The sequence below is a fragment of the Terriglobia bacterium genome, assembly GCA_032252755.1.
Taxonomy (GTDB): Bacteria; Acidobacteriota; Terriglobia; order Terriglobales; family Acidobacteriaceae; genus JAVUPY01.
The window spans coordinates 1-52,927 of sequence record JAVUPY010000082.1 but is presented as its reverse complement, the minus strand read 5'-3'; the positions used below and the strand labels follow the sequence as shown (position 1 = coordinate 52,927).

The 52,927-nt window shown below is 57.4% G+C and carries 48 protein-coding genes and 1 other RNA gene; 19 read left to right on the top strand and 30 right to left on the bottom strand.

Going from position 1 to position 52,927, the window contains the following annotated elements; genetic code table 11:
• The 9 genes from ROO76_20685 to ROO76_20645 all read right to left on the bottom strand — a co-directional run.
• On the bottom strand, positions 1-617 hold a 617-nt coding region (locus ROO76_20685; protein ID MDT8070584.1), incomplete at its 3' end, for a type IV secretion system protein.
• 25 nt (positions 618-642) lie between these two features.
• Entirely contained in the window at positions 643-1,449 is an 807-nt protein-coding gene (locus tag ROO76_20680) for a hypothetical protein (GenBank protein ID MDT8070583.1), read from the bottom strand.
• An 18-nt stretch (positions 1,450-1,467) separates the two neighbouring features.
• Positions 1,468-1,767: a hypothetical protein gene (locus ROO76_20675; protein ID MDT8070582.1), complete on the bottom strand. Its 300-nt coding sequence runs from the start codon at positions 1,765-1,767 to the stop codon at positions 1,468-1,470.
• A gap of 10 nt (positions 1,768-1,777) precedes the next feature.
• A complete protein-coding gene (locus ROO76_20670) occupies positions 1,778-3,124 on the bottom strand; it encodes a TrbI/VirB10 family protein (protein ID MDT8070581.1) in 1,347 nt (448 codons plus the stop codon).
• A gap of 5 nt (positions 3,125-3,129) precedes the next feature.
• Positions 3,130-3,894 carry a TrbG/VirB9 family P-type conjugative transfer protein gene (locus ROO76_20665; protein ID MDT8070580.1) on the bottom strand — a complete coding sequence of 255 codons (765 nt, stop codon included), beginning with the start codon at positions 3,892-3,894 and terminating at the stop codon, positions 3,130-3,132.
• Positions 3,891-6,407, bottom strand: coding sequence for a DUF87 domain-containing protein (locus tag ROO76_20660; GenBank protein MDT8070579.1), 2,517 nt, complete (start codon positions 6,405-6,407; stop codon positions 3,891-3,893). The genes ROO76_20665 and ROO76_20660 overlap by 4 nt, the downstream gene beginning before the upstream one ends.
• Positions 6,407-6,709: a VirB3 family type IV secretion system protein gene (locus tag ROO76_20655; GenBank protein MDT8070578.1), complete on the bottom strand. Its 303-nt coding sequence runs from the start codon at positions 6,707-6,709 to the stop codon at positions 6,407-6,409. The genes ROO76_20660 and ROO76_20655 overlap by 1 nt, the downstream gene beginning before the upstream one ends.
• Before the next feature lie 72 nt (positions 6,710-6,781).
• Positions 6,782-7,120, bottom strand: a complete 339-nt coding sequence (locus ROO76_20650; protein ID MDT8070577.1) for a TrbC/VirB2 family protein — start codon at positions 7,118-7,120, stop codon at positions 6,782-6,784.
• A 126-nt stretch (positions 7,121-7,246) separates the two neighbouring features.
• Positions 7,247-8,215, bottom strand: a complete 969-nt coding sequence (locus ROO76_20645) for a LysR family transcriptional regulator (GenBank protein ID MDT8070576.1) — start codon at positions 8,213-8,215, stop codon at positions 7,247-7,249.
• A gap of 278 nt (positions 8,216-8,493) precedes the next feature.
• Between ROO76_20645 and ROO76_20640 the strand changes: the two genes are divergently transcribed.
• The gene (locus ROO76_20640; protein ID MDT8070575.1) at positions 8,494-8,757 is read left to right on the top strand and encodes a helix-turn-helix domain-containing protein; all 264 of its coding nucleotides are present in this window, start codon (positions 8,494-8,496) and stop codon (positions 8,755-8,757) included.
• A 200-nt stretch (positions 8,758-8,957) separates the two neighbouring features.
• Here the strand turns inward: ROO76_20640 and ROO76_20635 are convergent, their stop codons facing one another.
• The 7 genes from ROO76_20635 to ROO76_20605 all read right to left on the bottom strand — a co-directional run bounded on the left by ROO76_20635 (position 8,958) and on the right by ROO76_20605 (position 17,175).
• Positions 8,958-9,281, bottom strand: coding sequence for a CopG family transcriptional regulator (locus ROO76_20635; GenBank protein MDT8070574.1), 324 nt, complete (start codon positions 9,279-9,281; stop codon positions 8,958-8,960).
• Positions 9,265-9,543 (bottom strand): BrnT family toxin, encoded by a 279-nt coding sequence (locus tag ROO76_20630; GenBank protein ID MDT8070573.1) that lies wholly within the window; start codon positions 9,541-9,543, stop codon positions 9,265-9,267. The genes ROO76_20635 and ROO76_20630 overlap by 17 nt, the downstream gene beginning before the upstream one ends.
• Before the next feature lie 85 nt (positions 9,544-9,628).
• Entirely contained in the window at positions 9,629-10,888 is a 1,260-nt protein-coding gene (locus tag ROO76_20625; protein ID MDT8070572.1) for a tyrosine-type recombinase/integrase, read from the bottom strand.
• A 425-nt stretch (positions 10,889-11,313) separates the two neighbouring features.
• Positions 11,314-12,420: a family 16 glycosylhydrolase gene (locus ROO76_20620; GenBank protein ID MDT8070571.1), complete on the bottom strand. Its 1,107-nt coding sequence runs from the start codon at positions 12,418-12,420 to the stop codon at positions 11,314-11,316.
• A gap of 91 nt (positions 12,421-12,511) precedes the next feature.
• On the bottom strand, positions 12,512-16,018 hold the full coding sequence (metH, locus tag ROO76_20615; GenBank protein ID MDT8070570.1) for a methionine synthase: 3,507 nt from the start codon (positions 16,016-16,018) through the stop codon (positions 12,512-12,514).
• Positions 16,019-16,184: 166 nt separating this feature from the next.
• Positions 16,185-16,652 carry an NADH-quinone oxidoreductase subunit NuoI gene (gene nuoI / locus ROO76_20610; GenBank protein MDT8070569.1) on the bottom strand — a complete coding sequence of 156 codons (468 nt, stop codon included), beginning with the start codon at positions 16,650-16,652 and terminating at the stop codon, positions 16,185-16,187.
• A 130-nt stretch (positions 16,653-16,782) separates the two neighbouring features.
• Entirely contained in the window at positions 16,783-17,175 is a 393-nt protein-coding gene (locus ROO76_20605) for a hypothetical protein (protein ID MDT8070568.1), read from the bottom strand.
• Positions 17,176-17,377: 202 nt separating this feature from the next.
• On the opposite strand from ROO76_20605, the gene ROO76_20600 reads away from it, so the two are divergent.
• Positions 17,378-17,947 (top strand): hypothetical protein, encoded by a 570-nt coding sequence (locus tag ROO76_20600; GenBank protein MDT8070567.1) that lies wholly within the window; start codon positions 17,378-17,380, stop codon positions 17,945-17,947.
• A gap of 67 nt (positions 17,948-18,014) precedes the next feature.
• Here ROO76_20600 and ROO76_20595 read toward each other — a convergent pair whose 3' ends face one another.
• A complete protein-coding gene (locus ROO76_20595) occupies positions 18,015-18,674 on the bottom strand; it encodes a class I SAM-dependent methyltransferase (GenBank protein ID MDT8070566.1) in 660 nt (219 codons plus the stop codon).
• Positions 18,675-18,751: 77 nt separating this feature from the next.
• Positions 18,752-19,198, bottom strand: coding sequence for a polymer-forming cytoskeletal protein (locus ROO76_20590; protein ID MDT8070565.1), 447 nt, complete (start codon positions 19,196-19,198; stop codon positions 18,752-18,754).
• Between the two features lie 794 nt (positions 19,199-19,992).
• Between ROO76_20590 and ROO76_20585 the strand changes: the two genes are divergently transcribed.
• On the top strand, positions 19,993-20,862 hold the full coding sequence (locus ROO76_20585; GenBank protein ID MDT8070564.1) for a hypothetical protein: 870 nt from the start codon (positions 19,993-19,995) through the stop codon (positions 20,860-20,862).
• 35 nt (positions 20,863-20,897) lie between these two features.
• On the opposite strand, the gene menC is transcribed toward ROO76_20585, so the two are convergent.
• The 3 genes from menC to mazG all read right to left on the bottom strand — a co-directional run bounded on the left by menC (position 20,898) and on the right by mazG (position 23,798).
• A complete protein-coding gene (gene menC, locus ROO76_20580) occupies positions 20,898-22,040 on the bottom strand; it encodes an o-succinylbenzoate synthase (GenBank protein ID MDT8070563.1) in 1,143 nt (380 codons plus the stop codon).
• Between the two features lie 4 nt (positions 22,041-22,044).
• On the bottom strand, positions 22,045-22,815 hold the full coding sequence (locus tag ROO76_20575; protein MDT8070562.1) for a GNAT family N-acetyltransferase: 771 nt from the start codon (positions 22,813-22,815) through the stop codon (positions 22,045-22,047).
• 92 nt (positions 22,816-22,907) lie between these two features.
• Positions 22,908-23,798, bottom strand: a complete 891-nt coding sequence (gene mazG, locus ROO76_20570) for a nucleoside triphosphate pyrophosphohydrolase (GenBank protein MDT8070561.1) — start codon at positions 23,796-23,798, stop codon at positions 22,908-22,910.
• An 80-nt stretch (positions 23,799-23,878) separates the two neighbouring features.
• Between mazG and ROO76_20565 the strand changes: the two genes are divergently transcribed.
• Positions 23,879-25,540 (top strand): glycerol-3-phosphate dehydrogenase/oxidase, encoded by a 1,662-nt coding sequence (locus ROO76_20565; protein ID MDT8070560.1) that lies wholly within the window; start codon positions 23,879-23,881, stop codon positions 25,538-25,540.
• Here the strand turns inward: ROO76_20565 and ROO76_20560 are convergent.
• The 3 genes from ROO76_20560 to bshC form a co-directional block, all read right to left on the bottom strand.
• Positions 25,514-26,209 carry a glycerophosphodiester phosphodiesterase gene (locus tag ROO76_20560; protein MDT8070559.1) on the bottom strand — a complete coding sequence of 232 codons (696 nt, stop codon included), beginning with the start codon at positions 26,207-26,209 and terminating at the stop codon, positions 25,514-25,516. The two genes, ROO76_20565 and ROO76_20560, sit on opposite strands and share 27 nt — an antisense overlap.
• A 2-nt stretch (positions 26,210-26,211) precedes the next feature.
• Positions 26,212-26,520, bottom strand: a complete 309-nt coding sequence (locus tag ROO76_20555) for a hypothetical protein (GenBank protein ID MDT8070558.1) — start codon at positions 26,518-26,520, stop codon at positions 26,212-26,214.
• Between the two features lie 100 nt (positions 26,521-26,620).
• The gene (bshC, locus tag ROO76_20550) at positions 26,621-28,285 is read right to left on the bottom strand and encodes a bacillithiol biosynthesis cysteine-adding enzyme BshC (GenBank protein ID MDT8070557.1); all 1,665 of its coding nucleotides are present in this window, start codon (positions 28,283-28,285) and stop codon (positions 26,621-26,623) included.
• Between the two features lie 154 nt (positions 28,286-28,439).
• On the opposite strand from bshC, the gene ROO76_20545 reads away from it, so the two are divergent.
• The 3 genes from ROO76_20545 (at position 28,440) to ROO76_20535 (ending at position 33,434) form a co-directional block, all read left to right on the top strand.
• Entirely contained in the window at positions 28,440-28,676 is a 237-nt protein-coding gene (locus tag ROO76_20545) for a hypothetical protein (GenBank protein MDT8070556.1), read from the top strand.
• A 148-nt stretch (positions 28,677-28,824) separates the two neighbouring features.
• Positions 28,825-29,189, top strand: a transfer-messenger RNA (tmRNA) gene (ssrA, locus tag ROO76_20540).
• A 735-nt stretch (positions 29,190-29,924) separates the two neighbouring features.
• On the top strand, positions 29,925-33,434 hold the full coding sequence (locus ROO76_20535) for a hypothetical protein (GenBank protein MDT8070555.1): 3,510 nt from the start codon (positions 29,925-29,927) through the stop codon (positions 33,432-33,434).
• A gap of 64 nt (positions 33,435-33,498) precedes the next feature.
• On the opposite strand, the gene ROO76_20530 is transcribed toward ROO76_20535, so the two are convergent.
• Together ROO76_20530 and ROO76_20525 are read right to left on the bottom strand one after the other, a co-directional pair.
• On the bottom strand, positions 33,499-36,459 hold the full coding sequence (locus ROO76_20530) for a protein kinase (GenBank protein MDT8070554.1): 2,961 nt from the start codon (positions 36,457-36,459) through the stop codon (positions 33,499-33,501).
• A 239-nt stretch (positions 36,460-36,698) separates the two neighbouring features.
• The gene (locus tag ROO76_20525) at positions 36,699-37,904 is read right to left on the bottom strand and encodes an amidohydrolase family protein (GenBank protein MDT8070553.1); all 1,206 of its coding nucleotides are present in this window, start codon (positions 37,902-37,904) and stop codon (positions 36,699-36,701) included.
• A 527-nt stretch (positions 37,905-38,431) separates the two neighbouring features.
• Here ROO76_20525 and ROO76_20520 point away from each other — a divergent pair.
• From ROO76_20520 to ROO76_20505, 4 genes are all read left to right on the top strand, one after another.
• Positions 38,432-39,439 carry a VWA domain-containing protein gene (locus ROO76_20520; protein MDT8070552.1) on the top strand — a complete coding sequence of 336 codons (1,008 nt, stop codon included), beginning with the start codon at positions 38,432-38,434 and terminating at the stop codon, positions 39,437-39,439.
• A 20-nt stretch (positions 39,440-39,459) separates the two neighbouring features.
• Positions 39,460-40,146 carry a hypothetical protein gene (locus ROO76_20515; protein ID MDT8070551.1) on the top strand — a complete coding sequence of 229 codons (687 nt, stop codon included), beginning with the start codon at positions 39,460-39,462 and terminating at the stop codon, positions 40,144-40,146.
• A gap of 112 nt (positions 40,147-40,258) precedes the next feature.
• Positions 40,259-40,783, top strand: coding sequence for a DUF6125 family protein (locus ROO76_20510; protein MDT8070550.1), 525 nt, complete (start codon positions 40,259-40,261; stop codon positions 40,781-40,783).
• A gap of 139 nt (positions 40,784-40,922) precedes the next feature.
• Complete coding sequence (locus tag ROO76_20505) at positions 40,923-42,143, top strand: PLP-dependent aspartate aminotransferase family protein (GenBank protein ID MDT8070549.1); 1,221 nt, start codon at positions 40,923-40,925, stop codon at positions 42,141-42,143.
• Between the two features lie 71 nt (positions 42,144-42,214).
• Here the strand turns inward: ROO76_20505 and ROO76_20500 are convergent, their stop codons facing one another.
• Entirely contained in the window at positions 42,215-44,071 is a 1,857-nt protein-coding gene (locus ROO76_20500) for a carbon starvation protein A (GenBank protein MDT8070548.1), read from the bottom strand.
• A gap of 152 nt (positions 44,072-44,223) precedes the next feature.
• On the opposite strand from ROO76_20500, the gene ROO76_20495 reads away from it, so the two are divergent.
• A complete protein-coding gene (locus ROO76_20495) occupies positions 44,224-45,117 on the top strand; it encodes a 2-dehydropantoate 2-reductase (protein ID MDT8070547.1) in 894 nt (297 codons plus the stop codon).
• Between the two features lie 93 nt (positions 45,118-45,210).
• On the opposite strand, the gene ROO76_20490 is transcribed toward ROO76_20495, so the two are convergent.
• Positions 45,211-45,498, bottom strand: coding sequence for a cytochrome c (locus ROO76_20490; protein ID MDT8070546.1), 288 nt, complete (start codon positions 45,496-45,498; stop codon positions 45,211-45,213).
• A gap of 275 nt (positions 45,499-45,773) precedes the next feature.
• On the opposite strand from ROO76_20490, the gene ROO76_20485 reads away from it, so the two are divergent.
• Positions 45,774-46,109 carry a hypothetical protein gene (locus ROO76_20485; protein MDT8070545.1) on the top strand — a complete coding sequence of 112 codons (336 nt, stop codon included), beginning with the start codon at positions 45,774-45,776 and terminating at the stop codon, positions 46,107-46,109.
• A gap of 11 nt (positions 46,110-46,120) precedes the next feature.
• Positions 46,121-46,573, top strand: a complete 453-nt coding sequence (locus tag ROO76_20480; protein MDT8070544.1) for an SET domain-containing protein-lysine N-methyltransferase — start codon at positions 46,121-46,123, stop codon at positions 46,571-46,573.
• A gap of 44 nt (positions 46,574-46,617) precedes the next feature.
• Here ROO76_20480 and ROO76_20475 read toward each other — a convergent pair whose 3' ends face one another.
• A complete protein-coding gene (locus tag ROO76_20475; protein MDT8070543.1) occupies positions 46,618-46,974 on the bottom strand; it encodes an STAS domain-containing protein in 357 nt (118 codons plus the stop codon).
• Positions 46,975-47,113: 139 nt separating this feature from the next.
• On the opposite strand from ROO76_20475, the gene dnaX reads away from it, so the two are divergent.
• From dnaX to ROO76_20455, 4 genes are all read left to right on the top strand, one after another.
• A complete protein-coding gene (gene dnaX / locus ROO76_20470; protein ID MDT8070542.1) occupies positions 47,114-48,934 on the top strand; it encodes a DNA polymerase III subunit gamma/tau in 1,821 nt (606 codons plus the stop codon).
• An 8-nt stretch (positions 48,935-48,942) separates the two neighbouring features.
• Positions 48,943-49,254 (top strand): YbaB/EbfC family nucleoid-associated protein, encoded by a 312-nt coding sequence (locus tag ROO76_20465; GenBank protein ID MDT8070541.1) that lies wholly within the window; start codon positions 48,943-48,945, stop codon positions 49,252-49,254.
• A 146-nt stretch (positions 49,255-49,400) separates the two neighbouring features.
• On the top strand, positions 49,401-50,000 hold the full coding sequence (gene recR / locus ROO76_20460) for a recombination mediator RecR (GenBank protein ID MDT8070540.1): 600 nt from the start codon (positions 49,401-49,403) through the stop codon (positions 49,998-50,000).
• A gap of 83 nt (positions 50,001-50,083) precedes the next feature.
• Positions 50,084-50,893, top strand: a complete 810-nt coding sequence (locus ROO76_20455) for a hypothetical protein (GenBank protein MDT8070539.1) — start codon at positions 50,084-50,086, stop codon at positions 50,891-50,893.
• A 134-nt stretch (positions 50,894-51,027) separates the two neighbouring features.
• On the opposite strand, the gene ROO76_20450 is transcribed toward ROO76_20455, so the two are convergent.
• On the bottom strand, positions 51,028-51,207 hold the full coding sequence (locus ROO76_20450) for a hypothetical protein (GenBank protein ID MDT8070538.1): 180 nt from the start codon (positions 51,205-51,207) through the stop codon (positions 51,028-51,030).
• 239 nt (positions 51,208-51,446) lie between these two features.
• Between ROO76_20450 and ROO76_20445 the strand changes: the two genes are divergently transcribed.
• Entirely contained in the window at positions 51,447-52,673 is a 1,227-nt protein-coding gene (locus tag ROO76_20445) for an FAD-dependent oxidoreductase (GenBank protein MDT8070537.1), read from the top strand.
• The last annotated feature ends 254 nt before the right edge of the window (positions 52,674-52,927 follow it).

Here is a 52,927-nt window from a genome sequence, read left to right as displayed (position 1 = left end):
AGCACCTTGTAAAAACAGAAGCCGATAAAGGCGCGCAGCCATCCCCAAAAAAGAAAATCGAGCTTGTCGAAGACGAGAAAGGGAATGAAAACGGGGCCAAGCAGACCGACCACTGCAAGTCCAACCGCGCCGTAGGCAATGATGGCGCTGACCGCCGCGCTAAATATCGCCAGCAGCACCTGAATGATGACGTAGACCAAAGAGTAATAGGGGCTCATCAACACCTTGACGATGCCAGGGCCGCCGTTAGCAGACGCTTGGTCGAGCGTTTGTTGAATGCTCGTCACACTGTCGTTGCCGATGACCGTGACGAGGTTCTGTGCGCCGCCGTCGATGAAACCCCGGAGCGAGTAGCCGATACCCGGAATGACGCCGTCGTAGAACTTCACCATCACGTAGGCAAAGGTGATGAGCATGAAGAAGTTCAGGAACTTCCCCATGTTGAACCCCGGTCCTCCCTGCGCGGAAGCCAGCGCCTCCTGCACGCCGAACCAGACCAGCATGATGGTGGCGAGCGCAATGCAGATGTGGAGGCCCAGTGCATCGACGGATGGCGAAGCACTGGCGGTCAGCGCATCGCAGCCTTGCGTGATCCAGTGAATTGCGCCATATCCCATAGACTGCCTCGCTCTCGATCGGTGGTTAGTACATCAGACCTTGTGCTTCGCCGTCATGGGCCGGAGCGATGTTCGCTTGGTAATACTGGCTGTAACCGGCGGCGTCCTGAAACCCCTGCTTCATCACGTCCTGCCGCTGCTTCAACGTAATCATCTGTTGCAGCGCAATCCCCTGTTGGATCTGGTTGGATTCCTGCTGCTGCCGAAGTTGCAGCAGCATGGCCTGGTTGATGCGTTGCATGGTGGCCATATCGGTTTGCTGCGCTGGGTCCATCGAATGACTCGCGTTCTCAAGCGCGGAGATGTCCTGCTCCCGCTGGATTTCGTTCGCGCGCATGGTGCCCAGCGTCTGTAGGTTACTTTCAACGACCGCATCGCTGAGGTCAGTAGTGGCCGCTTGCGCCGCGATCTGCTGCTGGCCCGTCGTACTGAGGGTGCTGTAGTCGGGATCTATCCCGGTACGGGGCACGCTCGAAAGCTGATAGGCGGCCTGGGCGTTGACCCCGGTGTTGGCGGCGTTAATCACCGCCTGCGAGTTGCCGTAGGTATTGGCTGTCTGGTCGAGCGTCTGCCAGTAGGTCGAGGGCGATAGATAGGGTTGGTAAAGGCTCGCGGGCGAACTGGCCATCTGTTTCGCAAAATTGTAGGCCGCGATCACGTTCTGGGTCGTTTGCATAGTAGTGGTGTAGAGCTGGCTGGCCTGCATAATCTGCTGGACGGCATGAACGGATTGGGTGGGATCAAAGACGACGCCTCCGAACTGTGCCTGGGCTGCGGTGGCTCCGGCGAGAAGGATCGCCAGAGTTGCGATGCTATTGGGGATGCGTCTCATATCCGTTCTCCTCTTCGGTTAATACCCCGCGGCTTTGTCTATTTGCTTCTGAAGTTTGCTTACCTTCGCCCCCTCCACAGCGCATTGTTGTTGCTTCGCCTGCTGCTGGGCCGGGGTTGGAGGTGCAGCTTTTTTCCCCGTGAAATACTCGTTTGCCCCGCCGTAAGCGGGAGCAATGCAGTCTTTGTAGTATTGTGCGTAAGCTGTTTTATATTCGGCTTGTAGCTGGGCCGCCACCTGTTGTTTGCTCTTGCATCCAGCAATGGCAATGGTTCCGAATACCAGTCCAACAGTAACAATCGCGCGAATGTGTTCCATAAATTCCTCCTCAAAACGTTTGTGGAATAGTGTGGTTGCCGTAAGCGGGCAGCAACATGTCCTCCGTAAAATAGACTTTAACGCGATGCCCTTCGCGGATGGTGATGGTCGGCGGTATCTGAAGGAATTGGTCGAGAACCGTGGTTGCCGACTCGGACACACTGCCGGCGGCTCCGTTCGTGAATTCCTGCGAGCCGGAACCAGTGAATGCGCCGCCGCCTTGCGTGATCTCGGCTGCTCCTGCAATGACGCCAAGAGCAATGGAGGTTCCGAAGATCTGAAGGTAGTGATTGTTCACCTTGTCTTTCAGCCCCTCCTCGCCGATCTGGTCCAGCCCGTGGAACTGGTCAAGGTCCACCGAGTAGCCGTCCGGCATAATCATGCGGTGAAAGACGACGGCGAGGCGGCGCTGCTGGCCGAATCCGGCGGCACCAATCTTTTTTGCCTCGCCCAGCACGATGGTTCCGTCGGGAATGAGGACGTGCTGATGGTCATGCGAATACAAGGGGTTGGAGACAAGCACCTTGACCGGCCCAACGGCATCACCATCGAGCCTGTTCATCAGGACCGTATCGACGGTCGTGCCCTCATAAATCACATACGGCTGGCCTAAGGCGGAATCCAGATTCACTTCCGGCGCGCGCTTTTGCTGCGCCGGCGGCTCGCCTGCCGCTCGGGGAGCAATCAAGCTGCTTCCCGGATGACCTGAAAGCGCGCCGTATAGGTTCGGCTGCGGGGCGTAGCCGGTTGGCGTGGTTCCCGCTTGCGTTGTCTGTTCTCGCTTCGGGGAAGCATCGTCAGGCCGGGTGTAAACAAGGTTCGACGCGAACCGGGAGTTGTACTGAAGCTCCCGTTCCTTGGCGGCGAGTTGCTGGGCCTGCTGTTGCTCTGGAGTGAGTTGTTGCTGGCCACCGTTCTGTTGCCCGGTTGCGGCTTGCGGGCAAGGCTGGCCTGGAACACAAGCGCGAGACTGGCCTGTAGGACCATACGATGCGGCGGCGGCCAGCTGCGCGGGGGTCGCAGACACAAGTTTGGGATCGTTGGCGGCAGCGATAGCTGCCTGCTGCTGTTCCTTCAACTGTTCGGCCTGAAGCTGGCTCTTCAAATCGGCAACATTGTTATCGGTATTGTCCTGCACCGTCGGCTGCGGCGGCTGGTTCTTCCCGGCCTGCGTACCAGGCTTCTTGCCACCGGCGCTGAAGATCGCCGCGATGATCACCAGTACGCTGGCTCCAAGGTAAAGAAATATCTTCAGGTTTTTCTGGAGCACGCCCTTCGGCTCTACGAGCCTGCGATGGAGTTCGGGCAGATCGAAAATATCAGGGTCTGCCGGTGGTTTTGCTTTTTGGTCAGCCATCGCCGTCACCCCTTGCGCGAAAACTCCATCCGCTTCTTGCCTAGCTCCACATAGCCAGAATCCATGACCTTCGGGATGATATAGGTCCCCTCGCGAAGGTCGTAATTGATAAGGTTCGGCTTGCCATCCTTCATCTCATACACAGAGAACTTTTCCGGCGCATTCGTCTTGATATAGGTAAATTTGTTGTCGCGATAAATCGACTGGATATCGAACGGGGCCTCGTTCGCCTTGTAAGTGTAGTCAAATTTGAGTTGCAGCGGATAAGCGCTTTTATACGCATCGACAGCTTGCTCGACATGGGACTGAAGCGCGGCAAGCTGCTGCTTCGACTGCTCCAATTGCACGGCGGGAACATACTGCGCCGGGCCGGACGATGCAACGATGGAGGAGCGATCGGCGGGCACAATCAATACCTTCAAGTCCGGCACTTCGGATGTGCCGGACACGTCCTGCAAAGTAAAGCTATAGATATTGCCCTTATCGGTAATCAGATTCAAATTGGAGGAAATACCTGCTTTGGCCGGATGGACAAAACAGAAGTTGCCGACCACATCCACCACCCAGAAATCCTTATCGCCGGTCGCCGCCTCCATGATCTTCTCCGTCGGCGGCACTTCAATCAGCGTCGTGTACTTCAACTTCGCGTGGATGGGAACGATGTCCTGCGAGTGGTACTGTACGGTGCGGGCCGAAGCGTCCTGGCCAACGGCCACAGCGGAGGTGAGGGCCAGGGCAGCCCCGGCGATGGCAATGAATACGCGGTTCATACATTCGCTCCTTTACGGTTGGCAGTTACAAGCCCCGCCACTGTCCGGGGCTGGAAGGGAAAATCTTCCGCGAGACGGCGCAAGCCGTCGGCGATGCCGAAGCGCTCAAAGTAATCGCGTTTCTTCAGGTTGTCGCGAGCATTGTTGGTTGCCATCCAGTGCGAAACGGAATCTACATTCAACTGGACCTTTTTGGACGACTGCGCTTTGCGGATGAGCATCTGACCGGGTGGAACAAGTCCGGCAATCAGATTCAGTTCGGTGTCGTTCAGATGAAATGCTTCGCGGTACACATCGCGGTCCATCTCCGGGTTCGCCAGGAAGATTTTCGTCGGACAGCTTTCGGAGACGATCTGCAACATGCCCGACTCCTGCAATTCCTTGATGGATTGCGTGGCCAGGATCATCGCGGCGTTGTGCTTGCGCCACGTCTTCTGCGCCTGGACGATATAGTTTCGAATAGTGTCGTTCTTGATAAACAGCCACGCCTCGTCTAGCAGAAACATCTTGAACGTAGCCAGCTTCTTCGGATCGGTGATTTCATTCGAGGCCCGGTGAAGGACATAAAACAACAAGGGTTCCAACACATCGGGAGCATCGCCCCAGCCAGCAAAGTTGAAGGTCTGGAAGCGCGAGAACGAAAGCGTATCCTCAGCATTGTCGAACAGAAATCCGTACTGGCCGGCAACCGTCCAGCGATGGAGGCGTTCCTTCAATTCGCCAATGATGTTGGTGAAGTTGGAGAGAGTGCGTTGGTCCGGCTCCAGCATGTATGTCCGCTCGATGGCGTCCCACAGTTTGCGTTCTTCCTTGAAGTCGAGCCGGTAACGCTGGGCGCTCCCATGATCTTGGCCCTCAATCAGCACGCGAAAGAAGCTGAAGAGAAATTGCAGGTTCTCCTTGGTCGGTGAAAGCGAGAACGGGTTGATGGTGAAGTCCCGCGATTCCTGGCCGACGTTCAGATATGAGCCGCCGAAGATGTCGGTGAGCGATTGGAAACTGCCTCCGATATCGAAAATAAACGTGAGCGGGGCGTACTTCTGAGCATTCTGCAGCAAGAAACTGCACAGGTACGATTTCCCTGAGCCGGTCATTCCGAGGATAAGCGTGTGCGCCACCTCGCCGTTATGCAGATTCAGAAAGTACGGCGTGCTGTTGTCGGTTTCGAGCACTGCCAGGTACTCCGTACCGAGATGTGGGTTCGTTTTTTCACCCTGCAGGATCGTAAACAGAAAGCTGAGGTCGGCGTAATTGGAGTTCAGCAGATACAGCTTGCGGAGATTCAGCGCATAGTTTCCTGGTACACAGGCGAAGTAGGCGTTGAGATGGTTGTACGTTTCGGCGAAGAGATTGCCGTCCGCGTTGGTGAAGATGCCGGTGAACTCGCCCACGAGCTGGTCAAGCTCAGCCCTTGATTTGCCGTACAGCACAATCGTGAGGGAAAAATCGCCTAGCGATTGGCCATCTCCCAGAGCGCGCAGGCAGTCGCCCAGATTTTCAATGTCCGCCTGCTTCGACTCATCGACCAGCACATCACGTGGATTCGTCTTGGTAGCGTCATTGCCGATCTGCGAAACGAAGCCGGTCTTCGACATATTGAAGTGACGGCGGCGCTTGTTCACTTCCTTGCGCGCCTTGTCCGTCGAAAGTGGCGTCCATTCGGTGACGACATAGAAGTTGGCCGGGATCTTCAGCAACGAATCCAGCACCAAGGGCCGCGTCTCTGTCATCGCCTCTTTCATGGTCAGCACGCGAACGAAGTGGTCGCCTACGCGCAAATGATCGCGCTCTGCCTCGATATTGCTGTTCCCAACTTGATAATCGAGAAACTGGGTGGACTGGGGCTTACCCGCTATTCGCCAGTCATCATAGTTGAGTAGCCGGCGCAGGAAGTGGAGTTGACCTTGCTGATCCTGCACTTCAATCTGCATGAAATCGGCAAGCTGACGGCTGAAAGCTTGGACGCGCTGCTCCAGTTGGGTAAGGTCATGTTCGATCTGCGAGCGCAGCAAGGTCTTCATGCTGCCGTTGGTAAATTGCGCCTTTATCTCGCCAACGGCTCCAGCGGGATCGCTGATGAGCCGGGCCAGCGCTGCGCCCAGTCCTGTCTTCGATCGCGCGCCTTCGAGCACGATGCAGTAAAGGATTTCGACCTGGTAGAGATGGTCGCGCTGCGCCTCGAAAAACTGCCGCCGCTGGTCGATGGCGGCCTCCACAATGGGGTCGTCATATCTGCGGAACGGAATCTCTGGACGGTTGGACTTGAAGAGATACTGATAGACGTGGAAACCGGGGCCGAACGCTTTGAGCGCCGCCTCCAGCCGCTTCACGGCGTATTCTTGCTCCCCGGAATCGAGACTCTCGTAGTCCACGCCCCGAACGCGCAACACCGTGCCGAGGTCGCCGGACTTTGTAAGAAAGGAAGTCTCGTTCCAGAAACCGTAGAGGTTGAGATGGTCATTGAGCGATGCCGCCTCTTTCCACGGTTTAATGGCCTTGTCGATGCGGAACATCAGACCACCTCCACGCGCGGGATGTTCTGCTTGGCGGCGTCATAGCGCAGTTTGTACTTCTCCGATTTGGCGAGAATGCGAAGAAACGCCGGATCGCTGTTCGTCACCCAATGGCCGAAGGCGTAGCCCCCGATGAAGACTGCGATTCCTGCGAGAATGCTGTTGAAAAGGTTGAATGCGCCCACCGCGCCAACGCAGACCAGATAAAACAGTCCGCGTTCGACGCCCAGATAGGTGAGGGGCTTATGCAGACTTTTGAAGACCCGATTGACTCGTCGTGGGTGCGGCTTCCTGTCTGCCATAACCCCCCCGTTGTTCCGGCTTTGGTTGTGCTCGCTGCAATGGATGGTTGAGAGTGGATGGGCGAAGTGTGTTTACACACCCCAGAGCCAACTCAGGACATTCACAGCGAGAACGGCAATCCCGGTTCCTGCGGCTACCCCAGCGAGCGCCTTCTTCGCGCCGGGTTCGCCATGTGCAAAGCCATACCCGCCGATCACAATCGCAATCAGGCTGGCGACCCTGGCGACGGTTCCGGTGAAGAGCATTTCAAGTGCGGTGAAGCCGGTATCGAAGGGTGAGCCGCCGACTTGCGCATATGCGACCAACGGGAACAGACAGAGACAGAAGACAACCAGGCTCATCGTTTTCAGAAGCTTTGTGCGTTGCCAGACGGTACGAAGACGAAAAATGGATGGAATTTTGCGAGACATCGGCACCTCCAACGGCTTTTCAGCCGTGATATGCGGTGAGAGTAGGAGCCGATTGGACCGCTGTCCAATACTTATTAGCGATGGGGTCATCGCTGCCGCCGATGACCCGCGAACGCCTGGAAACATTCAGCCAAACATCCGGAGTTGCGCCAGGTCACCCTCGATGATTCGCCCGCTGGGTCGTTTTGCTCCAGGCATTTCTTGCATATCGGTGCATAGCTTGGACAATCGATATGCGAGCAGTGGAAGTACAGGCCGCTGCTGGGCCGGGTGACACACGAACGCTGTCTTGATCCGCAAGGGGAGACCTTCAATCCTGCGCCTGGTAAGTTCTGTATCGAGTGGGACCCTGTCTCGCACCAATCCGAATCCAATCCTCTCCTTAACTAGAAACTGCATCTCGGATGGCGCTTGAACGAAATCGGAGAGTTGCAGATCTATGCCGGCCTTCGCAAACTTTCGCGTCAGTTCGTCGTAGAGCAAAGGATGATGCATCCGGTCGAAGAGCACCTTCAGTCGCCCTTGAACCGCCGCCCTCGGAATGCTTTTGCCTTCGGCAAGCGGATCGTCCGCCCGAAGACAAACCAGCAGTTCCTCCGTGCACACGTGTTGGATGAAGAGGTCCGGTTCAGCCACTGGCATACTCACGAGCGCAGCATCGAAACGGCCCTCGGCCACCATGGCCGAAAGTGGCCCGGAGCATTCGCTCGACGGCTCGATCCGGCTTTCTGGGACAAGCTCTCTATACCCCTTGAGCGCCTCCCGAACGAACTCGTGATTGATGAAGGGAGAGTAGCCGAACCGAAGTGGTATTTGCATGCCGGAATGGATCAAAGATGCATTCTGGACGGCGCGGTCACGGAGCGCCAACATCTGCTTTGCATACGAAAGGAAATCGCGTCCAGCTTGCGTCAAAGCGGTTCCGGCGGGTCCGCGAACGAAAAGCTTTGCGCCCAGGCCATCTTCCAATTGTCTGATTTGAGTGCTCAAGGAAGATTGGGCGACATGCAGGCGTTCCGCCGCCCTTCCAAAGTTACATTCTTCCGCGATCGCAACGAAATAACGGAGGTGGCGGAACTCAGGTCCCTCGTACACCTTGCACCTGCCCTGGATCGTCTGCGGCCTCGATATCGGGGGAACCTCAGGTTGTGCATTCAGTTAGGTGCGGCATATCCAGGAAAGCGTTGTACAAACAGCCACCCAATTCCTACGTCAATAGGCAATCTTTCCCGAAATGGAACGGTCTCTTGGAGAGGTCATCGGCACCAGCGATGGCCCCATAGGTAATAAGTATTGGACATTGTCGACGGTTGGGCCGTAATTCTGGTTTGTACAGGAGTTCGCCATACTCGGAACTGCCCAAGGAGCAGAAAATGAATCTTGTCGAGGAATTCGAATCGCGGCATTCTGCAATGAAAGTAGCCGAACTTTCCGAGATCCTGGGTGTGGACGATAAACACATATACCGTATGGCAGCGCGGGGTCGACTTCCCAGCTTTCGGGTCGGTGCGGCCCTGCGCTTCGATCCTCAAGAGGTCGCCAAATGGCTTCGATTGAAGTACCGTGTGGACGATGCCGCTAAGAAGCCGCCTGCGCACATCTCGCCCAGCCGCACAGAAAATCAGCATAGTGCGTAATCCGGCGACGTTCTCCTTCATCTGCTGCAGAACGTCATTCCTTCTGAATAAGGAATGACGTTTGAGACGAGTGGAACGTTCGCTTTTCTACGCCTGGCAGGTTTGCGACCCGTGTGGGGCGATTTGAAAGCCTATGCGCGTTTTATAAGCGCCGCATTCTCCATCTTCATTTGTTTTGGATGTTTCGTGTACGTGCCGTGTCACGCCTTGCTGCGGCTTTGATTCATATCGAGCATGTCTACGGCCCTGCGCACCCGGCTATTTAGCTGTTGCCCGGCTAGATAATGGTGATCGAGGGCCTGCCGAACCAGCGTCTTGATGACAGCCTGCCGACTGATGTTCAACTCTTTCGCCGTGTTGTCGAGTTCTTCCAACATCGGCGAAGCAAAATCGACGTTCACCCGCTGTATCGGTCCCATCATGCGGCCCTTGTTGGAAAAGAAGGGAGATACGCTCTTTCCGGCATCGGCAAGCCGCGCGATGGATTCGGCAGAGACGGGCTTATTTTTAGGAATGTTCTTCATACAGTTCCTCTTCTTCCTTGGTGGCTTTCCATAGTGTAACCAGATGGTAATACTCGCCCTCTTTGTCCTCGCGAACCTCGAAGATCACGGTATACAGCCGTTTGCCCACCCAGCCTATGGCCCGGTATTGTTCGGGCAGGTCAGTGCGTTGATCCAGGTAATACGGGTGCGCGAACATCTCCTGCGCGTCCTCGAAACCAGTGCCTCGCCTTGGGTTCGCTCTGAGGCGCGCGCTCTTCCGACGATCAAAGTCAAACCGCATAAGTATAACTGTTATACCATTCAGGGGATTTCCGTACCAAACAACAAAAAAGCCACCCTCGCGTGGCTTTCCGTTGGAACGAGCATCAAGCTACCAGAGTCGCCAGCTCACCGCTATTGACTTTCCGGGCTGCGTCCTTCGACCGGATGCCCTTCAAGTAGACCATCGTCGATTTGATGTCGCGGTGCCCAAGCCAGCTCTGCACGGTACGGATGTCCACGCCGTCACGCAGATGGTTGGTGGCGAAGGTGTGCCGAAACTTGTGCAGGAAGAAATTCATGCAGTATGGGCCTTCCTTGCACTTGTTGCCGTGCTCGGTCACGCACTGCTTGCAATTGAGCCCGGCACGCTGCGCAACCCGCTTCACGATCATATCCATTTCGCTATCTGGCTTGCCGCGACCGTTGGGGAAGAGCAGATCATTGGGGAGCGCTTTGCGCTCTTCTTTCCGGCGCTTGAGCCGTTCCATTAGACCCTCGGGTAGCGGCACAGTCCGTTCTTCCCAGTTCTTGGGAGTGAACCCCCACTGAGGCTTCGCCTTCACGCGTACCTCGCAGTTGCGGAAGTCCAGATCGCGCCATTCGACGTAACGGATCTCCTGATCGCGGAAACCCGATCCAAGCAGAAACTTCAACAGTGTTGCCTCATCTTCCGAACAGACACGGAACATCGCGATCAATTCCTCCGGCTCGTAGACAGGCCGGATGGTATCCACGTAGCTCGGCCAGTCGCCGCGTTCCATCAGTCCGCTCTTGCCGTGGCGCTTGAAGAGCTGTAACACGGTCACGGTCTTGTCGTAGACCGTTCGCGCTCCCAAGCCCTGCTCATAACAGTAGGTCATGAAGTCGATCACATCCTGCCGGGTCGCGTCCTCAACATGCTTCTTCTTATAGGCCGAACGGAGCAGGGTGCCGAGCGTGAAGCGATAGGTGAGGTAGGTTCTTGGCTTGCGATGGACGCGGACGAAGCGGAGATAGTCGTCGATGGCCTGGCCGATGGGGATCTTGAGTACAACTTGCGGCGCTGGTTCGGGAGAGGCGATGAGGCCGTCCCGGATGGCCCGAAGCTCGACTGCCTTGCGGCGTGCTTCGTCTACCGCGTCCTCACGAGCGACCGAGATGCGGCAGCGCCTGCCGCGTTCGCGCCACTCAATGTAGTACGCGCCTTCGGGGTGGGTCTTGATCTCGCCGTTAATGCGAACTCGGTCTTTGAGTCGGCCATTGGATTCGGGAACGACGGGCGCAAAACGCCAGGCGTCATCGACTTTGATCTTCTTAATGAGGTTGACACGGTCCGCGTAATCGGGAGCGTTGAGAAGAGAGCCGCGACGTTTGAGAGTAAGCATGTGAAACGTCCTCCTCCGAGGTCAATAGTCTATCAGAGTGGACACCAAACTGGACACCAAGGAGGTAAGTTACTGATTCCTAAGGTAGCCGGTTAGAAGGCAGCGCTCTAACCAACTGAGCTACGTCCCCAGGTGCTACCTGGTCTGCAGAAGAGAATTTCACGGAAGAAATCAGGTTCCTGCTTCGTTCCGCCAGCTTGCCACTTCCGGCCGCATCCGGACCCTGGCGGGCACGGTGCGTTTCGCTTCTGCAACAAGATTGAGTGTATCAGAAACCCGGACCTTTTGGGGATGGCCCGCGGCAGGATTGTTCATGCATTGCGTCAGGTTCTTCTCGCCGGAAAAGGGCCCGTTGCATATCTCGATTCCCTCACGATTGGCCTACGGTAGCACCTGGAGATGAACACTCTTTTGGATGCTCACGCTTAGTTCGTGTACACCCGCACGTAGTCCACCAGCATCTCCGCGGGGAACGGAGTAGAAGCGTTTGGCGCGCCGGGCCAATCACCGCCGATGGCCAGGTTGAGTAGGATGAAGTTGCTTTGCCCTGCGTCAAAGGGCCACACCGCGCCCGGCAGACTCTTCATGTCCGATGTCGTGTAAGTCACGTATGGATGAGTGGGGTCATCGACGTAATACGCCACCTTGCCCTTGGACCAGATCATGCCATAGGTGTGCCAGTCAGCAGCGGTTTGACCGCTGGGGAAGTTGAAGACAGTGCCCAGCCCATTGTCGCCCGTAAAGCCAATTCCGTGGACGGATCCTTCATTCCAGTCCGGCGTCTTGGCCGCATTCACGCGCTCCAGCACGTCCTGTTCGCCGCAGGCCGGCCAGCCGACAGTGCTGACGTTGTTGCCCATCAGCCAACCCGCGGGCCAGAAGCCCTGCGCCTCCGACACACGCGCGCGAATTTCAAAACGCCCGTACTGGAAGCTGAACAGGCCCTGCGTCTTAAGGCGTGCTGAGGTGTACACACCGCTCGCCGTGCGTTGAGCCACGATGTGCAGAGAGCCGTCCGCACCCACGTAGGTGCTGGGGCTCGCGGTGAAACACGGCGCCGTGTCTGAACCCCACGCACAGTAGTTTTCCAGTTCATGATTGCCGAAGCGGCGGTTGCCCGTGTCGTAGGTCCACACCTGGGGATTCGGCTGAGCGGGGTCCCCGGTGGAATTGGAAAACTCGTCGCTCCATACCAACGTGCCCGGCGGGATGTTTAGCGCAAAGCTCTGGCTGGCAACGTTGCTCGTACTGCCTGAAGCAACGGCGATGGCTTTGACCGTCAGGTTCGACACAACCAGAAACGGCGCATGGTAGATTTGCGAGGAGGTTGTGGGTGCACTGCCGTCCACGGTGTAATAGACGGTGGCGTTTGTGGTGCTGGTGGCAAGGCTCACTATTACAGCGCCGTTCTGCGAAGGCGCAGCAGAGATGATTGGCACTGCCTCCTGCGGAGCAGGCGCAGCATTCACCGCAGTAACGCCGCCACATCCACAGAACAAAGCACTCGACAAAACGGCCACCGCGATCTTCAACGTAACCTCCAGACAAACAGGTCAAATTCATACCGAAAGGCCATCTGCTCCACCGGCCGTCACCGATCTACGCACTCGACATTTCATGGAGTCAAACCACGAAATATTTGGCCTGCGGATGATGTACCACAATGCAGTTGGTGCTCTGCTCCGGCTCCAAGTGGAAGCCCTCGGTGAGCCGCACTCCGATGTTCTCTTCCGGCTTGAGCAATCGGAAAATCTTGGTCTGATCCTCCAGGTTGGGGCACGCGGGATAGCCAAAGGAGTAGCGCGAGCCGCGATATTTCTGATGGAAGAGATCGGTGACGCGGGGCGCGTCTTCGCCCGCGATGCAGAGGAACTCGCGCGCCTGTTTGTGCGCCAACTCGGCGAGCCCTTCGGCCGTCTCAACGGAGAGACCGTGCAGGAAGAGATACTTGGTGAAGTCGCCTGCATCGAAGAGCTTTTGCGTCTGCCGGCTGGCTTCGTCGCCGATGGTCACAATGGAGAAACCCACCACGTCGCGCTGCGCTGCGCTGACCGGCTCAAAGAAGTCGGCAATTGAAAGCCTGCGGCCCTGCGCCTGGCGCGGGAACGTGATGCGCTCCAGCTCGCGCGCGGAGTCCTCCGGATCGAAAACAACAAGGTCGTTGCCCTGGCTCGCGCAGGGATAGAAGCCGATGATCGCCTTCGGCTCAAACCAGCCTGCGGCCTCCACTTCCTTTTCCAGGTCGAAGAGGATGGGACGGTACTTTTCTTCGACCATGCGGAGATAGTCACTTTGCGCGGCGGTCTTGAGCTGCCACTGATTCTTGAAGAGCGCCGTCTCATTGAGATAGGAAAAGACATCGCTTAGCTTGTAGTTCTTGAAGACACGCGGTCCCCAGAAAGCTGGCGCGGGCACTGCGGAAACCCGTTCCACGACAGGCGAACGGCCTTCTGTGGTCAACTCGACCAGGGTCATTTCCGGCGTGGCCGCATTGGACTTGCTGAAGACCTTCACCGTCTTGCCTTCCTCTTCCCTGCTCTCCCGCACCGCGGAATCGTCGGAGGTCAGGTCCGTCATCACGTGCAAGCCGGCAAAGGCGTCTTCGGCATAAAACACAGGGCCTGCGTATTCCTTGCGCAGATCATCTTCAACATATTTGCGGGTGAGCGCAGCACCGCCGCAGATGACAGGAATCGTCATGCCAAGCCGTTCGAGATCCTGCAACACGTACTTCATTTCAAGCGTTGACTTGACCAGCAGGCCGCTGAGCCCGATGGCATCAGCTCGGGCCTCGCGTGCGGCAGCGATGATGGCGTCCGACGGCTGCTTGATGCCCAGGTTCACTACGCGATAACCGTTATTGGAGAGGATGATATCCACGAGGTTCTTGCCGATGTCGTGCACGTCGCCCTTCACTGTCGCCAGCACCATCATCCCTTTGCCGCCGCTGTCGGACTTCTCCATCTTCGGTTCAAGGTAGGCCACAGCGGCCTTCATGACCGCGGCCGAATCGAGCACGGAGGGCAGCTGCATTTTCCGCGCACCAAAGAGCTCGCCGACGGTCTTCATGCCGTCGAGCAGAACGGTATTGATGAGGTCGAGCGGTGTATAGGTTGTGAGTGCGGACTCCAATGCTTCTTCGAGTGACTGCTTCGCGTCTCCCAGGCCGATGCTGCGCTCACCACGGATGATGAGTTGCTTGAGCTTCTCTTCGATGCTGAGATTTTCGACCGCGAGTTCTTCTTCCTGCACGGCGCCTTTGCCAATGCTGGTGAAGTGGGCCATGTAGGTCTGCAGCGGATCGCCGCCCGTGCGGTCCTGGAAGATGAGCTTGCGCGCCAGATCTACTTCAGCTTCAGGAATCTTGTAGAGCGGGTAAATCTTCGAATAGTTGACAATGGCCGCATCCAGGCCGCGGTCCACTGCTTCCTTGAGGAACACGCTGTTGAGCACACGGCGCGCGTAGGCATTCAGCCCGAATGAAATGTTGGAGACGCCGAGCACCGTCTTGCAGCGCGGCAATTCCTGCTTGATGCGCCGCACTGCCTCCAGCGTTTCAATGGCTGCCGAACGATAGTCTTCCTGCCCGGTGGAGATGGGCAGCGTGAGCGGATCGAAAATCAGATCCTCTGCGCGCAGGCCGTACTTGTCTACCGCCAGGTCATGGATGCGATGCGCGATAGCGACCTTGCGATCAGCGGTCAGCGCCATGCCCTGCTCGTCGATGGTGAGAGCGATGACCGCAGCCCCGTAGCGGCGCGCCATGGGCAGCACGAGGCTGGTACGCTTTTCGCCGTCTTCAAGATTGATGGAGTTGATGATGGGCTTGCCGGGAATGCGCTTGAGCGCTTCCTCAATGACATTGGCCTCGGTTGAGTCCACGAGGATGGGTGCGGGCACGCGCGTGGCGATTTTTTCCAGCACCGCATTCATGTAGGCCTGCTCATCCTCGCCCACGATGGCACAGCAGAGGTCGAGCATCTGCGAGCCCTCGACCACCAGCCGTTTGGCCATGGCGAGAATGCCGTCGTAGTCGCCCGCGCGCACCATGTTGCGAAAGTGCTCAAGGCGCGTGGTGGTGTTCATCTCCTCTGCGATGATGACAGGTTGGCCGTCAACCTCAAGCGGCACCACGCTGAAGGCGCTGGCCGCGGTCGATTGCGGCTTGACGGAACGCGGTGCCGGTGCGACGCCCTTGAGCGCCTCAACGACGGCATGCAGATGCTCTGGCGTTGTGCCGCAGCAGCCGCCCACCACTTGCACACCATATTCTGAGACGAAGCGTCGATGGAATGCGGCCAGCTCCGCCGGTGTGAGCTTGTAGACCGCGTGGCCGCCTTCGTTCTGCGGCAGGCCCGCGTTGGGCAGCACGCTGATGGGCACGGTCGCGTTCTGGCAGAGGAAGCGAACCGCGTCGTTCATCTCCGCCGGGCCGGTGGCGCAGTTGAGGCCGATGACGTCAGGCTGAAAGGTCTCAAGCACGGCGAGCGCGGCGCCGATTTCAGACCCGAGCAGCATGGTTCCGGTGGCTTCGAGCGTGATCTGCACCTGCAGTGCAATGTTGCGCCCGGTGCCGGGAATCCTGCCCTCACGAGCGTCGCGCATCGCATCCTGGCAGGCGGCCATCGCGATCTTGGCCTGCAGAAGGTCCTGGCATGTCTCGATCAGCAGCACGTCCACGCCGCCCTCAATCAGGGATTCAGCCTGTTCGCGATATGCGGCGGCCATTTCGTCATAGCCGATGTGGCCCAGCGAAGGCAGCTTGGTGGTGGGTCCCATGGAGCCGGCCACAAAACGCGGCTTCTCGGGCGTCGAGTACTCGTCAGCGACGGCACGGGCAAGACGCGCCGCGGCCAGATTCAGTTCGCGGGTGCGGTCCTGCAGGTCATACTCGGCCAGCACGATGCTGGTGGAGCCGAAGCTGTCGGTCTCGATTACATCGCAGCCGGCCTCAAGAAACGAAGCGTGCACCGAGCGGATGACATCCGGCCGCGACAGCACAAGCAACTCGTTGCACCCCTCCTTGCCCCAGAAATCCTCCAGGGTGAGGTTGTGCTTTTGCACGTTGGTGCCCATCGCGCCGTCATACACGAGCACGCGCCGCTTCAGTTCTGAAAGAAAATCCGCCAAAATAGCTCCTGACCTCAGCAGCCGTTGGTCAAACGGAGAAAAGCTGCCAACAATCAAGGATATATGGTTGGGGAGCTTGCGGAGAATGGGCGCAGCGCTATGGGCTGGAAGTGGAAACCATAATGCACCGCATCTTCGCCATGCGGGACACCGGGCGTTGCCCTGACTATTTCGCCGTCAGCGCCGCGACCGGCAGCAGCATGTCTTCCTTGCGCATCACCAGGTTCGTGGCGTTCAGCGTGGCGAGTTCAAAGCCGTGGCCATGGGTGATGGCGTCAGTGGGGCAGGCCTCAACGCAATAGCCGCAGAAGATGCAGCGGTTGTAATCGATGTTGTAGACCCTGGCGTAGCGCTCGGCGCCCGAAACGCGATTCTCTGCCGTGTTTTCCGCCGCCTCAATATAAATGCAGTTCGAGGGGCAAGCTGCCGCGCACAGAAAACAGGCCACGCATTTCTCGAGACCATCTTCATCGCGCTGCAAAACGTGCAGTCCGCGGAAGCGCTCCTGGAAAACCGCGCCCCTCAAGGGACCTGGCCCGTCCGGGTAGTTTTCTACGATGGTCGGCTTAAACATCTCCCGGAAGGTGATGCTCATGCCTTTTGCAATGGCGGCAATGTTCTTGACGATTCCCATAGGCGTAGCGAACAGGTCAGTATAAATGGTTGGGGCCGAGAAGGGCTAGCAGAGAGGAACCCCAGCAGGCACACGAACAAGGCACAAGGTACGAGAACTTCTTGAACCTTGTGTCTTGTACCTTTCCCCTTCAATTTTCGTGTTTATGTCCATTCGGCATTCCGAGGTGCTTCACCGTATTGCCTTCAAAATCGAACTCGATGAGGACGGCGGGTTCGTTGCCGATTACCCGGCCGTCGTGGCCTGGCTCGATAGAGACGATTTGCGGCGCGACGAAATCGCGTTTACAGCCATCTTCAAACTCGATTTGCACGTGACCATGAGCGAGAAAGCCAACGTGAGCGTGCATGCAGCGTTCGGTGCCCGAGACGGGCTTCATGTCTTTCGCCCAGTGGAATCCTGCCGGGTAGATGACGCGCTTAACGCGTCCGCCACCCACACGCGCGACGTCCATCTGAACGTGCCCTAGATTTTTGCGCTCGGTCCCCTGCATTGGTGCGAACAACGGGTCGGTACCTGGCATCGGCTGCCTCCAGCAACTTGGAATGCGGATGCTCATCATACGCCGAAGTTCAAACGGTATGCATCCGGCTGCTCAGGACAGGGCGGCAGGCACAGAGAGGCTTCGGTGAGATGCACATTCGGGCAACCTGCCCTGACGGGTGACTTCTAATCAACAATCGAAGTTGCGCCACGGTCAACTTTGTTTTGGAGGAAGCACGCTCATGCGAAAACTCTTGTTCTTCACTCTGATTTTGCTGATCTCGGCAGGCTGGGCCGTAGCGCAGAATCCAACCTCTCCACCGATGACTGAAAACCCAGGGGCACAGAATCCATCTACTCCTGGCTCGCAGCCCGGAATGACCGGACAGCCAGGACAGCAGCAACCCGGAATGCCCGGCGAAGTTGGCCAACAGCCCGGCGTCCCGGGGGCACAGACCGGACAAACGGGACAGGAGACCTCTCCTTCCGCGGCCGGCAGCACGGTTGAGGGTTGCCTTGGCGGATCGGCTGGGAACTTCAACATCATCGACAAATCCGGCGTCAGCTACCGGCTCGATATTCCTGCGGGCGCGGATACTTCCAAGCTGAACCAGCACATCGGCGAAGAAGTTCGTGTGACCGGAGCTATGAACAACACCGGCGCGGCTGGCGCGTCGGATACGACGTCGGCGGGTGCCGCTGGTTCTGCGGCCGGTGCAGCTGGCGGGCCGTCCATCGCTGTCACGAAGATCGACAAAATTGCCGACAAGTGCTCAACCAACATCAACAAGCCGGGCAGCAGCCAGCAGTAAACTAAGTACCGGGAAACACAGGCCCTATCGCTTGATAGGGCCTTTTTCCATTTCTGTTTGCAGGTTGTCAGCGAACTACCAGAACTTCGCGGATATTGTCGCGCCCGAGGAAAAACTTGATTGATGCATAGTCGTGGAAGAGATTCTCGATGTGTCGGTTGTTGAAGACGCGCTTCAGGTGGAACTGTGGCCCGCGCTGAAGTTCGAGCGTCTGCCGGTCGGCGATGTGATACCGATAGTAAGGCGCTTCCGGACCGGCGTCGCGTGTATGGAAGAATCCGAGTAATGCCGCGCCGGGCTTGGTCACTTTATGAATGCGCTCGATCACCGCCTTCACGAGCGACTCGTCGAGGTAGTCGGGCACATCCCAAAGCAGGACCGCGTCGAACAGCGCCTTCTCGTGATTCAGGTTCTCGGCCATGAATCGCTCGACATCGATGCGCTTGGACTTGCCATCGTCGGCAGAGATCAGCAAACCGGGGTCGTGCGATTCCAGCAGAATGTCTTCATTGTAAGAACGGTGGCCGAGGCCGGTGATGAAACTGATGTTGGACGGTGAGGTTGGGCCGAGGTCGAGAATGCGCTGACCTTCTGGACTTGTGATCGTGCGGATGAATTCCTGGAACCCGGTGGAACGGCGGCTGATGCGCCCTTGCGCATGTCCCGTCGCCACTGCCTGGTCGCCGGAGCGACCACCGAACATCTTTTGGAAGAACCCTGAGACCACGTTACCTTACATTGCGGCTTGCTTGGCCGCGTTGGAATCCGGTACGGAGCCACGAGGGAGGCACCGCCGGTAATGCGCTAGTTGCGATCGTTCAGCGAAGCCTGTGCGCCGCTGGGAACCGGAGTGTGCACCTGTGCCGCAGGCGCCGGGGCTGCCGCCGCGGTGGCCTTTGCCGATTCGGTTTTCACTTCTGCTTTCTGGATGTCGATAGAACCTTTGAAAAACGCGCCGTCTTCTATCACGATGCGCTGGGTCGCGATGTCGCCGGTCAGTACCGCCGACTTGCGCAGCTCGACCCGCTCAGATCCGTGTATGTTGCCTTCTACCTTGCCGTGTACCACCACGTCTTTAGCGTAAACGTTGGCGCGGACCCGGCCGTTCGGTCCAACGGTGAGACTATGGCTGCGCAGTTCAATGCTCCCCTCCACCTCGCCATCCAGGTAGAGGTCTTCGCTGCCAGACAGCTCGCCCTTCACTACAACTGATTTTCCAATATGTGCCACATCAGAGCGATAGTTTTCCATCTTTGGAGTCTCCACGGGTCGAACTTGGCGGGCCGGAATGGCCGTGGTTGGTGCAGCCGGCGCCGACGGGGCTGGCGGCTGGCTGGGTGGCGTATACGGTCTTGGTTCTTCCTTGCGCGGCTTCCACATGGAAATTTGAGCAGGCCATTGTGTCTCCGGCAGAGTTCCTGGCCCAAGTCCGAGTTCAGGAATCGCCCGCAAATATCCTAGCCAGAATGGCTTATCCGCACTATACCCAAGTCACAGGTAAGCGGGCAATAGCCTTTGTGGAGACGTTCGTACATTGTGCGTAGGTCACCTGCAACTGCGGCTATTCGAAGGTCTCGCGCGTCTTGAACCCGGCACGAACTTACCCAAGCATGGAATCTCTATGCTAATCATGGACGTAAACGAGCACCATCCACAAAGTTACGCATGTTTCTTGTAGCCGCTAAGTATCGGCATTTGCGTGGTTTACTATTCCGTTAATAGGCGTGCGCCGGCAGCTGATTTGGCTCCGTACGTGCATCCCTGAGAGTTGCGTCGGCACGCCCGGTAGATTGCAGTTCAGGGTGGGACCGAATAACCAGGGGAACAGCGGTCCCGCACGGTCTGCAATCCAAGAAGACGAATGGGACTGCCTTTTCCGGGCGCGTCGACTGCATTTGACGTCCTCCTGAGACGAAGGCTGGCTCCCAAGCTGGCCTTCACTTTTTGGGATCGTTACTCCAAACCTCTCTTCTGTTTGCAGATTCTGCACCTCTCGTGTTAGCTGTAGTCTTAAAAGAACGAGCATCTAAGAGTTCAGGATGTACATGCGAATTCCATCAATACGGATGGGAGCCGTGCTCGCCCTCCTAATCTCATCAGCCCTGTGCTGCTCGGCCCAGGAAGTGCCGAAAGCCAGCGAACAACCTCTGGATCCCCAGATCCTAATCAAAGAAGTTGTTTACAACGAACTGCATCAGCCCGACACCCCCGAGTATCACTCCTGGAAAGTTCGGCAGGTCAAACCGAATCGCACCACGCTCAGGCAGTACGCCGAGACTCCGGAAGGGCTACTTGGCCGGGTTCTGACCGTTAACGGCAAGCCCCTGACCGGAAACAATCTCGCAAAGGAGGACGCCCGAATCAATCGCCTCCTCGATCCCAAGCAGATGCGAGAAAAGCGCAAAGAACAAAAAGAGGATGAGAACCGGTCCAAGAGAATCGTCGCAGCGCTGCCTGACGCATTCATTTACCAGATTGCCGGTACCGAGGAGAAAGACGGGCACGCGCTCGTGAAGCTTCATTTCACGCCCAATCCAAGTTTCAGCGCGCCGAATCGCGAGACCCTTGTGCTTCAAGGGATGGAAGGTGACATGATCATCGACCGGACAGACATGCGTCTGGTGAAGATTGACGGCACGATGACGAGAGACGTTTCAATTGGTTGGGGGATCCTGGGACGTCTCGATAAAGGCGGCCATTTCGTCGTGGAGCAGCGCCCGGTCGACAAAGGCGATTGGGAAGTCACCTACATGCGGCTGAACTTCACTGGAAAAGCGCTGATCTTTAAGACCATCCGCATCGACGAAATTGACACATCGTACGATTTCAAGAGGATTCCGAAGATGAGCGTCGCGGAAGCGATCAACTACCTCAAGAAAGTCGATAGCGACATCGGAGCGGTGACGCAAAAGTAGCCGCGGATTCCTCAGATCGTACGCGGATTCGGATCTCAGTCTTTTGCTGCGAAATCGGCTGTCCGCGTCCTCTCAGAGAAGGTTTCTTCCCTCACCGTCAGCCTCCCTATGAGGTCCTCGCGCAATTCGAATCCGCGCCCACGCCCTTGCGGGACCTTGATTGTCCCGTTCGGACTGACAGTCACTGCCGGTTCGATGATGTCGTCTTTCCAGTAGCGAGCGGAAGCGGAGACATCGCCGGGTAGTTTGAAATTCGGCAGCGTGGACATGGCGATGTTGTGCGAGCGCCCAATGCCCGACTCCAGCATTCCGCCACACCAGACGGGAATTCCCGCACGCTGGCAGACGTCATGGGTACGGATCGCCTCAGTGAATCCGCCGACGCGTCCGAGTTTAATGTTGATAATGCGGCACGCTCCGGCGCCGATCGCCGTGGCGGCTCCGCGCGCGTGCAGGATGGACTCATCGAGGCATAGCGATGTCCTCAACTGGGGCTGGAGTTTCGCGTGAGCGGCAATGTCGTCGTTCCAGAGCGGCTGCTCGATCATTAGCAGATTGAAAGCGTCGAGTTTCTTGAGATGATCGACATCGTCAAGGGTGTAGGCGGAGTTTGCGTCGCAACTCAGCGTGATCGACGGCCAGCGCGAGCGAATCTTGTCCAGAATGTTGACGTCCCAACCAGGTTTTACTTTGACCTTGATGCGCTGATACCCGGCTTCAAGCTCGGTGGCAATCTTTTCGAGCAATTGCCCGGGAGAATCCTGAATCCCGATGGAGACGCCGCAGTTGAGTTCGGCAAGCGAACCGCCAACTAGTTTCCACAGCGGCACATTCTTTTCGATCGCGAGCGCGTCCCAGATGGCGTTTTCGGTCGCCGCCTTCGCCATACGATGGCCTTTCACATTCGCGAACAGCGGCGGGCAGTCGGTTCCGTTTTCAATGTTCTTTCCCAGCAGAGCCGGGGCGAAGTGCCCACGGATGACGTACCAAGCGGTGTCGATCGACTCTTCATTATAGAAGGGATGCTCTCCGGCGGTGCACTCGCCCCATCCGTCGATCCCATCGCCGTGAACGGTCACGAGGAGGATGCGGCGCTCGGTGGTACGTCCAAAGCTGGTTTCAAAAAAATGAACCAGCGGCATGCGAATCTCGCGAAGAGTAATGCTCTCGATTTTCATTTAATCAATATCCTAACTTCTCTTCCCAGTGCCCCAACAGGAAACGGCCGTCGCCATTACTGTTTCGTTCGTAGCCCAGGATTGCCATGCCATTCTTGAACTGCTTCAAAAACAACTCGCGGTTTCTTGACTGGACCTGTGCCGCGCGTGGATTTTTAGCAGCCTTCCATTCGTAGATTTCGCCGGGCACGTCGACGTGCTGCTCGGCCTTGATTGGCGGATGGCTACCCTGCTCGAGCAGCGTCCTGACACGACTCGAATTCAGCCACCATTCGGCATAAAGGCGATCAGTTGGCAGTCCCGCCTGCAGCGGAGAGGTTGTGATGCCGTACTGGTTGAGCGTGTAACGGCGAGCGATAGCGCCGAGCTTTTCGATATTCAGATAGGCGTTCTTGATCTCGAGCGGATCGAAGGTCCATTCGATCAGTTCGATTCCCTGCTTCAGGACGATGTCTCGCTGGAACAATTTCAGCGCTCGCCCGATCCCGGTGTTGCGGTGACTGGCTGCAACGGCCAGCATGTGCGAGTGCACGTAGGAGTGTCCGTTGCGATAGCCGGGCAATCCGTAGGCGAAACCGACCATACGGTCGCCGTCAAACGCGCCCAGAACGTGACCACCAACCTTCTCGCCGACTACGAAGAGACGGACTGGCACTAACTCTTCATCGGAGAAGTGCCAGACGTCGCGCTGCAAAGCGAGTGCAGCTCGCATGTCTTCGACAGAATGACACGTGCGCAGAAGATAGTTTCCAAATCGTTGTTCGGCCTGAATCATTTGAGCCGCTCAGCTCCTCAGCTTCTCAGCTACTCAGCACGAGAGTCAAAGTCTGAAAGATTGTCCCTGCCTTACGTCGCTCGCGGGTCCGGCTATACTTGCTTTTTCGATTCCTGCCAGAGCTCTTCCATTTCATCCAACGAGGACTCGTCGATCTTTTTCCCTTTTTGCAGCAGCTTCTGTTCGACGTACCGGAAGCGGCGCCGGAATTTGCGGTTCGTCTTCCGGAGGGCCGATTCCGGATCAACCGAAAGATAACGCGCGACGTTGACCAGCACAAAGAACAAATCTCCCAATTCTTCTTCCAGGCGCTGGTGCAATTTCGGGGGAACGGTCTCTCCCTTCGCTCCGGCAATGCCGCGCCCAACCGGGACGGGCCCGGGAGCCGGAATCTTTGCGACCTCGGCTCGCAACTCCCCGGTCTCTTCCCGCAATTTATCGAAAAGCCCCTCGATGTTTGGCCAGTCGAAACCGACACGCGCCGCTTTCGAACTCAACTTGTGTGCTTCCATGAGCGACGGTACCTTGCTGGAAATGCCGGCGAGCAGCGACTCAGTTTGCTCTTCCTCTTCGACCAAAACGCCTCGCTCTTCGAGTCGCTTCTTCTTTTCTTCCGCCTTGATGGCCTCCCAGTTCCGGAGCACCTGACTCGAGGTTTCGGCCACGACGTCGCCGAAGACGTGAGGATGGCGGTTGATCAACTTGTTCGACAGGGTATCGAGCACTTTGTCGATGCTGAACTTCCCGTCTTCCTGCGCCATCTCTGAGTAGAAGAGCACCTGCAGGAGGAGATCGCCCAGTTCGCCGACAAGTTCATCCCAGTCGCGATTGTCGATGGCCTCGATCACTTCGTAGGCTTCTTCAAGCGTGTAGGGCTTGATGGAATCGAATGTCTGCTCGCGATCCCACGGACAGCCGCCCGGGGCCCGCAATTTTGCCATGATGCCTACAACGCGCTCAAACCTCTCACCTGTATCTGCCATGAATTGAATGTAAATGACTCGGGACGGGCTGAAAAGGCGGACCTTACGTCCCGCATCAGAGTAGAAGCATCGTACAAAGAGTGAGCGAAATTCCCAACCGGCACAGGCTTGTTGGCAGTCAGTTCGACATCGTCGTGATTGGCGGCGGGATCAACGGCGTGGCGATAGCGCGGGAGTGCGCTCGTGCCGGCCGCAGTGTGCTACTGCTCGAACAAAACGACTTCGCCTCGGGCACAACCAGCCGTTCCACCCGCATCATCCATGGCGGTCTACGATACCTGCAATACGCGGAAATAGGGCTCGTCCGCGAGTCCCTGCGGGAGCGGGATCGGTTGATTCGACAGCAACCACACCTGGTACGGCCACTTCGGTTCGTTCTGGCTCTTGATAAGAACAGCCGCTTTTCCGCGTTACAGGTTCGAGTGGGGCTATGGCTCTACGGCAGGTTTGCCGGAAGCCACTGGACCTTGGACCAAGGCGGGCGAGCAGCCAGGCAACTGGAAGCAGAACTGGACGCCGGCAAGAGCTGGTCGCTCTTCGAATACGATGACGCACAATGCGAATTTCCCGAACGCCTCGTGGCGGAGTGGATATCCGATGCGGCGAAAGCCGGCGCGGAAATCCGCAACTACGCCGTGGTATTGGAAGTAACGCAAGCGCAGGGGCGAGCCACCGGCATTGTTTTCCGTGACCGGTCGTCGGGAAATGAGTCGTCGGTCAACTGCAAATGGGTGATCAACGCCACTGGGCCATGGGTGGATCAACTGTGCGCCGAAACCGGGGTTGCAACCGACGGTCGGCTCGTCGGTGGGGTGCGCGGCTCGCATCTGGTGCTGCCCAAATTTCCGGGCGCTCCTGAAACAGCGCTTTACACGCAAGGTATCGACGGCAGAGCCCTGTTTCTAATTCCGTGGAATCAGCAGATACTCCTCGGAACAACGGAAGTGCCCGACTTCGGCAATCCTTCGGACGCAACCCCCAGTGCGGAAGAGATCGACTACCTACTGCGTTCGGCGAACCAATTGTTTCCACGTGCCACACTCACTGCGGCCAACGTGCATTACGCCTTTGCCGGAATCCGACCACTACCCTTCATGGAAGGAGCCGCTCCATCGGCCATCACGCGCAAGGCAATCCTGTACGACCACAAGCAGGACGGTCTTGAGGGGATGATCTCTGTCATCGGCGGGAAACTGACTACGGCGGCCTCGCTAGCGCGTAAGTGCGCAATTGCCCTTGGCCTGCAACCGCAAGCCACATCCGAAGTGCCGGTTCCGATCACGAATGCGAATGGGATTGAGGTGACGGTTCGACAATGGGCGGATGCGATGGCTCGCAATACTGGTCTGCCGCCAGAGTTGGCACAACATACGGCATCGATGTATGGCCTGGGTGCGCTCGGAATTCTACGCCTGGCCGCGTCCGACGAACGGCTTCTGCAGCCGCTCTGCCTCCATACGGAACACGTTGTCGCCGAGGCTGTTCATGCAATGCGGTTCGAATATGCCGTGAATCTTTCGGATGTGCTGTTGCGGCGGGTCCCCGTTGCGCTCGGCACCTGCTGGTCGCCAGAGTGTACCCAAATTGCGGCGAAGCGCATTGGAGCGGCCCTGAAGTGGGATCAACGGGAGATTGAATCACAGATTGAAAACGCGGAACTGGAACGCGTTGCGTTTCTCAAAAAGCCGGAAGCCGCCCCAATGCCGCACGATCCCTCAGTTCCCATCCACCGTTCTGCGTAACAGCACAGGGTCGTCGGAAATTAAACCGTCGACGCCCCAACTCGCAAGCCGCGTTATGTCCCTTGCGCGGTTCACAGTCCAGGTAACAACCTTGTATCCGTCTCGATGGAATGTCTCCACAAGTTCGCGGGTCAGCAGGTCGTGTCGGGGCATGAGATAGCTGACACGAACGTTGCGATATGCGCGCAAGCCGGAGACGTCATCGAAGATGAAGCCCAAAGGAACCTCTGGATTCGCCTCGGCGACGTCGAGCAGCACCTCCGCAAGGAAAGACGAGATCACGAATCGATGTGGCGGATATTGCCTGACAAGCTTCAAGACTGCTTTCTCGAAACCTGCGACCTTGATTTCGATATCGAGGAAGGCGAGATGGCCGAACTCACGCAGCACGTCCTGCAGGCACGGTATAGGCTCGCCATGGGTGTGCTTGAAGCTCAAGTATCCTTTGTAGAGTTCGTGGTAAGGACTATCAGCAACGAGGTATCCGCCGATCGCGTCATCGTGAATACAGGGCAGTCGGCCATCTGCACTGGCCCGTAAGTCGAACTCGAACCCGTCCAGCCCGCACGTAAGCGCGTGCTGGAAAGCGCTCATGGAGTTTTCTGGAAACTGGCTGACGCGGCATCCACGATGCCCGAGTAACAGCGGGCGATTGTTGCCGGCGTTCATGGTCAGTCAAGATCGAAGTCGCGGATCGGCTTTCCCGTATCGGGTGACTCTTTGGCCTTGCGAATGGCCTCCTGGAACTTCTTCTCCAGCAGATCGGCCTTGTTCTTCTCGGCTTCGACAGATTGCCGGAAGAGCGACTCCTTACGGCTGTCCTGCTCGCGCATGGAGCGAGCGGCCTCTTCAATATCGTTGAAGGTTTTCGGGATCGCCTTGGCCACATGCGAGATCACGGCCTTGGTGCTTGGATCAATCTTCAACATCGCGCCGCAGCAGGGGCACGGAACTTCAAACGGGCTGGAGTTCTTGGCCATAAGCAAATGCTAGAACGAAACGGCTAAAAAAGACAATGGCGGGTTTCCAGTTCCCAGTTAGAAGGCCCTTGCGTTCAACTGGCAACTGAGAACGACTTTCTCAGAGCTGAATCACCTGGTGAGCACCGCATTCCGCCTTTGCCGCTTCGATAAAGCGGCCGAGCAGATCCGGGCCGTGCTCTGCAAGCATGGCTATTCCGGCCAGTTCCCTTTCCTGCAATGTCTTCGCCGGATAGAGGCCGGCAATCAGTTCAGAGGCGTCGCGTTCGAGTTGCTGGTCGCGACGCAGCTCTGCTCGGGCGGCCTTGGTTCGCAGACGCTCGACCTGATATTTCATCTTCCGCGCTGCTTTTTCCGCAGCGGGCACCAGTGAAGGCTCGAGTCTTTGCAGCGCGTCTTGCATCTTCTCAATGTTCTCGCGGATCGCATCCGAGGTGACGTCGAGGGCGTCGTGAAGCCCTTCCGGTAGAACCCTGCTTCCCAGTAGTTGCTTGAGATTTTCGGCCCCCGCGAAGAGATCGGTGATCCTAAGCCGGTAGCGCTTCAACAGTTTTTGCATGCGCTGATTCACGAGCGTGGCACTCAGACGCGAGAGGATCGGTGTAACGCGTGCGAGCAGTCGTTGATATACAACAGCCGATTGTGCGAAATAGGCCACCTCGGCGGCACCACCGAAGTAAGCAACGGTCGGCAGCAGGTAGTCCTGCACGACGGGCCTTAGCAGCGCATTGGGACTGAACTCATGGGGCTGATTTCTCACCCGGGCGAGCAACTCGTCCTTTCCGACTCGTTGGGCACCGATCAGGAATCCGCCATTCGCGCGATGGATGGCGGTTCGCTCACCGCCGGACAGCGAGAAGAGCAACGTCGACTCTGCAGTGACTTTGACCTGCTCATGATATCCGGCTTCGCGGAGTCTTTTTCCGCGCGCCAGCAATTCCCTATCGAGCGCCTCTGCGCTCTCGAGAACCTGGCTGTAAATGGGCGCAGCGATTTGGCGCAATTCGGGGTCGAGCGGGTCGAGGAAAATCAATCCGTGGTTGCGGAAGATCTGCGCGAACAGCTTGCCGAAAGCTGAGCCGTACGTCTCTCCGGAACGATACGACGCTTTGAGATCGTCTGCAGCTTGCGAGTCGCCCAGGAGTGCCGCTGCTTCTTCGGCGAGCTTCTCGATTTCAGACGAGAACCTGACGGCTCCGACAGGAGCGTTTCTCTGCCCTCTGGAACTTGACCGCAATTCGCGTAGCTGACCCGGCCCAGCCGGAAAAAGCGCATGGTCGATTTCCGCCAAGTCGTGGTCTTCGGTGGCAAGCCAGAACACCGCGACTGCCGGAACTCCTGCGCGGCTCAGTTCCTCGGCTGCATTCAGCACAGAGGCGGCCTTCAGGAGCGAGTACAGCGGTCCTCCAAACAGTCCGACCTGTTGTCCGGTGACGATGGCGACCGCTCCTTCGCGGAATCTTCGCAGCGACTGCTGGGCCTTCTCTCCAACGCCAAATGCTGCGTTCTGCCTCTCGAGAACGGCGGCGACGCGGGCGCGGCGCTCAGGATCGTATTCAACCCGCTTCGCCTCATCGGTTAGCCAGTTGCGATTCGCCGGCCGCGGATAGAACTCGGAAACTTTTTGGAAATGGAAAAGATAATCGAGGAAAAGCTTGGAGGAATGCGGGATGGCCGTATAGGGAATACAGCGCTCGCTCACCTCTGGCTCGGGTGGCGGGGTGACGGACAGTGTCCGTAGCCGGGAGATGGAACTATTGCGCATGACCACACACGTTGGATGACGACCGCAAGCACGGGATGCAGAATCCACTCGCAATTAAGCTGACTGGATTGTACAGTGAGCGGCCTCGGGAGACCATTTCGGGGAGGCCGACTCCGGTTGGGAACTAGTACCCTCGTCATTTCTAGGTACCGCCTTGTATTGCCTGAGCGCTGCAGCGCAGCAGCCGACAATCACCATACAAAAGAGGTCCGAACTGGTGACCGTTCCCGTCATCGTCACCGACAAAACCGGCAAGCCCATTCACGGCATTGAGGCAGTTGGACGTCTGCTTAATGGGCCCTTTACCGCAACTTTCGGCTGCTCGTCATCATTTGGACATCCGTCATTCGTAATTTGCCCCTCGAATCTCCTGCTGTTTTCAGCCATCTAATCCTGTAGGATATTGATAGATCTTTGACATCGGCTGTCACTCAGCCGTTGCCGTCCCGCCTGAGCCCACGCAAGCAAAAGAAGCTTGCAGGGCCACCCAAGGCGGGAGCGCTCAGGAACCTGGCGGCAAATGCCGGTGGGTTCAAGATGGGGGCGTCACGGGTTCGACGGAAATGATTGCGGCCAGGAGGCATACCGGGGTGCATGCACCCGTAATCGTGTGCAAAAACACAATTGCCAACACACAGATGGCATACGCTGCCTAATTTGTAGGTAGCCGTTCCTCATGGCTTCACCCACCGGCCATGAAAGGACGTCGCACAGTGGGCTGGTTTCAGGTTCTACGTCTGGGAACTTGAGGCGAGATCAACAGGCTAGCCAATCGCATTTCTTGTCCGTTCTTAGTGCGGGTGGCGAACGTGGGGTTAACGACCCCGCAGGAACTGGACTAAGTATGTAGTCTCCTCGCCAGTAACATTTTCGGACAGGGGTTCAACTCCCCTCGCCTCCACCATGTTCCCCGCTGGACCTTTGCGAGGCTCATTTGCTGTAAGTTCGCACGTAAACAACCAGAACCTCTGACGAAACTCCAAATGCGGTAAACCTCACTCGACGACTGCCGGACTCGGCCTCGCTCCATTCTTCGCGCTGATGCTCTCACTCATCTCACGCCATGCCGAAGCGGCATCGGTGAAAATTCCCGGCTAGCTCTTCTCTGTGGCAACATGGGCCACGGACCCCTGCCTTGGCTCTTTGGAGCACCGCCTTCGGCTCTCTTCGTGTGGCGTTGGTGGTACCTTCGCTCGGAGCGGGGTGCCGTGTACATCGCTGGATGGAGTCAGTCGCTGCAACTTTCGGATGGGAGCTAACTACATACTTCGTATCAGTGCGCCCCTGTTCGACAGGATATGTCGATTCCAACTGGTGAGAGCCTTTGCACTTTTGTGGGGCAAAAGTGCGGCGCTCGAGCGGATGCCTCTAGAGTGCCGCAGTGATACAACACCTCGGCAGCAGCACCTTTCATTTGACATGCCCGTTGCAGTACTGCACAATCGTCCCACTTACTTTTCCCCCAATTTTGCCCGAAGCTTTGTGGGTCTTCGTGCTGACTCAGGTTTGTCTTTCTAAGAGTTTGGAAAGTTCCCAGGGCTCACGTTTCATCGTGATTCAATGGTGCACTCATTTCACGTCGTCTAGCCAATACGCAACCAGGGACTAGTAATCGAAAGAAAGAGAGCTTGAGATGCAAATGTGCCTTCGAAACGCGCGCCTGTCTTGGTTCGTTCTGTTGCTGATCCTTGTTCCGGTCCTGAGTCCTAACGCCGGTGCGCAGACCACACCCAACCCTCTTAATTTCGAGAACAACTATTTCGTAACAGGAGATTATGTGGTGGGCGGGTGGGTGCGCTCAGCAACTGCTGACACTCGCCCAGGTTATGCTCAGGGCACAATCAGCATTCCTGATACGTACCAGCAGAGCAACGTTGTGAAGCCGCAATCGGGCGTTACGTTCAGCGTGCCCAAGGGCGCCGACGTCGTCGCAGCCGTGCTTTATTGGCAGACGGTGGAGAAATCGTCTTCGACTTATGCGGGCGCGATCGCGTATTTCAATGGATATCCGGTTGCCGCAGGTCTGCCTCTTGGGAAACAGCCACCCTCCTGGAGTTCGGGCGGATGCTCCGGGCCCTCGAACGGCACCACGGTGATACAAACTTACCGTGCTGACGTGCGGGCGTTTTTGCCGATCCAGAACGGCATCATTCAGCCGAATGGCCACTTCAATGTGGAATTTGCCGACAGCGGATCCAACGGAAGCGGCGCGCCGTTTACGCTTGGCGCGACGCTGGTGATTGTGTACCGCGTCCTGTCGCAGGACTACCCGATGAACGCCATCGTTATCTACGATGGCGGATTCTCCCCAAGCACGACGATGCCGAACATCCTGCAGAACATTTGGGGCTTCTACAAGCCTTCTGCAAATCCGGTCGCGAAACTGACACACATTGTCGGTAATGGGCAACCGAACAAGTTACAAAATGTCTATTTCAATGGCATATCCAATACCCTGCCGAGCCTGTACAACATCGGGACTAGCAAGGGCAATCCGCCGTTCCCCGGCCTGTATGGCGATTGGGATAATCCCACGTGGGATGTGACGGAATTGGTTGGCTCGTATACGCCCGGTAATCCTGCGACGGTGTCGACCGAGGTCGATTCAGCGAGCACGAACAGCGGATGTGTCAGCTGGGGTGCGATTGTATTCAGCACAACAGTTGATCAGAGCGACAATGACGGACTGCTGGACACGTGGAAGGCGAATCAGGGGTACTGCGCTGCTGGTGTCAATAATGGCTCCTGTTCGCCCACTTCGACGGACCCCGGATGGGTCAGTCTCACCGGTGCGCAGCAGGGTGAGCAGGACGTGTTCATCCAGGCGGATACGATGTGTCACAGTGAATCGGACCCGAACGGAATCGGGATTTGCAGCATCGGTTCGCCTGGCTGCAGTTGCGACGGGTCCTACGCACCGCCCGCGGGTGTGACCGGTCAGATCGCCAATGTGTTTTCCCAGCATGGGATACACCTCCACTGGATGCCCGGCAATTACATACAAGCCCCCATATGCAAGGACAGCAGCACGCAACTGTGTATGTATCCGAGCACCAGCAGCTATACGCAAGAGGGCGTGGTCCCGTGGAAATCGGGTTTGGTCGCTATCAAGAACCAACCGATGGATTACGCCAACGAAAGCGAAACCGATTGCGAGAATTCCCCGTCTTGCGTGCGCGTCTTCCAGCCCGGGAAAAAAGACAGCTACCACTATATGTTGTTCGCGAACCGCCTGGGTGCGCCGCGATGGAGCTTCGGGGCGGGAAATTTGACCAGCGTCGTCTGGAACACCGACAACACTGTTTCGTTCACCGTTTCTCCTTCCACGCCTGCGAACCTCGACTCGGGAAGCCAGAACGGGTATGACCGAATCACCGTTGCCGGTGCGATCAGCCTTCCCGGCCTGGACGGCACATTCAAGGTCAACCCAATCGACAGCACACACTTCTCAATCAGTCTTGCGAACGAGCAATACCCACCAACTCCGCCAAGCAGCGCTGTGGCGTACAGTCTCGCTACCGATCCAAATCTGGCGATTTACACCGGCAACGCCGGAACCGGTTCTGGCATGTCGGACATCGGCGGATCGGATTCGGTGATCACACTGGGAGGCTGGGGCGCCTTGGCCACGTACAACGTGTTTGCGGGCACCACAATGCATGAGTTCGGACACACCCTTGGGCTTACGCACGGCGGTTATTCGTACCCCGATTACGTTCCTAAGGAAAACTACGTTCCGGTCAGCGAGCCGAACTGCAAGCCTAACTACCAGAGCGTGATGAGCTACCTGTTTCAGGTGGATCTGCTCTGGAACGGCGCCACCGATGGCAGCCGTGTCCTTGACTTCTCGGGCCAATCGCTCGATCCGCTCAATGAATTAAATGGAGGTTCGGTAATAAGCCCCACTCCCGCGTTCGCAGGGACGAAGTGGTTTGCGTTGTCCACTTTCAATGGTACCGGCACGCCGGCGACCCGGCATTGCGACGGCACTCCGCTCAACTCCACTGATTCGCCGATGTATGAAACCGAAGGTCTGACCTCGAGTATCTTGCCTACGACGTGGGCTGCGAACCAGGACATCAATTACGACGGCAATCCCACTCCTTACGGCGGGTTCAACGATTGGGTGGAGACCGGTGCCGCGAACGTCGGACACATGGATCTGCGCCAGATTGGCGCCACAGGCAGCAACAGCAGCGCCTCCGGGTACAACCTCGGCATCGGTGGCGGGTACAACCTCGGCATCGGTGGCGGCTACAACCTCGGCATCGGTGGCGGCTATAACCTGGGGATTGGTGGTGGCTACAACCTTGGCATCGGCGGGGGTTATAACCTTGGCATCGGTGGCGGCTACAATCTCGGCATTGGCGGCGGCGAAGACCGCGGCGAGATCAATGCTGACATCGCGAACTCCTACGTTCGTGCGCCGCGCTTCCTCAACACGAGCCTGACCGGCTCCTACTCAACGCAGGTTAGTCTGAACTGGATGGCGCCGACGTTCGGCATGATCGACCATTACAACGTATACAGAAAGGCCGACGGCGACACCAATTTCAAGCTACTTCAACCAACCTCACCAATTACGGGCCTCAGTTACACCGATACAAGTTCAGCCGGATGCACGATGTATACCTACTTCGTGACTTCGGTGATTCTCGATCCAAACGCGCAAAACGGCTACCGAGAAAGCATCGCCTCGAACCGGCAAACGATCACGACCAAGTGCATCTTCATCGGCTTCGGGTCGCCGCTACAGAGTGCCAGTGATCAGTCCTACTCGGGCGCGTATAACATCGGTAAGGCGCTCACTTTCACCTGGCAGTTGCAGGATCCCGTCACCCTGGCGTTCCGTAACAATCTGAACCTCAATACGGTTCTCGCGAACTATGCCGGGCCGGTACCCTCATCTGGAAAGTGCCCGGTACCCGGCGCGGCAATCATCGTCGGCAACCCGCTGGTGCTGTATAAGCCCGGCGTACAACCCACGTTTGGCACCTTCAGCTTCGACTCGAAGAAGAACAACTTCGTCTATAGCTGGAGCACTTCCACTGCGCCAAACGGGGCTGGGTGCTACGTCCTCGAGGTCGACGTCGCGTACGGCCTCACGCCCGGGTTCAGTCCCTACAAGACCACGGTACAGTTGAAGTAACAGGCACCCGGACACAACAAAGAATGCCCGGCCTCGGCCGGGCATTTCCCTTTCATCCAATACTTCAGTTTCCGATGCGCCGGCGGATTTCGGGCAACAGGGGATCTTCACCGGCTGGTCCATGCAAGTTCAGGTACGCCCGGAACGAATCGGCTGCCCCCGGGCTTTTCATCCCCTCGCGCGCGAGACCCTGATAGTAATAGACGGCGGGTAGGTATTCGTAGGTCGGAACCTGGTCGAGGAACAGCGACAAAGCTTCGCCTCGGCGCTTCAGGCAAGTATCGAATTCGGCATCCGCTTCGACGAATTGTTTGGCCTGCAAGTACGCTTGTCCGAGTTCCATGTGACCAATCCAGGTGTCGAACAGCTTATTTGCCGCTGTAAATGCCTGAACCGCGGAGCGGAAATCGCCGGACTTCAAAGCGATGTCGCCATCGATGATCTTCGCGTACGCCTGTGGTTCCGCGCGCAGATCCGACGTGAGTGCCTTGGCCAGTTCTGCGGCTTTCGCGCTCTGACCGGCTCGCGCTAATATCTGCGCAGCAAGGAATCTCACCTTCACCGACTGGCTGTTGGCTAATGCTTTCTCGGCGCTTGAGACCCCCTGTTTTGTCTGACCGAGCCATAACTGGTTGGCTGCCAGGCAAACGAGTTTCTCAGCGGCATCATCGGAATTCTTCCCTGCAAGGTCGGTGGCGATTCCCTGTTCAAGGATTTTGGAGGCTTCAGAGTACCGTCCCTGGTACGAATCCAGGTCCGCCAACCCCCACGATGCCAGGGCTGCGCCTACGGGGCTTACCTTTTCTAATGCCTGGTACGTTTCCTCTGCAGCCGACAACTGTCCTTGTCCCACCTGGGCAAATGCAAGGGCAAGGTAACCGAACTCAAACGTCGGATACTTCTGCCGGATGCGCTCCGCCTCCTGCTGGCCGCCATTGAAGTCGCCGGAGTAGGAGGAAAAGAACGCGATGTTCGCGGCCGTGATCGCATTGGGCTGGATATGATCACCCTTTTTTGCCTCAGCCGCGGCACCGGCGAAGTTACGTAATTTACTCAAACAGACCGCGAGATTGTTGTGGGCAATATTGTCGCCCGGGTAGCGTTCTGACAGTTTTGTGTAATCGTCGGCACACTTTTGCCAGTTCTCGGTCGCGAGATAGTAGAAGCCGCGAACGCGAAATTGTTCGCGATCAGTCATATGGTCGACGTGCTGCATCGCCAACGTAATGTACTTTTCCGCGTCCTGCGGTCGGCCCATCTTGAGAGCGGCCGAACTCATGCCCGCGTATGCACGCGCAAAAGTCGGGTCCAGTCCCGCCGCCTTCTGGAAAGACTTAAATGCCTCATCTGTTTTCCCGGCCAACTGCTCCTCCATCCCGATGCCGTACTGGTGTACGACTTCGAGGGAGGACGCGGTGAACGCACCGCCGGCGGCTACCAACTGCTGAGAGGCGGGCGTCGCGTCACCCAGTGCATTACGAAGCGGAGCAATGAGTTTGGGGATGTCACTCGGGACGTCGTTCTTGCTAGCCGCCATCACCTCCGACTTGGCAATCACGTTACCGCTGGCCGAGTCCAAGGCCATGGCGGAAATTTCGTATTCGTCGCCGCGGCGACTGATCTGACCGGTGATGACCGCGGAGACACCCTGGCTCAGAGCGACCAGCCGCGCCGACTGTTCGTCCAACTTGCCGGTGCCCTGGGGCAGCTTCGCAGCGAGGTTGTGTGCGGTACCGCGGTTGTACGCGTTGATGAACTTCGCGCCTTCTAAGGCTACATTGACCATCGGCTCGAGCGTGTCATCGAACTCCGGATCCCCTGTATAGTTCGCAAAGTCCGCAACGAGGACGCTCACGGGAGAGTTGCTGACCACCTTGGGAGTTCTGAGTTTCCGCCACCCGAAATAACCACCAGCCGCTACGATGAGAACCACCATGGCAAGCGTGACCCACTTGTAGACGGAAGACGTCTGTGCGCGACGGGGGACGACGAAACTGATAGCCGTCTTGGCGGTCGGAGAGAGAGATTCAAGGTCGACCAGGATCTCGGAAGCGCTTTGATAGCGTTTCCGTTTATCCGGCTCGATACAGTGGCTGACGACGGCGCTGAGGTTCCGCGGTACACCGCGCTCGACCTCCGCCACCGGGATAGCGCGTTGCTGGGCACGCTTCATCAAGCTGGCGAGCGCACTCTCGGCGGCGTATGGCATCTTGCCGGTCAGCAATTCATAGAATATGAGCCCGGCAGCGTAGATATCGGAGGTGCAGTCGACCTGCTCGCCGCGTGATTGCTCCGGCGACATGTACTCCATGGTGCCGAGTAGGGCGCCGGTCTGCGTCATGCCATCGGACTCGAGCGCGCGAGCGAGGCCGAAGTCCATGACGACAACCCGACCTTGCTTATCGCGCATGATGTTCTGGGGCTTCAGGTCGCGATGGATTACGCCTTCGCTGTGGGCGGCCTGCAGGGCGAAGCAAATCTGTCGAATGACATTGACCGATTCTTCGGGCGAAAGTTTCCCTTCCCGGCGCAGAATGCCTCGGAAGTCCTCACCCTCGACGTACTCCATGGTGATGAACTTGACGCCATTACTCTCCGAGATATCGTAGAGGCGAACGATGTTCCGGTGGGCAACCTGGCGGGCGAGGATGAGTTCTTGCTTGAAACGCGCCAGCATTTCAGTATTGCCGGCAAGTTCCGGACGGATGGTCTTCAGAGCTACGAAACGCTCCAGTTCTCTATCGTAGGCCTTGTAAACGGCGCCCATGCCACCCTGTCCGAGAACCTGGAGGATCTCGTAGCGGTTGGCGAGAACCGTGCCCATGGCGAATAGCGGGGCGGAAAAGAAGCTCCCGCCGCCCATGGTTCCCTGGGACTGACCGCCGACGGTTCCCTGAGACGGAGCGTACGGAACTGGTGATGCGGAAGAAGAGGACGAAGAACTGGGCGAGCGGACCGCGGTTGCTCCGAAGTCCCCACCTATCTTCGTCTCTGTTTCATGCCATTCGGGTTTAGGGTCGCTCATTACCTACACCTCAACCCCAGTACCAATAGGGCCACCTGAAAATTCATTATGATGGCAGTTGCGAGTCACCCGCTCGCGGCGGATATGTTTGCTGAGTATACACCGTCTTGAGCCCACCAAATGCGCGCAGCAAGGCAATTTCAGCTAAAGACACTTACCGGTTAACTCCGGATAGCGCCTTCCGGCAATGGATAGTGCGGTTAGTGAGCAAAGCGTGACTGCGCACAACCAAGGCGGGACTACTCTTGTCTGCTCTTGTCCTTGTAAACGATTCCCGCTTTCATGACGAAGGGGACGTTCTGCAGGATTCGCACATCCTTCAACGGATCTCCTCGCACGGCAATCAGGTCGGCCCACTTTCCAGCTTCGAGCGACCCCACGCGATCGGACCAGCCCATCAGGTCGGCGGCGTTCACGGTTCCCGCCTGAATCGCCTGTAACGGTGTCATGCCGAACTGGTTCACGTAGACCTCAAGTTCATGGGCATTCAATCCGTGCGGATAAACAGCGGCATCCGTACCGAGCGCAACCTTGACGCCCGCGGCGATGGCTCTTCTTGCGTTGGCTTTCTCAACGGCACTGACGTCCTTCATCTTCTGCTCGTAGAGGGCGGGCAGGTGTCCGTTTTGCGCAACCCAGTCAATGAGATATGCCGTCGGCACGAAATACGTGCCACGTTTCTTCATCTCCGCAATGCCCTGCTCGTCGAGATAAGAACCGTGTTCGATGGAATCAACGCCGGCTTCGGTGGCCCAGAGTATTCCCTGCGCACCGTGCGCGTGGGCAGCAACCTTGCGTCCGAGACGGTGGGCGTCGGCAACGATCGCCTTCATTTCCTCGAGGGTGTATTGGCTGGCCTGTGGATCGTCGCCCTTCGACAAAACACCGCCGGTCGCGCATATCTTGATGACATCGACGCCGTACTTGATGTTTTGGCGTACGCGCTTTTGCACTTCCGCAACGCCGTCGGCGGCGCCATCCGAACTCAGGTGGTACTCGAATGGCAGAAGGTTCTGGTCGCAATGACCGCCGGTGATTCCCAGAGCCGGCCCGCTCACCTGCATGTGCGGACCCTCGAGGTGACCGGCATTGATTTCGTCGCGCAGTGCGACGTCGGCATAACCGCTGGCGCCGACGTTTCGGACGGTGGTGAATCCCGCTTCAAGGGTCGTCTTGGCATTCCGGACGCCAATCAAGGCCTCGCGGACCGGCGTGGTCACCAGTTCATGGTAAGGATCGAAGTTGGTGTCCATGGTGAGGTGGGTGTGCACGTCAATCAGTCCCGGCATCACGGTCATGGAACGAAGATCAATCTCTTTGTCTCCGGCAGCTTTCGGGGTTGACGCGGTTGGAGCAATTCCGATAACCCTGTCGCCCTCGATGAGGATCGTCTGGTTAGGAGCTTCTTCGCCCGTGCGAACGTTCAGCAGATATCCAGCGCGCACCAGAGTTCGTTGCTTTGTTGCAGAAGTCTGACCAGACTGTCCCAGGAGAGCCCCACTCATAAGAACCAAAAACAGAGAGACCGCGAAAGCTCGTCGCATAGACCGTCCTTTGTTTTTGCAGGTTGTCCAACAGATTTGACGAGCAGTGTACCAGAGGTGACGTAAGAACGCGGTTGCGCTTTATCAGACGATCGTCGCTGGTTTCTACGCAGCGCCGAACGATGGAGCGTGCTGGCAAGGCATGTGCAACTTGTGGCAGACGGCGTCGCAACCGGGGACCTTGGCGTACCCGGTCGAACAATACAGGGCATTCATCAATAGTGGCATGGCAAACGTGCAGACAATGTGCTGTAGGTTGTACTGAAGGGGCGACACACAGTTTCGCTTTTGTGATGCAGACTCTAATCTGAAGTGCCTAGTCCGGATTCCTTGCCTGGTGCGCCTTCCGGCGATAATTCATCGTGACCCACCACCTTCGAGGTGTATTCTGCGATTTTATGAATCAGAATTCACTTCGAGGTCGGTCCATGCTTCGCAAGCCACTCTGCTTTCTGTTCATACTCACGTGTGCAGTTGGATCGGCATTTTCCCAGGGCACTTCCGCCTCGTCGCAATCGCAAGAGCTACGGCCAACAACGACGATCTACAGCAAGACGGAGTTGGTTTATGTGCCGGTAGTTGTTCGGGACAAGGATGGTAAGCACGTCCGTGGACTGACGAAAGACGCCTTCACTGTTCAGCAGGATGGCGCACCGCAAACAATCTCCGTTTTCGAAGAGGTTTCAGGGCCGCGAAAGGAACGGACTGCGATTTCTGTCGGTGACGGGTTCGTAACGAACGTCACACCGGAAACTAACGATCGCCAGTTAAGCGTCATAGTGCTCGACCTGATGAACACGCCGGTGATACGACAGGGAGATGCTCAACGCGCGGTCATACAGTACCTCGGAAATAACGCACTAGCGACTCATCCCATTGCCCTGTTCGCATTGACTACAAGCGGCTTGCAGCAGATCTACTCATTTACGGAAGATCCCGCTCTTTTGATCCGGGCGCTGCAGGAATTCGGATCACAGTCCGGAGGAGCGGCAGACATAACCGCCGAGAATCAAGCTGAAGTTGACAGGCTGAAGGCGGTGGAAGGCGCAGCGGCTGCGGGCGATGCAGGAATGCAGAGCATCGTGGCCCGTTTGGTCGCCGCAACAAAGCGGGGGAATGTGGCTTATCAGGTGTCTACGATTCGAGGGACCCTTGCTTCGCTGGAACAGCTTGCAGGAGCGCTGGCTGGCGTGCCGGGACGCAAATCTGTCATCTGGGCCACTGCCGGTTTTCCGTTCATCCTTGATGACCCGGAGAGCTTTGAGAATCGTGGCACGGAGTTGATGGATGACTATGCTCGAATCTGGAAACTACTGAACAGCGCATCGGTTGCCGTGTACCCCGTCGACGTTACCGGCCTCAATGCCGTGGGAATGGCCGGCACTGGGATATATGTAACGATCAGCGGATCACGGGCGCACAGGTGCAATCGGTAGCCCACGGAGTCGGGATAGCAATGACTCCAGGGCTCGAGCGACAGGACTCACTCCGGGCTATTGCCAGTGCGACAGGCGGAAAGGCGTTTCTCAACAGAAACGACCTTGACCATGCCTTCGAAGAAGCCGATTCCGATTCGGCTGATTACTACTTGCTTGGCTACTACCTGAAGAAGTCGGCGAAACCGGGCTGGCACAAGCTAAAGGCAACAGTAGATGTGCCCCGCAGCTCCATCCGGGCGCGCGACGGATTTTATTCCGGGACTCCGGTAAAAGCAGGGGACAAGAGTACGCGTCGTGAATTTGCGACCGCGATCGCAGGTCCTATTGACTACACCTCCGTTCCGTTTGCGTCGCGCGCGGAAGTGGATTCGAAAAAGTGTAGCGGCGGCAAGTGCCTTGTAGTTGCCGAAACGGTCATTCCACCGCAGTCTCTTGTAATAAACCGGGATGATGCCAACTTCGTAAACTTCGACATCGCTCTGCTTGCGCTTGCGCCGAACGAGAAGGTCGCGGGGGAGTCCAGCGAAACGATCCGGCTTCACTTGACTCCGCAATCGCTGCAAGAGGTCATGAGTACCGGCATTACCTACCGAGGGAAAGTTCATCTTCCTGCCGGTACCTACGACTTGCGAGTCGCAGTTCGCGATAACCAGACAGGTAAGATCGGAACAATCCGTACCAATGTAACCGTGCCGAAACTGTGAGGCCGCGGGAGAAGACTAACGGCTGGCACATGACAACTCGCCGCTCCTGCACAATCAGTCGACTTGCCGAATAGATTTGATCGACGCACGGGGTTGGCATTAACTTCCCATCATGTCTACCGTTTCGATTTCCCCCTTCTCTTCCCTGAGCCGAGAAGAACTCCTTCGCGCGCTCGAAATGTTCGCCAAGAATTGGCTAGCACACGATGGCTGCTGGTTCCTTGCCGCCGAAGAGCGGTTAGGGATGGAAACCGCCATTGAACTCGACGCTCTTTCGTGGAAGCGTTTTGCTGCCGTCGAGGCCAAACGCATTATGTCGACCTTCAATGTTCCCCAGGGTGGCGGGCTCGACGCACTGGAGAAGGCGCTGGGATTTCGGTTCTACGGACTGATCAATCAGCAGAGGGTCGAATGGTCGGAGGACCGCAAGCGACTCCGATTCTTCATGGAGACCTGCCGGGTCCAGCAGACGCGCACGGGAAAGAGTTTGCCGCCCTTCCCATGCAAACAGGTCGGCGTTGTCGAATTTGAAACTTTCGCGCGAACCGTCGATCCGCGAATCCGGACATTGTGCATTCACTGTCCGCCCGACGAGATCTCTTCCGGTTATTGCGGGTGGGAATTCACGCTCGCGTAGGCCATACTGTGACGTGTCCTCCGTCACAGAATGTCCCCTGGCGACGTGTTAATTGTCCTTGGGCGCTATCCGAGAGCTGTAACAAGTTCATGACTCTCAGCGTTTATTACTCGAATGTCGCACGAAAAAGGATAAGTGGATGAATACAGATGATTGCGGAATCAATACCAAGCTCATTCATGCGGGGCATCATCCTGATCCCACGGGTGCCGTAAACGTTCCTATCTACCAGACTTCGACTTTCGCATTTCGAAACGCCCAGCACGGCGCTGCGCTCTTTGCCGGTGAAGAAGACGGTTTCATCTACACGCGAATCGGTAATCCGACCATCCGTGCTCTCGAAGAGGCTGTTGCCGAGTTGGAGCACGGCTGCGGAGGTATTGCCACAAGCTCCGGAATGGGAGCCGTAAACACCGTTTACATGGCCCTTCTCGAATCCGGCGCGCACATGGTCAGTACGGCCTCCGTTTATGGGCCCTCACGGATCCTGATGGAGAACGATTTCGGGCGCTTCGGGGTGCAATCGAGCTACGTGAACACCTCGGATCTCACGCAAGTTCGCGCCGCTCTCCGACCAAACACGAAGCTGGTCTATATCGAATCGCCATCGAATCCCGCCATGCAGGTTACCGACATCGAAGGAGTCTGCGCCATGGCGCATGAGAACGGATCGCTCGTGGTGGTCGATAACACGTTCGCCAGTCCGTACCTTCAGAACCCGATCGATCTCGGCGCCGATGTCGTCCTGCACTCGATCACGAAATTCATCAATGGACACGCCGATGTCGTCGGCGGCGTAATCGTCGCCAAGGATCCGGCGCTCTATAAGCGTCTGCGCAAAGCGATGATTAATACGGGCTGCAACATGGATCCGCACCAGGCATTCCTGGTATTGCGCGGGTTGAAGACGCTCGGGCTGCGCGTTGAACGCGCGCAATACAATGCGATGCAGATAGCACGCTGGCTGGTGAACCAGCCCGAAATTGAGAACGTCCGCTACATTGGCTTGGAATCTCATCCGCAACACGAGATAGCCAAGCGCCAGATGAAGGGCTTTGGCGCCATGATCGCGTTCGAACTGAAGGGTGGTTTCGAAGCGGGGCGCCGACTGATGGACTCGGTAAAGGTCGCAACCCTTGCGGTCTCGCTTGGTGGCGTCGAAACGCTAATCGAGCACCCGGCATCAATGACTCATGCCGGCATGAATCCGAAAGACCGGATCGAGGCTGGGTTTAGCGACGGCCTGGTTCGGTACGCTGTCGGAATCGAGGATGTCGAAGACCTGATCGCCGATCTGCGGCAGGCTCTCGATTGCATCGCGGAACAGGAGCCTGAAGTTGCAGCCGCTGTCGTAAAGTGACTTGCACATTGCCAAATGAGGGGCGCGGAAGCATCCGCGCCTTTTCTTCTTGCCAGCACGCCAGCTGCGATTCAGCAACAGCCCATCTTCGTAGCGCCCGCGGCCGTGACCTCCGGCGGGCCGAAGGCTTCGGCCGGGATCGATTCGCCGCGCAGTGTCTTGGCGCAGCGTATTGCAGCATTGATCAGGACCAGTACTACGCCCACGATGAAGATGAGCATCAGTATCGAATCCAGGTATCCCTGGAACGCCTTTCCGGGGACCTTCGTCAGCGGCCAGAAGATGTCCTTAATGGACAGTACGCCCGCCGTTAGGGTTGTCACTGCGACGAATGCCATGGGAAGAGCCGTGTAGATCGCGTATTTTGCTTTACCCATGTTGACCAGGAAAGTCGTCGCCACTGCCAGCGCGATCGTCGCGAGCAACTGGTTCCCTGTTCCAAACAGCGGCCAAAGAGTGGAGATGTTGCCTGTATAGATCAAGTATCCCCATCCGAGAACTACCACTGTTGTCGCAGCCAGGTTACCCGGCAGCCACTGATGTTTGGCCATCGGCTTGTAGACCTTGCCGACGAGTTCGTGGATCACATATCGTGCCACGCGTGTTCCGGTATCGACAGTAGTGAGGATGAACAGCGCTTCGAACATGATGGCGTAGTGATACCAATAGCCCATAAGCGTGTTCATGCCAGGGAGTCCACGGAAAATCTGTGCCATGCCGACAGCCAGCGATACTGCGCCGCCGGTTCGTCCAGCCAGGTTCTCGCCAACTTCCCGTGAGAACTCCGGCAGATTTACCGTGTGCAGGCCCATCTTGCTGAAGACCGCCGGTGCCGTGTTGATCGCGAAATAATCGCCGGGCCACATCGAAGTTGCCGCGATGAGCGCAAGAATTCCCACGATCCCTTCACACATCATCGCGCCATAACCGATGAAGCGCGCATCGCTTTCCTTGTCGATCATCTTCGGCGTGGTTCCGGAAGCGACCAATGAATGGAAACCGGAAATCGCTCCACACGCGATGGTCACGAAGAGGAACGGAAATACCTTTCCGGGGATAATCGGGCCGCCGCCGTGGACGTACTGTGTGAATGCCGGGAACTTGATATTCGGATGCGCGATCATCACACCGACAATCAGCACCGCAATTGTACCCAGCTTCACGTACGTGGACAGATAGTCGCGGGGCTCGAGGAGCAGCCAAACCGGCAGGATCGATGCCACGAAGCCATAGATGGCCATCAGAATCGTGATCTGGTGCGGCGAGAAAACGAGCACATGCGCGTACGACGAATTAGCAAAGGTGTGGCCACCGATCAGCGCTGCGATCAGGCAGACGATTCCCACGACGCTTGGGCCCGCGACTTTGATCTTTCCGGGCGTGCTCTTGAACATGTACAGGCCCATGCCGATGGCAATTGGAATGGTCCAGCCAATCGTAAACACTCCCCATGGGCTGTTCGCCAAAGCGTTGACGACCACGATGCCCAGTCCCGCCAGTGTCACGAGCAGGATGAATAGCACGGCAATCATCGTCACAAGTCCCGCAAACGGACTGAGCTCCGTCCGGGCAATTTCAGCGAGGGATTTGCCCTGGTGTCGAATGGATGCCACCAGGACGGTGAAGTCCTGAACACAACCGGCAATCACTGCTCCCACGAGGATCCACACGAATCCTGGAGCAAATCCGAATTGAGCGGCGAGCGTGGGACCGACGAGGGGTCCGGCGCCGGCAATCGCCGCGAAATGGTGCCCGAACAGGACCCACTTGGGCGATGGCACATAGTTGTGGCCATCTTCATATTTGTGGGCGGGGGTGACGCGGCTGTCATCGAGGGCAAGCGCTTTCGCAGCCAGAAATGCGCTGTAATAACGATACGCCAGTGCGAACACGCATAAAACCCCGATCATCACGGGGAGTGTATTCATGGACCTCCTTCCAGCATTTGGGAGGAAAATTCGAGCGTAGTAGAAGTCCTCTTCTGTTACAACAGAATGCGTCGACTCAAGTCCGATGCGTCATTCGGACCGGAATAGCATCGAATGAGCGGAGTAATTCAGTTTTCGCAAGAGGTTGGGACGTGAGGCATGCAATTGTTGGTGCAGGTGGAGTAGGCGGAACTATCGGCGCGCTTCTCGCCAACTCCGGCGAGAAAGTCATTGTGATCGTTCGACCTGGAACCGCCGCCAATTACCCGCCCGAACTTACACTGGAGAGCAGTTTGGGGGTTGCTTCAGGTCCGGTTGAGATCGCTGAGTCCCTGACGGGCCCGGTGGACGTAGCGTGGATCACGGTTAAGGCCACCCAGCTGAATGAGGCTATCGCCTCGATGGTTCCCGATCGCGTCATGCAGGGGGTTGTGCCGCTGCTCAATGGAATCGACCATGTTGCCGTGCTTCGCAGGCACTTTGGACATGACCGTGTGATCCCCGCCACGATAGCCGGTGAGATGGAGCGCGTGGCACCGGGCCGGATCGTTCATCCATCACCGTTCCTGCGATTAAATATCTCATCCGGTGGGCGTGCCGTACTGCAACCAGCGGTCCAGGAATTCGTCCGCTTCGGCATGGAATGCAAGTTCTTCGACAACGAAGCCACCCTGTTGTGGAGCAAGCTGGCGATGCTTGGCCCCTTCGCGCTCTCCACTACTGCTGCGAATGGGCCGATTGGTGCGGTGCTGTCTGACCCTGCCCGGCGAAAACTCCTGGAAAGCTGTGCTCGCGAAGCGTGCGAGGCCGGGAACGCCGACGGAGCAGGACTCGATCCCGAAGTTACGATTCGAATTCTCGGCAATTCCCCGCCGACCATGCGCAGTTCCATGCAGAAAGACGTAGATGCCGGACGCCAGCCGGAACTCGATGCCATTGCAGGTCCAATCCTTCGCAGCGGGGAAGCCCGTGGGGTCGCAGCTCCCGCAACGGCGGAACTCGTCGGCCAGATCGAACGGCGAATGCGCTCTGTTATGCGGGCCTGAGCCACCTCCTGCGTCTGCTACTTCGCTTCGGGCCTAAGCTAAAGCAAAAGCCGGTCCATATTGGACCGGCTCTGCGTACATATAAAGGAATGATTACTTCAGGCTCTTTACGAACTCGGCGACGGCTTTCGCCTGGTCAGCCGACAAGCCGTTGACCGGCTTCGAGTGCGGAGCCTTCTTGCCGGCCTCGCCCTTGGTCAGAAAATCTACGATCTGCGCGTCGGTCAATTTCACGCCCTTCAATGCCGGGCCGATCTTGCCCTGGCCGTCCGCACCGTGACACATCGCGCACTTCGTCTTGTAAACCGCAGCGCCGTCTTCCGCCACTGCAACTCCGGAAATCATCGCCAGCAAAGCAATCGCTATTGCAAAACGCTTCATGGGTACGTCTCCTTGTTTCCACTTTGTGCTCCAGTCTGCACGCACACTCATTTCCGTGAGCTGAATCACAACTCGACGTTAACAAAGGGAAAACCGCCACTACAGTGACGTAGATCACGTGGTCGGGTAACAGTCGGGCAGGGCTGCGGGAATGAAAAGGCCGGGGCGGAACCCCGGCGGAGAAAATATCTTTATCGTTTGATCCGCGATGATTTGCGGTGGAAACTTGGCGGCCCAGGCTGCATTGGCAGCGCGGAACCCGACCGAGCGTCACCTTGTCCGCCCGGGCCCGTAGACTGAGCCATTCGTCCCAAGTAGAAACCGGGCACGACACTGCAGCAAGTTACGTTCGTAATTCGTTTCGCGCGTTCTGGACCGTGCGCTATACTCGCGGCATGGGATGTGAGGAACTGGCGCGGATGCGCGCCGACCTGCAAAAGCTTCATCAGGAAGCGAAACACCAGCGCGAACACGCACACGCTGCCGAGCGAAGGGATCGGCGCAGCCGGAATCGCGGGCGATCCGACGCACTCGCTTATATCCATCGCCGCCTGCATCGCGCTGCCGCCGCACTTGAGCGGCACATCATCGTTCATCGCTGCCAGGAGTAACCCGGGAAACCATGCGTCTCATCATCCGTTCCTCGGGAATCCATGCTGCGGGATGCTTCACGCTGGAACCAATCCCCAAAGGGCGGAAAGTGGTCGAGTACACTGGCGAGCGCATTCGGCACAACGACGCTGACAAACTCTACGAAGGACTTCCCTACACCTATCTTTTCGGCACCAGTGATGGTGACATGGTGATCGACGGCTTCGGAATGGCCATGTACATCAACCATTCCTGCGAGCCCAATTGCGAAACCGAAGAAGAAGTGGACGGAAGCGTGTGGATTATCAGCTCGCGTAAGATCGCAGTGGGTGAAGAATTGACATACGATTATCTCCTCTACGAAGGGGATGGTGATGCCCCGTGCACGTGCGGTTCGACAACATGCCGCGGCAGCATGTACTCGCCCAAAGAACTGGCGCGGCGCAAGCGCGAAGCTGTCAAATCAAAGAAAAAGAGAAAATAGATCGCCCCACGTATTTCGAAGGATGTGGGACAACTAACTTGAGGCTACGCTTTCGCCGCCTTTGCGAACGAACGCACGGCTTCGTCGTCGTTGTTGAAGGAAGCAAAAACGGTTACAAGTTTCGTGACCTGCAGGAGCTGTCCTACCCGCTGCGTTAATTGCGATAGGCGGATGTCGCCGCCGGCGGAATGCGCAGAGGTATAGAGGCCAACCAGCGTTCCCAGTCCGCCGCTATCGATGTAGCTCACGTTCTTCAGGTTGAGAACGATTTGCCGGTGCTTGCCCAGGGCTCCCTTAACGAAGTCGCGGAGTGCCCCGGCTTCTTCTCCAAAAACGATTCGACCATTGCAGTCGACGATGAGGATGTCGTCTATTACTCGGCTTGATAGTTTTAGTTGCATAGAAATCCCCCAAGCTCTACGCCGCGAACTTTAGCGCGTTCGCAGACCCGTTGCAAGAAGCGGGGACTACTCCCCGGGCAATGCCGAATTCCAGTGCTCAACCCTGCCACCGCCGGAGACGGTATAATCGTCTTTTCCCATGAGCTACCAGGTTCTCGCGCGCAAATACCGGCCGCAACAATTCTCTGACGTCATCGGGCAGGATCACGTCACCCGAACGCTGAAGAATGCCCTTGAGCAGGGCCGGATCGGCCACGGCTACATCTTCAGCGGACACCGCGGGATCGGGAAAACCACTATCGCGCGCATCCTGGCCATGGCCCTGAACTGCCAGTCGTCGGACCGGCCGGTCACGGAACCCTGCGGTGTGTGCGACTCCTGCCGCGAGATCCGCGAAGGCTCGGTCGGTTCCATGAATGTCATCGAGATCGACGCCGCCACGAATCGTGGTATCGACGAGGTGCGCAACATCATTGCCACCGCCGAGGGCCAACCGACATCTGGCATTCGCTACCGCATCTTCATCCTCGACGAAGCACACCAAGTGACCGACGCGGCGTTCAACGCTCTCCTGAAGACGCTCGAAGAGCCGCCACCGTGGGTCGTCTTCATGATGGCGACCACGCAGCCGGAAGACATCCCGCAGACCATCCGCTCGCGCTGCCAGCACTTCAGCTTTCACGCTGTCCGCTTCGACGACATCGTCGGGCAGTTGCGCTCGATCTCCGATAAGGAAGGCATCCAGGTGGATGATGACGCGCTGGCAATGCTCGCAGAGGCCGGTGATGGCTCCATGCGCGACGCGCTGAGCATCATGGACCAGGCGATCGCCTGCTGCGGGACGACGCTGACCGCCGACGTCGTTCGCGGCCTCGTCGGTACCGTGAACGCGGAGGTCCTCGAGCGCGTGATGGATGCCGTGCACCGCAATTCCAGCGAGGATGTCCTGCGCATTGTCGATAAGCTCATGGTCGAGGGCCACAGCCCGGCGCACTTCGCGCGACAGCTTGTACGATTTTTACGGAACGCTACAATCGCGAAAGTTGCAGGCAAGGACTCTTCCCTGCTGCAGATTTCGAGCGACGATCGCGAGCGCGTCTCACGCGTGGCCGAGTGGTTCAGCGAAGAAGACCTCGCCCGGTTCCTGCAAATCATGCTGCGCACGCATGGCGACGTCAGCTACAAGGCTGAGCAGCGGTTTCATCTCGAACTCGGCATGCTGAAGATGGTGCACGCGCAGAGACTGTTGCCGCTGGAAGAACTGCTTAGCGGGGCTGCTGCCAGTCCATCCGTGTCGTCGCCCGGCAGGCCAGCGCCTGCGAGACCGCTTGTACCACCATCACGCACGGCCACCTCTTCATATGCGGAATCTCGCACGCCCCGGCCGTCGCCGTTCGAAGCCGATCGCAACCGTAAGTCGCGCGAGGAGATGTCGTCCGCACCGTCAATTGGCGATCCGATTCCCCCACGAGCACAGTCAGCCGTCGGGGTCAGTCCGATCGCTGCATCGGCGGACTCGGTTGCCATTGCCGTGCAGGAAGCTCCCGAGCCGCAGCCTGAACCCTCGGGCGAGTTGAACATCGACGCGATCCGTGAGGCGGTTCTGATCGAATTCCAGGATCAGAAGACGCTTTATGGACCGCTCGAAGAGGGCGAATGGCTTATCCAAGGCGCGGAGGTTGTAGTGAAGACTTCCCTGTCTCCCACGCTGCTGGAATTTGCGTTCGGCGCCGATCTGAAGCGTCGTGCCGTCGAGACTGTCGGTCGGGTCGCACGCCGACACATGAAATTTAGCCTCGTGGGTGGGGCGAATGGGACCCCGAACGGCAGCAAGCCCGCGCGTCCGGCGGTCGGCGGAACGAGCGCACGCGCCAAGGCCGCGCAGCATCCTGTAGTAAGGAAGATGATTGACAAGTTCGGCGCGGAGATTCGCACCGTCATGGATCCCGACCGCAAATAGGAGTGACGATGAACCCGAAGCAGATCCAGGAAATGATGGCCCGCGCGCAGGACATGCAGCGCCAGATGCAGGAGAAGATGAAGGAGACCGTGGTCGAGGCCAGCTCCGGCGGCGGCGCCGTCACCGTGAAAATGAACGGCGCCAAGCAGGTGCTCGGCGTGAAGATCGATCCCGAGATCGTCAAGAGCGGCGATATCGAAATGCTGCAGGACATGGTAGCGGCGGCCGTAAACGAAGCCGCCCGCAAGGCCGACGAATCCGTGCAATCATCTCTCGGCGGTATGTTAGGCGGCATGGGCCTGCCCCCGGGATTGTTCTAGAGGAGTCGAAAGCTGAAAGTCGAAAGCTAAAAGCTGAAGTCGAAGGCCCGAAAGTTGCTAAATTGTTAACTTTCGACTTGTTGTTCGACTTTAGACTTATTGCTGTTCAATTACCTAATTACAAATTACCCAATTACCGATTTTCTATGTCTCGTTTCGCTGAGCCGATGGCTCGCTTGATTGAAGAGTTGAAGAAGCTTCCCGGCGTGGGCACCAAGAGCGCCCAGCGCTTCGCCTTCCACATCCTCCGCTCCACCGAAGAGGATGCCGAAGCGCTTGCCGCCGCCATCCGCCACATCAAGGAAGCGCTGCGCCTCTGCTCCATCTGCAACAACATCACCGACGTCGATCCCTGCATCTACTGCGCCAGCGCCACACGCAACCAGCGCCTCGTCTGCGTCGTCGAGGAGCCGACGAACATCTCCGCCATCGAGAAGACGCACACCTTCAACGGCGTCTACCACGTGCTCCACGGCGCGCTCTCGCCCATCCACGGCATCGGCCCTGAACACCTCCGCATCGCCAACCTCTCCAAACGCCTCGAAGGCGGCGCCATCGACGAAGTCATCATCGCTACGAACCCGACCGTCGAAGGCGAAGCCACCGCCGTTTACCTCTCCAAGTTGATTCGTGAAAAAAGCGTGAAGGTAACACGGATCGCGACCGGGGTTCCGGCCGGGAGCGATATCGAGTATGCGGATGAGGTGACTATGTCGAAGGCTATGGAAGGGCGGAGAGAAATTTAGGCTGAGCGGCCCGAGCACGTCTTTGCTTTTTGTCAGATTATTCATTCGCTCCGAGTCGCCGCGATGTGCTATAGGCATTTAGCGTGAAGACCAAACCTTTTCCAGTCGTATTATCTGTAATCCTTCTTTGCGTGAGTTGCTCTACATCCCAAACTACTGCGAACGGCATTCCCACGACGCTCACGGGAATACTCCTTGCAAGCGACGTATCGAACCGTTGGGCATTGATGAGCGGCGATGACATCTTCCCGCTCCGGGGAAGTCCGAACCAGTTCGCAAAGTACGAACGTCAACGGGTTACTATAAGTGGCACCCTTGATGCCGAAAAGACGCTCGACGTGCGATCAATTGGGTTGAGTCCGATGCCGGAGAAGCAGTTAAGGAAATTCATCGAGCAGCTTAAAAATGACGGATGGGGTGTACCAAAGAACATTAGCAGCCCGACTTTCTGGCTCTTTGATTTCACTTTGCCGATGCAACAAATTATTCAGGCAGGGCCAGCTGCAGAACCAGTTTTACTCCAATATTTGAACGACCCTCAGATCATCGATCATATTGTGATTCTCTTGGGCGCCGTAGGTGACGAGAAGGCGGTTGAGCCGATCATCCGGGCGATGCCCGAAAAGAGAGAAACAGGGGAACGGGCGAATAAGTTGAGACTAGTCGCCAATCTGGCCCTCACGAACATAACGGTCAGTGATGTCATCTGGCATCACGGCGGAGGAATAACAGTCGATCACTGTCCAGATGACCCCAAATCTTGTTGGACCGCATGGTGGTCTAAGAATAAGGGAACATTCAGAGTGTCCACAGCCTACCCCCGGAACTATTCGAACTATCCCAATTACGGTATCTACCAATCTCCCGCCCTATACCGTGCGAATATGCACTAATGCCAACCGATCAAGGTCTTTACAAGGAAAGTTGCCTTCCCAAAACCAAAACGCGCCCACTCGGAGCGCGTTTCTTGTTCCTGATTTCCCGGTACCCGGTACCCGGTACCTGGTACCTGGTACCCGGCACCTTCCTACAGCTTCTCGTAAAACTCGCAAGCCGAGCACGAGATGTACACGCCGCCGGGGACGCCGCGCTCGCGGTCTTTCGTCCGCTTCACGATGCGGGTTGGTTTGCCGCACTTGGGGCAATCGGTGCTCTTCGAGGTGTCCATGACCTTTTTACGGTCAGCTGTTTTTGCGATCTTCGCCATAATTCCGTTCTCCTGTCTGCATCCCTGTCCGGTAACTCACTAATTTTAGTTAGGTTTACGAGCGGAGGGTCCGACGTGGATTTCTATTGGGCCCTCGTGCAAACGAGGGAACCCATTAAGAATACCGGACAGAGTCGAAAACGACAAATTACGCAACATCAGCCGTCCGGCGTTCCTCTGTCTCTTGTGGATGTAGTCTATTGCCAAGGTGTGCAGACCCGCAGCCGTGGAGACATTTTATGAGCACTTCTCGATTCCTGATTCTTGGCGGCGGAATGGTCGCCGGTTATGCAGCTAAACAAATGGTCGAGCTCGGCCTGAAGTCAGGCGAACTGACGATCGTGTCGTCTGACGCTGTCGTCCCCTACGAACGGCCACCACTCTCCAAGAGCTTTCTCGCAGGCAAGGACACCGAGGACGCCATCAAGATCAGCCCGGAAGACTTCTACCGGCAGCACGGCATCGACGTGCAACTACGCACCGAAGTCTCTTCCCTGGACGTCAAAGGCAAGCGCCTTGTGCTGAAGTCCGGCGAGCAGCTCTCCTTCGACAAACTGGTCATTGCGACCGGCGCCCGTCCCCGACGCCTGAACGTACCCGGGGCGCAACTCAAGAACCTGTTCTACTTGCGGAGCATGGATGACTCGAAGGCCATTCGCGGGCAATCGGAAAACTCCAAACGCGCCCTGGTGATCGGCGGCGGCTTTATCGGGATGGAAGTAGCTGCGGTTCTCACCCAACGCGGTGTCGCGGTGACGATGGTTCTGGGTGACGACCGCATCTGGAAACGCCTCTTCACACCAGAGATGTCGAAATTCTTCGAGGATTACTACACCGCGAAAGGCGTTCGCATCGTGCGGTCCACAACCGTAACAGAACTACACGGCACGTGGTCCGTTGCCGCCGCCGCACTTGGAACGGGCGACAGCGTCGAGTGCGACATGGTAGTTGCCGGAGTTGGCGTCGAACCCGTGACCGACTTATTTGCCAACAGTGGCATCTCTATCGACAACGGTATCGTCGTCAACGAGTACCTGGAAACCAGCGCACCCGACATCCTTGCCGCCGGTGACGTGGCCAACTATCAGGATGTGCTCTTCGGAAAGCGCCGTCGCGTCGAGCACTGGGACAATGCCGTTTCGCAAGGCCAGCACTGTGCCCGCACGCTCATGGGTGAACGCGCGCCTTTCCGTCACGTCCCTTACTTCTTCTCCGACGTCTTCGACCTCTCATACGAATACTGGGGCGATACGTCCGGGGCAGACCAGGTAGTCCATCGCGGCGATGTGACCAGCAAGAGCTTCAGTACCTGGTGGCTGCGGGGAGACCGGCTAGTGGCCGCCTTCTTGATGAGCCGGCCGGACGAGGAGAGAGAGGCTGCGACGAAGTGGATCGAGGCCGGAAAGAATGTTTCGGCGGTGAAACTGAAGGACGCGTCGCAGCCGATCGCTGCAGCTGTAAAGTAAGTCCGGAGGAAATCCATTGTCGATATCTTTGAGTCTTCCCTCCGCGTCCTCAGCGGCTCTGCGTTAATCTTTTCTGCGACTTGACGGTTAAACGCCTCATCTCCTGACCATGAGCACAGCACCTACTCTCAATCTCTCTTACCCAATTGGGAAGTTCGAATGGAGCGGCCCGAACAGCGATGCTCAACGTGCCGCCTTCATCGCCGACATCGCCGCCGTTCCTCAGCGCATTCGCCAAGCCGTCGCCGGCCTCA

Excerpts from the sequence above, each read along its gene's own strand:
- ROO76_20605 (MDT8070568.1), bottom strand. The coding sequence starts at position 17,175 with ATGCCAGGTACCGACCCGTTGTTCGCACCAATGCAGGGGACCGAGCGC.
- ROO76_20445 (MDT8070537.1), top strand. The coding sequence starts at position 51,447 with ATGAGCACTTCTCGATTCCTGATTCTTGGCGGCGGAATGGTCGCCGGT.
- ROO76_20520 (MDT8070552.1), top strand. The coding sequence starts at position 38,432 with ATGCTTCGCAAGCCACTCTGCTTTCTGTTCATACTCACGTGTGCAGTT.
- ROO76_20675 (MDT8070582.1), bottom strand. The coding sequence starts at position 1,767 with ATGGAACACATTCGCGCGATTGTTACTGTTGGACTGGTATTCGGAACC.
- menC (MDT8070563.1), bottom strand. The coding sequence starts at position 22,040 with ATGAAAATCGAGAGCATTACTCTTCGCGAGATTCGCATGCCGCTGGTT.
- ROO76_20475 (MDT8070543.1), bottom strand. The coding sequence starts at position 46,974 with ATGCAACTAAAACTATCAAGCCGAGTAATAGACGACATCCTCATCGTC.
- ROO76_20630 (MDT8070573.1), bottom strand. The coding sequence starts at position 9,543 with ATGCGGTTTGACTTTGATCGTCGGAAGAGCGCGCGCCTCAGAGCGAAC.
- ROO76_20625 (MDT8070572.1), bottom strand. The coding sequence starts at position 10,888 with ATGCTTACTCTCAAACGTCGCGGCTCTCTTCTCAACGCTCCCGATTAC.
- ROO76_20575 (MDT8070562.1), bottom strand. The coding sequence starts at position 22,815 with ATGATTCAGGCCGAACAACGATTTGGAAACTATCTTCTGCGCACGTGT.
- ROO76_20500 (MDT8070548.1), bottom strand. The coding sequence starts at position 44,071 with ATGAATACACTCCCCGTGATGATCGGGGTTTTATGCGTGTTCGCACTG.
- bshC (MDT8070557.1), bottom strand. The coding sequence starts at position 28,285 with ATGCGCAATAGTTCCATCTCCCGGCTACGGACACTGTCCGTCACCCCG.
- recR (MDT8070540.1), top strand. The coding sequence starts at position 49,401 with ATGTCTCGTTTCGCTGAGCCGATGGCTCGCTTGATTGAAGAGTTGAAG.
- ROO76_20650 (MDT8070577.1), bottom strand. The coding sequence starts at position 7,120 with ATGTCTCGCAAAATTCCATCCATTTTTCGTCTTCGTACCGTCTGGCAA.
- ROO76_20465 (MDT8070541.1), top strand. The coding sequence starts at position 48,943 with ATGAACCCGAAGCAGATCCAGGAAATGATGGCCCGCGCGCAGGACATG.
- ROO76_20655 (MDT8070578.1), bottom strand. The coding sequence starts at position 6,709 with ATGGCAGACAGGAAGCCGCACCCACGACGAGTCAATCGGGTCTTCAAA.
- ROO76_20635 (MDT8070574.1), bottom strand. The coding sequence starts at position 9,281 with ATGAAGAACATTCCTAAAAATAAGCCCGTCTCTGCCGAATCCATCGCG.
- mazG (MDT8070561.1), bottom strand. The coding sequence starts at position 23,798 with ATGGCAGATACAGGTGAGAGGTTTGAGCGCGTTGTAGGCATCATGGCA.
- dnaX (MDT8070542.1), top strand. The coding sequence starts at position 47,114 with ATGAGCTACCAGGTTCTCGCGCGCAAATACCGGCCGCAACAATTCTCT.
- ROO76_20450 (MDT8070538.1), bottom strand. The coding sequence starts at position 51,207 with ATGGCGAAGATCGCAAAAACAGCTGACCGTAAAAAGGTCATGGACACC.
- ROO76_20555 (MDT8070558.1), bottom strand. The coding sequence starts at position 26,520 with ATGGCCAAGAACTCCAGCCCGTTTGAAGTTCCGTGCCCCTGCTGCGGC.
- ROO76_20660 (MDT8070579.1), bottom strand. The coding sequence starts at position 6,407 with ATGTTCCGCATCGACAAGGCCATTAAACCGTGGAAAGAGGCGGCATCG.
- ROO76_20560 (MDT8070559.1), bottom strand. The coding sequence starts at position 26,209 with ATGAACGCCGGCAACAATCGCCCGCTGTTACTCGGGCATCGTGGATGC.
- ROO76_20530 (MDT8070554.1), bottom strand. The coding sequence starts at position 36,459 with ATGAGCGACCCTAAACCCGAATGGCATGAAACAGAGACGAAGATAGGT.
- ROO76_20490 (MDT8070546.1), bottom strand. The coding sequence starts at position 45,498 with ATGAAGCGTTTTGCAATAGCGATTGCTTTGCTGGCGATGATTTCCGGA.
- ROO76_20590 (MDT8070565.1), bottom strand. The coding sequence starts at position 19,198 with ATGGAAAACTATCGCTCTGATGTGGCACATATTGGAAAATCAGTTGTA.
- ROO76_20640 (MDT8070575.1), top strand. The coding sequence starts at position 8,494 with ATGAATCTTGTCGAGGAATTCGAATCGCGGCATTCTGCAATGAAAGTA.
- ROO76_20515 (MDT8070551.1), top strand. The coding sequence starts at position 39,460 with ATGACTCCAGGGCTCGAGCGACAGGACTCACTCCGGGCTATTGCCAGT.
- ROO76_20600 (MDT8070567.1), top strand. The coding sequence starts at position 17,378 with ATGCGAAAACTCTTGTTCTTCACTCTGATTTTGCTGATCTCGGCAGGC.
- ROO76_20510 (MDT8070550.1), top strand. The coding sequence starts at position 40,259 with ATGTCTACCGTTTCGATTTCCCCCTTCTCTTCCCTGAGCCGAGAAGAA.
- ROO76_20680 (MDT8070583.1), bottom strand. The coding sequence starts at position 1,449 with ATGAGACGCATCCCCAATAGCATCGCAACTCTGGCGATCCTTCTCGCC.
- ROO76_20505 (MDT8070549.1), top strand. The coding sequence starts at position 40,923 with ATGAATACAGATGATTGCGGAATCAATACCAAGCTCATTCATGCGGGG.
- ROO76_20585 (MDT8070564.1), top strand. The coding sequence starts at position 19,993 with ATGCGAATTCCATCAATACGGATGGGAGCCGTGCTCGCCCTCCTAATC.
- ROO76_20535 (MDT8070555.1), top strand. The coding sequence starts at position 29,925 with ATGTGCCTTCGAAACGCGCGCCTGTCTTGGTTCGTTCTGTTGCTGATC.
- ROO76_20670 (MDT8070581.1), bottom strand. The coding sequence starts at position 3,124 with ATGGCTGACCAAAAAGCAAAACCACCGGCAGACCCTGATATTTTCGAT.
- ROO76_20480 (MDT8070544.1), top strand. The coding sequence starts at position 46,121 with ATGCGTCTCATCATCCGTTCCTCGGGAATCCATGCTGCGGGATGCTTC.
- ROO76_20665 (MDT8070580.1), bottom strand. The coding sequence starts at position 3,894 with ATGAACCGCGTATTCATTGCCATCGCCGGGGCTGCCCTGGCCCTCACC.
- nuoI (MDT8070569.1), bottom strand. The coding sequence starts at position 16,652 with ATGGGAATCGTCAAGAACATTGCCGCCATTGCAAAAGGCATGAGCATC.